Here is a 56,876-nt window from a genome sequence, read left to right on the forward strand (position 1 = left end):
GGCAACGCCGAGCGCTTCGTGCTGAAAGGGTCCGGCATCGCTGGCCGCGGGCCCAAGGCGGCGATGGCGGGCGCGATGGCGCTGGCCGCCGGCACGCTCGAGGCGCGGCGGATCCTGAAGCGGCTGGATGCGGCCGCGGTGGTCGGCTTCGGCGGCTATCCCTCCGTCCCGCCGATCATCGCGGCGCGCATGCTGCCGGGTGCGCGTCGGCCGGCGACGGCGCTGCATGAGCAGAACGCGGTGCTCGGACGGGCGAACCGGCTGCTGGCGCCGCGCGCCGATCTGCTGGCGATCTCGCTCGCGGACACCGCGAAGGTGCCGTCCAGCGCGACGGTGCGCGTTGTTGGCAACCCGGTACGGCCAGCGCTGGCGGCGCTGGCCGGCCAGGGCTACACGTCGCCGCCCGCCGAGGGCGCGATCCGGCTTCTGGTGCTGGGCGGCTCGCTCGGCGCGCGCGTGTTCTCCGATGTGATCCCGGCGGCCATCGCGCTGCTGCCGGAGGCGCTGCGCGGACGGCTGGTGGTAACGCAGCAGACCCGGGCTGAGGACCTGCCGCGCGTGGAGTCGGCGTATCGCGAGGCCGGCGTGCCCGCCGACCTGTCGCCCTTCTTCGGCGATATCGCGACGCGGCTGGCCATGGCGCATCTGGTGATCGCGCGCGCCGGCGCCTCCACCGTGGCGGAGCTCGCCTGTGCGGGCCGCCCCTCCGTACTGGTGCCGCTGCCGAGCGCGATCGACGATCACCAGACCGGCAATGCCCGCGCGCTGGCCAGCGTCGGCGCCGCCTGGTTGATGAAGCAGCGCGACTTCACCGCCGAGAGCCTGGCGCAGCATCTGGGCAAGGTCCTCGATACGCCGGCGGTGCTGGCGCGCGCCGCCGCGGCCGCCGCGCGCGAAGCGCATCCCGAGGCCGCGCGGCGGCTGGCCGACCTCGTGCAATCGCTGATGCGCGCCGAAGCGCTGCCGGAGTTCACCTGATGCGCGCGCTGCCGCTCAACATCGGCCCCATCCACTTCGTCGGCATCGGCGGCATCGGCATGTCCGGCATCGCGGAGGTGCTGCACACGCTGGGCTACCAGGTGCAGGGCAGCGACATTTCCGAAGGCTACAACGTCGCGCGGCTGCGCGAGGCCGGCATCCCCGTGACCGTGGGTCACGATGCGCAGAACTTGGGCGGTGCCCAGGTGGTGGTGGTCTCCACCGCGGTGAAGCGCGACAACCCGGAGGTCCAGGCGGCGCGGGCGCGGCTGATCCCGGTGGTGCGGCGGGCCGAGATGCTGGCCGAGCTGATGCGGCTGAAATGGTCGGTCGCCATCGGCGGCACGCATGGCAAGACCACCACCACCAGCCTGGTCGCCGCGGTGCTGGAGACGGCGAAGCTCGACCCCACCGTGATCAATGGCGGCATCATCAACGCCTATGGCACCAACACCCGGCTCGGCTCGGGCGACTGGATGGTGGTGGAGGCGGATGAGAGCGACGGGTCCTTCCTGAAGCTGCCGGCCGTGGTCGCCGTGGTGACCAACATGGACCCCGAGCACCTGGACCACTGGGGCACCGGGGAGGCGATGCGCGAGGGCTATGCGCAGTTCGTCGGCAACATCCCCTTCTACGGCTTCGCCGTGCTCTGCGCCGACCATCCAGAGGTGCAGGCGATGATCCCGCGCCTGTCGGACCGGCGGATCATCACCTACGGCTTTTCGCCGCAGGCCGATGTGCGAGCCGACCGCGTGATCACGGACAGGATGGGCGCGACCTTCGAGGTGGTGGTGCGCGACCGCGCCACCACGCGCACGCGCACGCTGAAGCCGATGCGCCTGCCGATGCTCGGCCACCACAACGTGCAGAACGCGCTGGCCGCCATCGCCATCGCCACCGAGATGGATGTGGACGAGCACACCATCCGCACCGCGCTGGCCGGCTTCAAGGGCGTGAAGCGGCGCTTCACCCGCACCGGCGAGGCGGGCGGCATCACCGTGATCGACGATTACGGCCACCATCCGGTGGAGATCGCCGCCGTGCTGAAGGCAGCGCGCCAGGCCGGCGCGCGCGACGTGGTCGCGGTGGTGCAGCCGCACCGCTATTCCCGGCTCGCCACGCTGTTCGAGGATTTCTGTGCCTGCATGAACGATGCAGGCACGGTGATCGTCGCTGACGTGTACGCCGCGGGCGAGCAGCCGATCCCGGGCGTGGACCGCGATGCGCTGGTGGAGGGGCTGCGCGCGCGCGGGCATCGCTCCGTGGTGCCGCTGCCGGGACCTGAGAGCCTGGCGGAGATGGTGAACGCCATCGCACGCTCCGGCGACTACGTGGTGTGCCTCGGCGCCGGCAACATCACGAGCTGGGCGCATGCGCTGCCGGAACAGCTCGCCGCGCTGCAGACGCGCACGCGCCCGCGGCTGGTGGGCGGCAGCAAGTGAGGCCGGGCATGACCTCCCGCGCCGCCCTGCCGCCGCTGCGCGGGCGCGTCCAGGCCGATGCGCCCCTGGCGCCCTTCACCTGGTTCCGCGTCGGCGGCCCCGCGCAGTGGCTGGTACGGCCGGCGGATGCGGACGACCTGCTGCTGCTGCTGCGCGACCTGCCAGCGGGCATGCCGCTGACCGCCATCGGGGCCGCGTCCAACCTGATCGTGCGGGATGGCGGCGTGCGCGGCGTGGTGGTGAAGCTTGCCGGGCGCGCATTCGGAAGCATCGACACCGACGGCGAGGGCATCGTCGTGGGGGCCGCGGCGCTGGACACGACCGTGGCGGAACACGCGGCCGCGTCGGGGCTCGGCGGGCTGGAATTCCTCTGCGGCATCCCCGGCACGATCGGCGGCGCGGTGGCGATGAATGCCGGCGCCTACGGCAGCGAGATCAAGGACGTGCTGGACTGGGCCGAGGTGGCGACGCCCGCAGGGCTGCTGCGGCTGACTGCGTCCGAACTCGGCTTCGCGTATCGCAAGGCCGCGCTGCCGCAGGGTGGCATCGTTGTGCGCGCGCGGCTGCGCGGCGCACCGGGCGACGCCGCCGCCATCGCGTCGCGCATGGCGGAGATCCGCGCGGCGCGGGAGGCGACACAGCCGGTGCGGTCGCGCACGGGCGGCTCCACCTTCAAGAACCCGCCTGGACACCGGGCGTGGCAGCTGGTGGACGAGGCGGGCTGCCGCGGCCTGCGGTATGGCGGCGCCCAGGTGAGCGCGCTGCACGCGAATTTCCTGCTCAACACCGGCGGCGCGACGGCGGCCGACATCGAGGGCCTCGGCGAACAGGTGCGCGCGCGGGTGAAGGCGGCGACGGGCGTGGAGCTGGAGTGGGAGATCAAGCGCATCGGGGAGCTCGCACGGTGACGCGCGTCGCGGTCCTGCATGGCGGCGTCTCGGCCGAGCGCGAGGTCTCGCTCGCCACCGGCGCGCAGGTGGTCGCGGCGCTGCGCCAGGCCGGCTTCGAGGTGACGCCGATCGAGGTCACGCAGGACCTCGCCGCCGTCATCGCCGCGCTGCAGGCGGCGAAGCCGGACGCGGTGTTCAACGCACTGCATGGCCGCTTCGGCGAGGATGGCTGCATCCAGGGCGTGCTGGACTGGCTCGGCCTGCCCTACACGCATTCGGGGCTGCGCGCCTCGGCGATCGCCATGGACAAGGCGGCGGCCAAGGCCGCCTTCGCCGCGGCCGGCCTGCCCGTCGCGCCGTCGCGCATCGTCTCGCCGGAGGAGCTGGAGGCGGAGGACCCGCTGCCCCTGCCCTATGTCGTGAAGCCGGTGAACGAAGGCTCCTCGGTCGGCGTCGAGATCTTTCGTGAGGGCGACAACCGGCGGGCCGAGGTTGCGCGGGCCTGGAAATACGACCGGCGCATCATGGCGGAATCCTACATCCCCGGTCGCGAGCTGACCGTCGCCGTGATGGGCGACACGCCACTCGAGGTGACGGAGATCGCGACCGGCAACGTCTTTTACGACTACGAGGCGAAATACGCCGATGGCGGAAGCCGCCATACGCTGCCCGCGCCGGTGCATCCCGCCATCCGGGAGCAGGCAATGGCGGTGGCGCTGCGCGCCCATCAGGCGCTGGGCTGCCGCGGCGTGACGAGGGCCGACTTCCGCTACGACGACACCGCGGGCGAGCCCGGCCGGCTCTACATCCTGGAAGTGAACACGCAGCCTGGCATGACCCGCACCTCGCTGGTGCCGGAACAGGCCGCGCATGTCGGCATCCCCTTTCCCGACCTCTGCGCCTGGATGGTGCGGGAGGCGCGCTGTGGCTAGCACCGCGCTCCGCAGCGGCCGCAATGGCAGCGCCCGGACGCGGCGCGAGCAGGACCGTCCCAGCCGGCTGCGGCTCTGGCTGAAGCGGCGCCGCGGCCTCGCGAAGCCGGCCGCGCTCGCGCTGCTCGGCGCCGGCGCGCTCGCGGCGGCCGGCCTGGCCCTGTATCTGGCTGATCCCGCCGGGCGGGTGCAGGCGCTGATCGAGCATGTCGCCTCTGCCGGCGATGCCGCGGGCCTCGAGGTGCGCGAGGTTGTCGTCGAAGGCCGCGTGAACACGCCACGCGAGCTGATCCGCGCGGCGGTCGGCGTGGAGCGGGGCGACCCGATGCTCGGCTTCTCGCCAAGCGAGGCGCGCGAGCGGCTGATGACCATCGCCTGGGTCGAGAATGCCGATGTCGAGCGCCACCTGCCCGCGACCATCCTGGTGCGCCTGACCGAGCGCACGCCTTTCGCGATCTGGCAGAACCGCGGGCAGTTCTCGATCATCGACCGCCAGGGCCGCGTCGTGACCAGCGAGACGCTGGACGCCTTCGGACCGCTGCCGCTGGTGGTCGGCGCCGGGGCGGAGAAGCACGGCGCGGCGCTGTACGAATTGCTGCTCGCCTATCGACCGATCCTGGAGCGCACCCAGGCCATGGTGCGCGTCGGCGAGCGGCGCTGGAACCTCAAGCTGCACAGCGGCACGGACGTGCTGCTGCCGGAAGGCCAGGAAGCGCCGGCGCTGAACCGTCTGGCGGAGCTGCATGCGCGGAACGCGCTGCTCGACCGGCCTCTCGTTGCCATCGACATGCGCCTGCCGGACCGCATGGTGCTGCGCCAGCACCCGCCGGCGGAGCCGCCGCCTCAGGCACAGCGGCGTGGAGGCCGAAGCGGATGAACGCCCTCTCCCGCGTGCCTGTCCCGATCGAGGGGGCGCCCGAGCGCAAGCGGCGCAACGCGCGCAGCGGCCCCTTCGGCGTGCTGGATATCGGCACGACCAAGACCGTCTGCCTGATCGCCCGCATCGAGGGCGACGGGACGCCGCGCGTGCTTGGCTTCGGCTGGCAGCGCGGCCGCGGCGTGAAGGGTGGCTCGATCATCGACCTCGAGGAAGCGGAGCGCGCCATCCGCGCGGCCGTCGGCCAGGCGGAGGAGATGTCGGACACCAAGCTGTCCGGCATGATCGTCAACCTCTCCTGCGGCCAGCCGGATTCGCGCCTGCTCCATGTGCAGTGGCCGATCAACGGCCGCGCCGTGACGGATGCCGACCTGCGCGCGATCCTGTCCGAAGGGCGGCGCCGCGGCCATGAGGACGGGCGGGAGACGGTGCATGGCGCGCCGGTCTCCTTCACCGTTGACGAGACACCGGGTGTCGAGGATCCGCGCGGCATGGTGTGCGAGACGCTGGCCGCGCGCGTGCATCTGGTGGATGCCTCGCAGGCCGCGCTGCGCAACCTCGGCACCTGCCTCGCGCGGTGCGACCTGGAGGTGGAGGAGCTGGTCTCCGCCCCCTTCGCCGCCGGCCTGGCCACGCTGGTGGAGGATGAGAAGCGCATCGGCGCGACGGTCATCGACATGGGCGGCGGCACCACCTCCATCGCCGTCTTTGCCGAAGGCCAGCTGATCCACACCAGCCAGGTGCCGGTCGGCGGCTGGCAGGTGACGAACGACCTCGCACGCGTGCTCTCCACGCCGATCAACCACGCAGAGCGGCTGAAGACGCTGCATGGCGGCGCGCTCGCCTCGGCCGACGACGAGCGGGAGATGCTGCCGATCCCGCTGGTCGGCGAGGACGAGGACCACATCGCCCGCATTCCCCGCGCGATGGTGGTGAACATCATCCGCCCGCGCCTGGAAGAGACCTTCGAATTCGTCCGCGACCGGCTGGAACAGGCCGGCGTCGCGAAGGAAGCCGGCACCCGCGTGGTGCTGACCGGCGGCGGCAGCCTGCTGATCGGCGCGCGCGAGCTGGCTGCGACGGTGCTCGATCGCCAGGTGCGGCTCGGCCGCCCGCGCGCCACGCGCGGCCTGCCGGAGACCGCGGGCGGCGCGCCCTTCGCGGTCGCTGTCGGCCTGCTCGCCTGGGCGGCCGGCGAAGGCCGCCCGATCGTGGATGTCGCGCCCGGCCCCGAACGCACGGGCGGCGCCATCCGCCGTTTCCTCGACTGGCTGAAGGCGCGCGCCTGATGCGCCCCGCAAGCCACGCCCACCGCCACCCGCCACGCCACCAAGGCTGAGTTCCAGGAGAGGCCCGACATGACGCTGAACCTCACCATCGCCGCGCACACGACAACGGATTTCACGCCGCGCATCAGCGTCGTCGGCGTCGGCGGCGGCGGCACCAACGCTGTCAACAACATGGTCACCATGGGCCTGGACGGGGTGGATTTCCTCGTCGCAAACACCGACGCGCAGAGCCTGGTGAACTCCAAGGCGACGCGCCGCGTGCAGCTCGGCCCGCACCTGACGCAGGGCCTCGGCGCGGGCGCGAAGCCGGAGATCGGGCGCGCGGCGGCTGAGGAAGCGACGGAGGAACTGGCGCGTCACCTGGAAGGCAGCCACATGGTCTTCGTCACCGCCGGCATGGGCGGCGGCACCGGCACGGGCGCGGCGCCGGTGATCGCGCGGATGGCGCGGGAGCGCGGGATCCTGACCGTCGGCGTGGTGACCAAGCCCTTCGACTTCGAGGGGCCGAAGCGGCGCAAGGCGGCGGAATCGGGCATCGAGGAGCTGCAGCAATTCGTGGACACGCTGATCGTGATCCCGAACCAGAACCTCTTCCGCATGGCGAATGAGCGCACGACCTTCGCCGAGGCCTTCAAGATGGCCGACAACGTCCTCTACATGGGCGTGCGCGGCGTGACGGACCTCATGGTCAATCCGGGCCTGGTGAATCTCGACTTCGCCGACATCCGCACGGTGATGGCGGAGATGGGCAAGGCGATGATGGGCACGGGCGAGATGGAGGGCGAGGAGCGCGCGGTGAAGGCGGCCGAATCCGCCATCAGCAACCCGCTGCTGGAAGACACCTTCATGCGCGGCGCGCGTGGCGTGCTGATCAACATCACCGGCGGCTACGACATGACGCTGTTCGAGGTTGACGAGGCCGTCCATCGCATCCGCAAGGAGGTGGACGAAGATGCCAACATCATCTTCGGCTCCTCGATCGACGAGACCATGAACGGCCGCATCCGCGTCTCCGTGGTCGCCACCGGCATCGACGCCGCGGTCGCGAAGGAGGCCGAGCGGCCGAAGCTCGTCGCGGTCGGCGGCGGCGTGGCGACGCCGCTGCATGCGGTGGCCTCGGCACCCGTCGTGGCGGCGCAGCCGGCGCGTCCGGGCGTGGTGCTCGGGCCGCGGGTGGCGGCGGTTCCGGCAGGTGGCGTGGCCCGCGCAGCACATGGCTTCGTCCAGCCCGCGCAGATCACGCCCGCGCAGCCGGCCTCCGTTGCCGAACCGGTCGAGGCGCAGGTCTCGGCGGAGCCGGTCATCCTGAACCAGACGGCCGAGCCGGGCCTGCGCGCCCCCGCGGCCACCCGCCCGGCCGCCGCGCCGCAGCCGGCGGGCGGCGGCGGGTTCCGCAACCTGTTCCGCACTGCAACGGGGCTTTCCGGCCTGATGCGGCGCGACGTGGCGGAGCCCGCTTCGGCACAGCCCGCCGCCCCGCGCGTGGAGCCGGTCGCCGAGCCCGCACCGCGCGCCACGGTGCGCGCCGTGCCGCAGGAGGAGATGGGACTCGACATTCCCACCTTCCTTCGCCGCCAGAGCAATTGAGGCGAATCTGGGGCAATCTCGCGTCGCAGCAACTCAACAAATACAATGGCTTACAACGTAATATCGCGAAACAAGGCTTGAATGGCGTCCCAGTGCCGGGAGTGGCATCCCGTCACTGGGACGTTGCGTTTCGGCGTCCTGCGCAGGGTGTGACGGTTCCCTAACGGAACCAGCGCCACGCAACGGGTTTCGGAGCGGGAATGGACGGTTTCCTCACCATCGACAGGGCCAGCAGGCGGACGCTGAAGACGGCGATTCACTGCGTGGGCGTCGGGCTGCACAGCGGCCGGCGCGTCACGCTGGTGCTTCGCCCGGCGGCGGCCGGCACCGGCATCCTGTTCCGGCGGACCGATCTCGGCGTGGAGATCCCCGCGCGCTTCGACCGCGTGGTGGATACCCGTCTCTGCACCGCGCTGGTGGCGGCGGATGCGCCGCAGGCGCGGATCGGCACGGTCGAGCACGTGATGGCCGCCCTGGCCGGCACCGGCGTCACTGATGCCATCGTCGAACTGGACGGGCCGGAAGTGCCGATCCTCGACGGTTCCGCCGCGCCCTTCGTCTTCCTGATCGACTGCGCGGGCACCACCGCCCTGAACCTGCCGGCGCCAGTGATCGAGGTGCTGCGCCCCGTCCGCGTCGCGGATGGCGAGGCCTTTGCCGAACTGCACCCCACCGGCACGCCCGGCTTCGAGGCGACGCTCACCATCGAGTTCCCTGCCACCGTGATCGGCCGGCAGCAACTGTCGCTGCGGCTAACGCCGGCGAGCTTCCGCGGAGCGCTCGCGGATGCCCGCACCTTCACGCTCGCCGAGGAGATCGCGCGGCTGCGCGCCGCCGGGCTGGCGCAGGGCGGCAGCCTTTCCAATGCCGTGGTGGTGGACGGGCCGCTGGTGCTGAACCCCGGCGGCCTGCGTCGCCCGGACGAGTTCGTGCGGCACAAGCTGCTGGACGTCGTGGGCGACCTGGCCCTGGCCGGCGCCGCGCTGTCCGGCCGCTTCGTTGGCCATCGTTCGGGCCATGCGCTGAACAACCGGCTGCTCCGCACCCTGTTCGCGGATGCCGGCGCCTGGCGCCTGGTGGAGGGCGACATCGGCGCCGAAGGCGCCGCCGTCAGCCGCCTGCCGGTCGCCGCCGCACCCGCCATCGCCTGAACCGTATCATCTGACGGCGGGCGGCCTTGCCCGCACTGCCGCGCGCCGTGGTATAGCTCCGCCCATGCGGTCCTTCCCTCCGATGTTTCGTCGCCTGCTGATGATCCTGGTGCTTGCGCTGCCGATCGCAGCCTGCAGTGCCTGGGATGGACGCCAGGACGCGCTCAACACGCAAAGCGGCGGCGACAACTCGCCGGAGGGCCTGTTTGCCGCCGGCATGGAGGCGCTGAACAACGAGCAGCATGCCCGTGCCGTGCAGTATTTCGACACGGTCGAGCGCGAGCATCCCTATTCGGCCTTCGCGACCAACGCCAAGCTGATGGCGGCCTACAGCGAGTACATGCGCAATCGCTACACAGAGGCCATCGGCGCGCTGGACCGCTTCATCCAGCTGCATCCGGCGCATCGCGACATCGCCTACGCCTATTACCTGCGCGCCTTGAGCCTCTACGAGCAGATCAACGACGTGCAGCGCGACCAGCGCACGACGGAGCAGGCGATGGTCGCGCTGCAGGACGTGATCAACCGATTCCCGAACACGCCCTATGCCCGCGATGCGCGGCTCAAGATGGACCTGGCGCGGGATCATCTCGCCGGTCACGAGATGGTGGTGGGCCGGTTCTATCAGAACCGCCGGCTCTTCCTCTCCGCGATCGGCCGCTTCCGCCGGGTGGTGGAGGAGTATCAGACCACCAATCACGTGCCGGAAGCGCTGCACCGCCTGACCGAGATCTACCTGACGCTCGGCCTGACGGAGGAGGCGCGGCGCACCGCCTCGGTGCTGGGCTACAACTACCCCGGCAGCGAATGGTACCAGGACAGCTATTCGCTGCTGGTGCAGGACGACAACGGCCAGGACCGTCCGGGCTGGTGGCGGCGGAACATCGGCAGCATCTTCTGAACCGGCGGAGGCGCAGCGGGCCGTGCTGACCTCGCTCGCCATCCGCGACGTGGTGCTGATCGAGCGCCTGGACCTGAGCTTCGGTCCGGGACTGACGGTGCTGACCGGCGAGACCGGCGCCGGCAAGTCCATCCTGCTGGACAGCCTGGGGCTGGCGCTCGGCGCACGCGCCGAGAGCGGCCTGGTGCGCGCCGGACAGCCGCAGGCCTCCGTCGCCGCGGCGTTCAGCGTGACGGATGACCACCCGGCCCGCGCGCTGCTCGGCGAACAGGGGATTGAGGCCGAGGACGAGCTGGTGCTGCGCCGCGTCGTCACCGCGGATGGCCGCTCCCGCGCCTTCGCCAACGATCAGCCGGTGGGGCTGACCCTGCTGCGGCGCCTGGGCGCTCTGCTGGTCGAGGTGCAGGGCCAGCACGAGCAGGTGGGGCTGGCCGATCCGGCCGCCCACGCCGGGCTGCTCGACGCGGCGGGCGGCCTGGACAAGCTCCGGGGACAAGTCGCGGAGGCGCATCGCGCCTGGCGCGCCGCCGCCCAGGCGCTGGCCGCGGCGCGGGAGGAGATCGCGGCGGCACAGCGCGACGAGGAGTTCCTGCGCCACGCGGTCGCCGAGCTTGAGGAACTGTCACCGGAGGAGGGCGAGGAGGATTCGCTCGCCGCCGAGCGCCAGAAGCTGCAGCAGGGCGAACGGCGGAGCGAAGCCATTGCGGAGGCGCTCTCCGCCCTCGCGCCGCGCGACCGGCGCGCCGCCAATCCGGCCGTGGCGCTGCGTAGCGCGGTGCGGGCGCTGGAGCGCCTGCCGGCACCGAACACCGAATCCGAACCCGCGCTGGAAGCGCTGGGCCGCGCGCTGGATGCGCTGGCCGAAGCCGAGACGGCGATGGAACGACTGGCGCATGAGTCCGGTCCCGATCCGCGCCGGCTGGAACAGGTGGAGGAGCGGCTGTTTGCGCTGCGCGCTGCCGCGCGCAAGCACCTGGTGCCGGTGGTGGAGTTGCCGGCGCTGCTCGCCACGCTGAGGGCACGGCTGGCGGCGCTGGATGCCGGCACGGATCGCGTCGCCGCGGCGGAGAAGGCCGCGGCAGCCGCGCGCGCGGCCTATGTCGAAACCGCCGGCCGCCTGACGGCCGCGCGTACCGAGGCCGCGGGCAAGCTGGAGAAAGCACTGGCGCGGGAGTTGCCGCCGCTCAAGCTGGACCGCGCACGGCTGGTGGTGGAGGTCGCGGCGAAGCCTGAGGCCGGCTGGGGGCCGGATGGGGCCGACCGCGTGACCTTCCTGGTCTCGACCAATCCCGGCCAGGCGCCGGGGGCGCTGGACAAGGTGGCCTCGGGCGGCGAGCTTTCGCGCCTCATGCTCGCGCTGAAGGTGGTGCTGGCACGCGGATCGCCGGTGCCGACGCTGGTCTTCGACGAGGTGGACAGCGGCATCGGCGGCGCGACGGCCGCGGCGGTCGGCGACCGGCTGGCCCGCGTGGCCGAACGCCTGCAGGTGCTGGTGGTGACGCATTCCCCGCAGGTCGCGGCGCGTGGCGCCCGGCACCTGTCTGTCGCCAAGCAGGTGAAGGGCGGGCGCGCGGAGACGCGCGTGCTGCCGCTGGATGCGCCCGCGCGCCGCGAGGAGATCGCCCGCATGCTCGCCGGCGAGCGCGTGACGGAGGCGGCGCGCGCTGCGGCGGACAGCCTGCTGGCGGGCAGCCTGCTGTGATCCGCGCGGCGCGCGCCGGCGACGCCGAGACCGTCGCCGCGCTGATCAACGCCATCAACGAACTCGGCCCCGGCGCGCCCGTGCGCATGACAGCGGCGATCGTGCGGCGCGACCTGGTCTGCGCGCAGCCCAAGGCGCTGCTGCGCGTGGCGGAGCGCGACGGCGCCGTGGTCGGCTTCGCGACCGCGGGCCTGGTCTACGACGCGGAGCGCTGCGCCTGGGCGATGATGCTGCTCGATCTCTATGTCGCGCCGGAGCATCGCCGCCGCGGCCTGGCGCGTGGGCTGATGGCGGCGCTCGCCGATGAGGCGCTGCGCGCGGGCGCCCGCTGCCTGTGGTGGGGCGTGGATGCCGGCGACGATGAGGCGACGCTGTTCTACCGCTCCATCGGCGCCAGCAGCGAAGGGATGTTTAGCGGCGAGCTCATCGTGGGCGACGCGCTCGCGCGCCTGGCCACGGAGGCGAGCCGATGACCGACGCCACGCTCCGCGCCCGCAAGGTGGAGGCGCTGACCGAGGAGGAGGCGCAGCAGGAACTCGCCGCGCTGGCAACCGAGATCGCGCATCACGACGAACTCTACCACGCCAAGGACGCGCCGGAGATCACGGACGCCGCCTATGACGCGCTGGTCCGCCGCAACCGCGCGATCGAGGCGCGCTTCCCCGAACTCGTGCGGGAGGACAGCCCGAGCCGCCGCGTCGGCGCGGAAGCGGCGGAGGGCTTCGCGAAGGCGCGGCACGGCGTGCCGATGCTCAGCCTGGACAACGGCTTCGGCGAGGCGGACTTCCTGGCCTTCATCGCCTCCATCCGGCGCTTCCTGAAGCTTGACGCCGAGACGACGCTCGATTTCGTGGCGGAGCCGAAGATCGACGGGCTCTCGGTCAACCTGCTCTACGAGGATGGCGTTTTCGTGCGCGGCGCGACACGGGGCGACGGCACGGTCGGCGAGGACATCACGCAGAACCTGCTCACCCTGAAGGACCTGCCGCGCAAGCTGAAAGGCAAGGCGCCCGCGCGCATCGAGATCCGCGGCGAGGTGTTCTGCGAGAAGGCCGATTTCCTTGCATTCCGGGCCGCGCAGCAACAGGCCGCGGCGGAACGCGAGGCGCGGCGCGAGCGCGGCGAGAAGGTCGGGCCCGCCATCACCATCCCGGTGAACCCGCGGAACTTCGCCGCCGGCGCGCTGCGCCAGCTCGATCCCGCCATCACCGCCCAACGCCCGCTGAAGCTGTTTGCCTACGCCATGGGCGAAGCGAGCGAGCAGCCGACGGACACGCATTGGCATTGGCTGGAGAAGCTGCGCCGCTGGGGCTTCGTGGTGAACCCGCTGTCGCGGCAACTGAGCGCAGAGGACGCTCCCGGCTTCCAGCAGCGCATGACGGAGGACCGCGCCTCGCTCGCCTACGACATCGACGGCGTGGTGTACAAGCTGGACCGGCTGGACTGGCAGGCGCGGCTCGGCTTCGTGGGTCGTGCGCCGCGCTGGGCGATCGCCTGGAAATTCCCGGCGGAGCAAGCCACCACCGTGCTGCGCGACATCGAGATCCAGGTGGGCCGCACCGGCGCGCTGACGCCGCGCGCGGTGATGGAGCCGGTGGGCGTCGGCGGCGTGATGGTGACGCACGCCACGCTGCACAACGAGGACGAGATCGCGCGCAAGGATGTGCGCATCGGCGACACCATCATCGTGCAGCGCGCCGGCGACGTGATCCCGCAGGTCGTCGGCGTGGTACTGGAGAAGCGTCCGAAGGGCGCGAAGCCCTTCGTCTTCCCCGACCACTGCCCGGTCTGCGGCAGCCACGCGATCCGCCCCGAAGGCGAGGTGGTGCGCCGCTGCACCGGCGGCCTGACCTGCGCCGCGCAGACGGTGGAGCGGCTGATCCACTTCACCCGCCGGAACGCCATGGATATCGAGGGCCTCGGCGAGGAGAACATCCACAAGCTGCATGACGAAGGGCTGGTGAAGAGCCCCGCCGACATCTTCCGCCTGAGCCGCCATGTCGCGACGCTGCGATCCTGGGAGGGCTGGGGCGAGCGGAAGATCGGCAACCTGCTGAACGCGATCGAGGCGCGGCGCCGCGTGCCGCTGGAACGCTTCATCTTCGCGCTGGGCATCCGTCGCATCGGCGAATCCAACGCGAAGCTGCTGGCGCGGCACTATCACTCGCTGGAGGAGTGGCGCGCCAAGATGCTGGCCGCGACGAAGACCGGCAGCGAGGCGCGGGAGGAGCTGGGCTCGATCCAGGGCATCGGCCCGGCCATCGCGACGGAACTCGCCGAGTTCTTCCTCGAGCCGCACAACCGGGACGCATTGGACGACCTGGCGCGCGAGGTGACGCCGGAGGATGCGGAGATCGTCGCCGCCGCGGACAGCCCCTTCGCCGGCAAGGTCGTGGTCTTCACCGGCACGCTGGAGACGATGAGCCGCGACGAGGCGGAGGCGCAGGCGGAACGGCTCGGCGCGAAGGTGACGAAGAGCGTCTCGAAGAAGACGGATTTCGTCGTGGTCGGCGCCGACGCCGGCAGCAAGGCGACGAAGGCGGCGGAGCTGGGCGTGGCCACGCTGAGCGAGGCGCAGTGGCGGGAGATGGCGGGGCTCGGTTGAGCCACCACGCCATCGACGATTTCGATGCCACAGAGCGCGTCACGGCGCCGAGAGATGCTCCTCGAGAAACGGGAGGACGACACGCCAGTAGCCCCCGGGATCGTGCTGCTCCAGGTCGACATGGGCGGCGCCCGCAACAGCGAGGAACTGCTTCGGCTCCGGCGCGCGGGCGAACAGCGCGCGGGATTCCGCGATCGTGGTGCGGTCGTCCTGCACGCCCGACAGGACAAGCAAGGGAGCCCGCACAGCCTGGATGCGTTCGATCGGCCGCAGCTCGGCGGGTGCGACGCCCAGCACGGGCGGTAGCAGCCAGGTGAATAGCGGCGACAGCACCGGCGTGAGCACCGGGCCTGCAGTTGGCCCGAGACCGGCACGCAGGCGGTTCGCCAGGGCGGCATTGATGTCCGGATAGACCGACTCCAGCACGATGGCGGCCACGTCGAGCGGATCCGGCCCGAGCAATGTCGCCGCGCCGCCCAGCGAGACGCCAATCACGCCCACTCGCTCGGCCGGCGCCCGCATCCTGACGAAGCTCACGGCCGTGGCCGCATCCAGCGATTCCAGCTTCCCGAAGGTGATGCGCCGGCCCGTGCTTTCCCCGTGTGCCTGCAGATCGATCAGCAGCACGCCAAAGCCCTGCCCGTGCAGGAAAACGGCGCGCGGCACCATCCGTCGGCGGCTCTCCCAGACGCCATGCAGCAGCACCACGGAACCGCGCCCGGGCTGGGCAGCAGCGAGCCACCAGCCGCGCAGCACGGAGCCGGACTGCGACGCGATCTCGATCACCTCCGCGCCTGCCAGCCCTGCTGGGGGTGCGCCGGCCGACGCCGTGCGTGGAGTGGAAAGGCGCAGGCCGACGGCCAGGACGGCGATGCACACCGCCGTTGCGAGCAGCGCGCCAAGCGTCAGGAGGCTCGGACCCGGCCGATGCCGGAACCAGGCGAGGCAGAATCGCAAGGGAAAGCGCCCCAGTCTGAAATGCAGGGCAGACAGCTATCATGTCCCGTCATCGGCGGCATCAATCCTATTCGTGTCCTCCGACTTCGACGGTGGCGCAGCTTCGCGCCATGCCGCTCGACCCGCATCTCTTGCTCGCCTTCCTCCTGGCCGCCTGGGTGCTGATCCTCACGCCGGGGCCGGACATGCTGTTCGTGATCGGCCAGACCCTCGCCGGCGGGGCGCGGCGGGGCTGGGCGGCGATGTTCGGGATCGTGACCGGGGCGACGGTGCATATCGCGCTCGCCGCGTCTGGCGTGGCCGCGCTGCTGGCGGCCTCGCCCGCCCTGTTCGATGCGCTGCGCATCGCGGGCGCGCTCTATCTGCTGTGGCTGGCCTGGGGTGCGCTGAGGGCAGCCGCGCAGGGCGCCAGAACGCTACGGCCGGCCACGCCGGCCCGCGCGGCGTTCCGGGATGGGCTGGTGACCAACCTCACCAACCCGAAGGTGATCCTGTTCTTCCTGGCCTTCCTGCCGCAATTCGTCGATCCCGCCCGAGCGCCGGCCTGGCTGCAGATGGCGCTGCTCGGCCCGCTGGTGCCGCTGATGTCGCTGCCGGCCTATGGCCTGCTGATCGCGGGCGCGGATCGCGCCGCCGCGCGGCTCTCGCGCTTCGCACGCTGGCTGGATGGGCTGGCGGGGCTGCTGTTCCTGGCGCTCGGCCTGCGCCTGCTGCTGGGCGGCCGACCGGCCTGAGCGGCTTGCGGGCAGGGCGCGGAACGCCGTAATGCCGCGGCATGTCCGCCGCCTTCCTCGCCGCGCTGCTCTGCTCGGTCGCCGCCTACATCCATACGCGCTCGGCCGATCCGCGCATGCGGCCGGCTAGCCCCTTGTCCGACCTCGCCTGGCGCGTGCTGTCCTATGCGTCGCTCATCGCCTGGGGCGCGCTGGTGATGCGCGCCTTCGCCTTCAGCCACTGGTCGGACGGCGTGGCGATGCTGCTCGGCTCCTTTGCGGCCAACTGGTATTTCAATCATCGCGGCCCGCGCCCGGCCTGGCCGGGCCTGTCCATGCTGTTCGCCGTGGTCGGACTCGCGCTGGCAGCCTGGTCCTTCGCCAATGAATAGGGCGGCGGCTCAGCAGCCGCGCGCAGGCGGCAGGTCGAGCCGGATCACCTCGGCGTCGCCTTCCGCCGCCGGGAAGCGTGCCCGGACGAGCGGGTCGTGGCCCGGAATGACCAGGCTCTCGTCGCCGCCGGCGAGCAGCCTGGCGCGGCGCCAGCCCTGGATCATCGCGCCGAGGTCATAGACGATCGGGAACGGGTTCTGGCGCTCCACATTCGCGTAGAAATGCGCGGCGTCCACCGCCAGCACCAGCGGGCCGCGCGCTGTGGCGACGCGCACCATCTGCAGCCCATCGGAATGGCCGCCGACGCGATGCAGGGTGACGCCCGGCGCGACCTCGCCTTCGCCGTCGTGGAAGCAGACGCGGTCGGCGTACACCGCGCGCACGAGCTTCACGACATCCTCGACCTCGAAGGGCGCGCGCAGGCAGGTGGCGCACATGTGGCGACCCGTTGCGAAGGCCACCTCGCGGTCCTGGATGTGGAAGGTCGCGTTCGGGAACAGGCCAAGATTGCCGGCATGGTCGTAATGCAGGTGGCTGATCACCACGTCGCGGATCGTCTCCACCGGACTGCCGAAGGCCGCAAGGCACTCCTCCACCGGGCGGAGGATGGTGCGGCCGCGTCGCGCCGCGGTGGCGGCGTCGAAGCCGGTATCCACCAGCACCTCGCGCCCGTCCGGGCCGCGCAGCAGCCAGACGAAGTAGTCGATGGGCATGGCGTCATGCGCATCCGGCACCGGCATCAGGAAGTTCTCCTGCACCGTGCGATCGTGGCGCGCATAGCGCAGGGCGAAGACCTGCCACATGCGGTCAGCCCTTCCGTTCCACCTGCGGCGAGGCCAGTTCCGCCGCCGCCAGCGCTTCCGCGAAGCGGGCCGCGGCCGTGTGGTCCTGGCCCGGGCCGAGAAGAGACGCGGCAGCGGCCCAGAGCTCGCGCGTCTGCGCAGCAAGCGGCGTGGGCGTGGCGGTCTCCCGCCCGACCTGCAGGGCGATGGACAGGTCCTTCACCATCAGGTCCAGGCCGAAGCCGGAATCGAAGCCGCGCGACAGCACGAACTGCTTCAGCTTCTTCTGCGTGGAGTTGTTCATTCCCGTGGAGGCGTTGAGCACATCCACCATCACCGCGGGATCCAGGCCGAAGCGGCTGCCGATCAGCAGCGCCTCCACGCTCACCAGGAACCCCGCCGCGCTGACCAAATTGTTCAGCGCCTTCATCGCCTGCCCCGCGCCGACATCGCCGCAGCGCGTCATGGTGGTGCCCATCGCGCCAAGCGCCGGGCCGACACGCTCCAGCAGCGCGGGATCGCCGCCGGTCATGATCGCGAGTTGCCCCGTCTCGGCCCGCGCCACGCCACCCGACACCGGCGCATCCACCAGGCCGACGCCCTGCGCCGCGAGGTCCTGCGCAATGCGGCGCGTGGCGGAAGGCTCGCCGGAGGACATCTCGATCACGACGGCGCCGCTGCGCAGCACCGGGCGTATCGCGGCCACGACGTCGGCCACCTCCCTGCTGGTGGGCAGCATGGTAATCACGGCATCGGCTTCCGCCGCGGCAGCCGCCGCTTCGGGCGCCGCGACGCCGCCGTGCTGGCGCACGAAATCCGCGCCCCGGCCGGGCACGGCATCCTGCACCGTTACCGCGAAACCGGCCTCCAGCAGGCGTCGCGCCATCGGCCAGCCCATGCGCCCGATGCCGATGAAGCCGATGCGCCGGATCGCCATGCGCGCCTCCCTGTCCCTCGCTCGACGGTGAGGCTGGGGCGCGCGGCGCAAGGGGTCAACAGCGCGGCGCCAGCGGCTAGACTGGCGACGCAGCGGAAGGAAGGCGGTGATGTTCGAAGGCTTCGTCGAGGAACGCCGCGCGGGCGATGGCGCGGAGTTGCGGTTGCGCCGGGGCGGCGAAGGGCCGCCGCTGTTGCTGCTGCACGGCAACCCGCAGACCCATGTCATGTGGCACAAGGTCGCGCCGGTGCTCGCTCGACGCTTCACGGTGGTCTGCCCGGACCTGCGGGGCTACGGGCTGTCCGGCAAGCCGCCGGTCTCGGCCGATCATGCAGCCTATTCCAAGCGCGCGATGGCGGCGGACATGGTCGCGCTGATGCGCGGCCTCGGCTTCGAGCGGTTCCAGGTGGTCTCGCATGACCGCGGCGCGCGGGTGGCGCATCGGCTTGCGCTGGATGCGCCGGAAGCGGTCACGCGGCTCTGCACGATGGACATCGTGCCGACGCTGCATCACTTCGAGAAGACCGACATGGCCTTCGCCATGGGGTACTATCACTGGTTCTTCCTGGCCCAGCCGCACCCGAAGCCCGAGCGCATGATCCTGCGCGATGTGGAGGACTGGTTCGACATCCAGACCTCGCGCGAGCCGAAGGACCGCGGCTTCTTCCATCCGGCGGCGCGCGCCGACTACCTGGCCGCGCTGCACAGACCCGGCACGGTGGAGGCGATCTGCGAGGACTACCGCGCCGCCACGAGCATTGACCTGGAGCATGACCGCGCCAGCCGCGCCGCCGGCCGGCGCGTGGCCTGTCCGCTGCTGGCGCTGTGGGGCGCGAAGGGCAAGGTCGCCGAATGGTACGAGCCGCTGGAGGTATGGCGCGGCTATGCCGACGGCCCCGTCACCGGCGGGGCGGTAAATTCCGGCCACTACCTGCCGGAAGAGGCGCCGGATGAGGTGCTTGCTGCCCTGGACGGCTTCCTCGAAGGCTAGTCGAAATCCAGCACCAGGATCGAGACGTCGTCGTCGAACTCCGCGCCCCCGGCCAGCACGCGCGCCGCTTCCAGCAGGCGCTCCGGTTCCGGCACGCCGGGCACCGGCGGTGCGTGCAGCACCGGCAGGAAATCGGCGAGCGCATTCTGCTTGCCGTCCGGGCGCTGCGTCTCGAAGGCACCGTCGCTGAACAGGTAGAGCCGTGCGCCCGGCGGAATCTCCGCCTCGCCGCTCTGCGGCGCACGACCCCAGAGCCCGGCGCCGACGGGCAGGTTGCGCGTGCCGAGCGCCAGCGGTTCCGGCGCGCCGGGCGTGACGAGATAGGCCGCGTGATGCCCGCCGGCGACATGCACCAGGCGGCGCGTGTGCGGATCATACACGCCATACCAGAGCGTGAAGAACAGCCCGTCATGCCGCTCCGTATCGAACATCGTGTCCAGCCCCGCCAGCACGGCGGCACAGTCGCCGGGCTCCGCGCCGGGCGGACCGCCTTCGCGCAGCACGGTCATTGCGGAGGCCGCCAGCAGCGCGGAATCGATGCCATGCCCGGCCGCATCCAGCAGCCAGACGGCAAAGCGGCCATCCGGCAGCACGCGGTAGCCGAAGCCGTCGCCGCCGACGCGCACGGAAGGCTCGAAGCGCCAGGCGGCGCGCACCGTGCCCTCGGGGATCGCGGGGGGCAGCAGCGCGCGCACGTAGCGTGCGGCGCGGTCCAGATTCCGCTCCAGCTCGGCCGCACGTTCCAGCGTGCGGCGAGGGCCGCGCAGATAAGCCAGGACGAAGGGGCCGATTCGCAGCCGCGCGCCTTCCTCCAGCGGGGTCGGTGCCGTCAGGCGCTGATCGTTGACATGGGTGCCGTTGGTCGAGCCGAGATCGTTGACGATAGCGCGCCCATCTTCCAGCACGATGCTGCAATGGCTGCGCGACACTTCCGGCGCCGCCAGCACCAGGTCGTTGCCGGTGACGCGGCCGATGCGGATCGGCAACTCGCCGAGGATGACGCGGCGCGCCGGATCCTCGGGCGGCACCTCCACCTGCAGCACGTGCAGGATCGCATCCTCCCCGGGCGCTGGGCCCGGGGCGGTGCGGCGGATCATCGTGCGTTCGGTATCGTCCAAGGCGGCCGCCCCGGTTTGTCTTGCCCGTGCAACATGCCGCGCGGCGGCATGGGGAAGCAAGCTCAGCCGGCGGCGAGCACCGCGGGATCGAGGATGAAGGGCAGGTCGGTGTCGCCTGTCCTGGCGCCGAAGCCGGTCAGCAGCGCATGAACCTGGCCCCGGTGGTGCGTCTGGTGGTTGAAGAAATGCGTCACCAGCAGCGAGGCCGGCTGCGTCATCTCCCGGTTCGCGGCGGCGCTGACCCAGCGCAGCGTGCCGGCGAGCCAGGCGGGATCGAGCTGCGCCGCCCAGGCCTCGATCCGCGCATCGGCGTCGCGGCGCGCGGCCTTCAGCGCGTCCCAATCCGCGAACAGGCGCGGGCTGCCGGCGATGCCGCCCTCCGGCCTCGGCCAGCCGGCGAAGCGATGCATCCAGGTGCTGTCGCCCCAGAGCAGGTGGCTGAGCGTGCCGTGGATGGAGCCGAAGAAGGCGCCGCGATCCTCGTTGCGCTGCGCCGGCGTCAGGCCATCCGCCGCGGTGTAGAGGCGACGGTTCATCTCGGCATTGTAGGCGGCCATCACGCGCACCCAGGCGGGGGTGATCATCCTTCCGTATCCTTCCGGATCAGACGAGCGACTTCCACAGGAACACGGCATCGGCCGACGCGCGATCCGGGCCGAGCTCGAAGCCCGGGATCACGCCTGCACGCTGCCAGCCCAGGCTGTCGTAGAGCGCCAGCGCCGGGCTGCCGGTGCGCGTGTCCAGCACCAGCAGGCTACGGCCGATGCCACGCGCCGCCTGCTCCAGCTTGCGCATCAGCGCGCGTCCGACACCGCGGCGGCGCATGGCGGGCTCCACCATGAGTTTTTCCACCTCCGCGCGATGCGGCGCGTTCTGCGGCGTGTCGAGGCCGAGCTGCACGGTACCGACGAGCGCGCCATCCAGCCAGGCCACCAGCAGCACGGCCTTGCCGAGCGCGACCTGCGAGGAGACCTGCTTCCAATAGGCGCGCGCCTCGGAAGCGGCGAGCGGCGGCAGCCAGGTGAGGCTCGCGCCATCTGCGACACAGGCGACGAGCAGCGCCGCCAGGTGCCGTTCCGCGCTGGCGGCGGCCGCCGCGTCCAGCGCTTCGACGACAAGCCCCACGAGCGGCTTGGCGTAGCGGAACTCCAGGCTCTTCGAGAGGTCGTCGAGGATCCGGATCGAGCCCTGCCGCACGAAGCCACGCTTCTCGTAGAAGCGGTGCGCTGCCTCGAAGCGGGTGTCGGTCCAGAGCACCAGGCGCTCCGCGCCGGCAGCACGGGCGTGGTCCTCGGCTACGGAGAGGAGGCGATGCGCGAGGCCGGTGCCGCGGCATTCGCGTGCGACATAGACCTTGCAGATCTCCCAGGCCGCATCGCGGTCGTATTGCCGCTCCGCGGCGGGCTGCATCGGGCGCGTCGCCGCCATGCCGACGATCCGCCCCGCCTGCTCCGCGGCCCAGACCGCGCCGCCGGCCCCGGCGAACCAGGTCGCCAGAGCGCGCAACTCCGGCACCTCGCCGTCCACGTCGAGCACGCAACCGGGATACTCGGCCCAGCAGTCGCCGATCAGGCGAATGAAGCCATCCGCATCCGCGTCGCGGCCGGGTCGGAGGGTTGCCGTCATGCCAGCCCGCGGCAGAACTCCTGGATGCGCGCGCACGCCTCGCGCAGGCTCTCCGTGTCGGTGGCGTAGGAGATGCGGATATATGGGCTCATGCCATAAGCCGCGCCCTGCACCACCGCGACGTGCTTTTCCTCGAGCAGCGCGAGCGCGAAGTCGGTGTCGGTCGCGATGCGGCGGCCGCCGGTGCTGGTCTTGCCCAGGCAGCCGGCGATGTTCGGGAAGACGTAGAAGGCGCCTTCGGGCTTGTGGCAGGCGACCCCCGGCGCCTGGTTCAGCATCTCCACCACCAGGTCGCGACGCGCCTTGTAGATCGCGGCGCGCTCCGCCACGAGGTCCTGCGGGCCGTCCAGCGCGGCAGCGGCGGCAGCCTGGCTGACGGTGGCGATGCCGCTGGTGAGCTGGCCCTGCATGTTCACCATCGCCTTGATCAGCGGCTTCGGCCCGCCGCAGAAACCCACGCGCCAGCCTGTCATCGCATAGGTCTTGGAGACGCCGTTGACGGTCAGCACGCGGTCCTTCAGCCGCGGCTCCACCTGGGCGATCGTGCAGAACTCGAAGCCGTCATAGACGAGGTGCTCGTACATGTCGTCGGTCAGCACCCAGACCTGCGGGTGGCGCAGCAGCACATCGGCCAGCGCCTGCATCTCGGCACGCGAGCAGGCGCTGCCGGTGGGGTTGTTGGGAAAGTTGAGGAACAGCCACTTGGTCCTCGGCGTGATCGCCGCCTCCAGATCCTCCGGCCGCAGCTTGAAGCCGTTGTTCTGGGGGCAGTTGACCGGCACCGGCGTGCCGCCCGCCAGCTTCGCCATGTCGCCGTAGCTGATCCAGTAGGGCGCGGGGATCACCACCTCGTCGCCAGGGTCCACGGTGGAAAGCAGCGCGTTCATGATGATCTGCTTGCCGCCATTGGCCACCATGATCTCGTCCAGCGCGTAGTCCAGGCCGTTGTCGCGCCTGAACTTTCGCTGAACTGCCTGCTTGAGCGCGGGCGTGCCGTCCTGCGGCGGGTATTTCGTGTCGCCCGCGAGCGCCGCCTTGTAGCCCGCCTCGATCGCATGGCGCGGCGTGTCGAAATCCGGCTCGCCGATGGCAAGGCTGATCACCTTGATGCCCTGGGCAGCAAGCTCGCGCGCCTTCGCCGTCATCACGGTGGAGGCCGAGACGGCGATGTCGTTCAGGCGGCTGGCGAGCGCGGGCATGACGGGCAGGTGACCTTCTGCGTGTGACGGGCCGCACCATAGGCAGCGGGCCGTCATGCGCCAAGCGGCGGCGCCTCACGCGGTGGGCGCGCGCTCCAGGATCCAGTCGAAGGGGGCATCGCCCGTCAGGACGAAGCCCTGGCGTTCCCAGAAGCGGCGCGCCGGGCTTTCCTTCAGCACCTCGATCCACCAGGCGCGGCCGGGATGCGCCTCGCGCAGCGCGGCGAAGACCTCCGCGCCGAGGCCCCTGCCCTGCAGCGCGGGTTCGAGGAAGACGCTGTGCAGTTCCATGTGCGGGCCACGGTCGTAGAGGCCGCAGCAGCCGATTGTCGCGCCCTCGCGCGCGATCACGTGAAGGCTGCCGGCGTCCAGATGCTGGCGCATGCGCGCGCGGCGGCGCTCGGGATCGAAGCGCCCGATGCGCTCCAGATGCGCGCGCATGGTGCGGATGGACAGGTCGAGGATGTATTCGAAATCCGCTTCCGTCGCGGGACGGAAGCGGATCTCCGCCTGCCCCATGGGGCGTTACTTCAGCCCTGCACAGAAATTCTGGATGCGCGTGCAGGCGTCCTTCAGGCTCTCGTCGTCGGTGGCGTAGCTGATGCGGAAATGGCCGGGGAACATGAAGGCGGCGCCGTGCACGGTGGCGACGCCCTGCTCCTCCAGCAGCGCCAGGCAGAACGCCTCGTCGCTGTCGATCTTCCTGCCGCCCGCGCTGGTCTTGCCGAGGCAGCCGCGGATGTCGGGGAAGACGTAGAAGGCGCCTTCCGGCGTCGGGCAGCGGATGCCCTCGGCCTTGTTGAGCATGCCCACCACCAGGTCACGGCGGCGCTCATACACCACGCGCATCGCCTCCACGCTCTCCTGCGGGCCGTTCAGCGCCTCGACCGCGGCGGCCTGGGAGATGCTGCTGGTGTTGGAGGTGGACTGGCTCTGCAGCTTGTCCATCGCCTTGATCAGCTTCACCGGCGCGCCCGCGAAGCCGATGCGCCAGCCGGTCATCGCATAGGCCTTGGACACGCCGTTCATCGTGACGGTGCGGTCCTTCAGGCGCGGCTCCACCGCGGCAATGGTCGCGAACCTGATGCCGTAGGTGAGCTTCTCATAGATGTCGTCGGAGAAGATCCAGACATCGGGGTGGCGCAGCAGCACCTCGGCCAGGCCCTTCAGCTCCTCGGCCGTGTAGCCAGCGCCCGTGGGGTTGGACGGGTTGTTCAGGATCAGCCACTTCGTGCGCGGCGTGATCGCGGCTTCCAGTTGCTCGGGCGTCATCTTGAAACCCTGGTTCGGCCCGCACGGAACGATGACGGGCTTGCCTTCCGCCAGGGAGACGATGTCGGGGTAGGACACCCAGCAGGGCGCAGGGATGATCGCCTCGTCGCCAGGGTTGATGGTGGCGACGATGGCATCGAAGATCACCTGCTTGCCGCCGGTCGCGACCAGGATCTCCTCCGGCTTGTACTCGATGCCGTTGTCGCGCTTGAACTTGGCGCAGACCGCCTGGCGCAGCGCCATCGTGCCGGCGACATCCGTGTATTTCGTCTCGCCGCGCTCGATGGCGGCGATGGCCGCGTCCTTCACGTTGCGGGGCGTGTCGAAATCGGGCTCGCCGGCCGCGAGCGAGATCACGTCGCGGCCCTCGGCCTTCAGCGCGCGGGCCTTCGACGTCATGGCGATGGTCAGCGAGGGCGAGATGCGGTCGAGGCGGTCTGCGATCAGGTTCATGGCGGTCCGGGTTTCCCTGCCGCGCCCGGTCCCGGCGCGGCCGGCGCCTGTCCTAACCGCACGCGGCCGGTGCGTCCACCTGCAAGGGGCGCGGGGCGGTCATTCCGGCTGGTCTAGTTCAGGCGCAGGGGCCGGTAGCCCTGGAAGGTGAATCCGGCGGCCGCCATGCATTGCTGCCGCCAGGATTCGCGCGGGGCGTCGTTCGCGTCCGCCATGCCATACTCGGCCGGCCGCCAGCGGCGATAGGTGCGGCAGTAGTCCCGCCCGTCGCGTCGCCAGCAGCGCTGCTCCGGCACATAGCCGGCCGGGCGGACCACCACCCAGACCATCTGCGGCGGCACCGCAAGCTCCGACCGCTGGCGGCAGGAGGCCTGGGTCGCCTCCGCCACCGGCTCGGGCGTGCCCGGGCGGGTCCAGACCTCGGCGCAGGCGGACAGCAACAGCGGCACGGTCAGGGCGGCCAGGCGGCGACGCATCATCGGAGGCTACAACGCGGATGCGCCGGGATCGTGGCAGAGATCAGGCACGGCGCGGGCGGAGCAGCCACCAGGCCAGGCCCAGCGCCAGCGCGACCGCCGCCACCAGCAGCGTGGCCAGGGCGTAGAGCTCCGGCGTCAGCCCCAGCCGCACCGCGGAGAACACCACCATCGGCAAGGTCGAGGCGCCGGGGCCGGAGACGAAGCTCGCCACCACCAGATCGTCGAGCGAGAGGGTGAAGGCCAGCAGCCAGCCGGCTCCGACTGCCGGCGCGGCCAATGGCAGGGTCACCTGGAAGAACACGGCCCAGGGCCGGGCACCAAGGTCCATCGCGGCTTCCTCCAGGCTGGCGTCCAACTCCGACAGCCGCGCCTGCACCACCACCGCGACATAGGCCGCGCCGAACGTCGCATGGGCGATCGCGATGGTGGAGGCGCCGCGGCCCGCCGGAAACCCGAATGATTGCTCCATCGCCACGAACAGCAGCAGCAGCGAAAGGCCGGTGATCACCTCCGGCATCACCAGCGGCGCGGCCATGACCGCAGCGAAGAGCGGGCGCCCGCGGAAGCGGCCGAACCGGGCCAGCGCGAAGCCGGCCAGCACGCCGAGGATGGTCGCCATGGTGGCGGAGATCGCGGCGATGCGCAGCGAGAGGAACAGCGCGCCGGTCAGCGCGTCGTTCTTCCACAGCGCCGCATACCAGCGGGTGGAGAAGCCGGTGAAGCTGGTCACCATGCGGCTGTCGTTGAAACTGAACAGCACCATCAGCAGGATCGGGAGGTAGAGGAAGGCGAAGCCAAGCCCGAGCGGCAGCGCCAGGCGGCCAAGGCGCCTCACCGCTGCCCGTCCTTTACGAAGCGCCACTGGAACAGCGCGATCGGCAGGACCAGCGCCAGCAGCAGGATGGAAGCGAGCGCCGAGGCGAGCGGCCAGTCGCGGTTCTGGAAGAACTCCGTCCAGAGCACGCGTCCGATCAGCTGGGCGCCCGGCCCGCCGAGCAGTTCGGGGATGACGAACTCGCCCACCGCGGGGATGAAGACCAGCAGGAAGCCCGCGATCATGCCGGGCAGCGACAGCGGCAAGGTGATTGTCAGGAAGCTGCGCCAGGGCGGCGCGCCGAGATCCGCCGCGGCATCGATCAGCGCAGGGTCCTGCTTCACCAGCGAGGCGTACAGCGGCAGCACCATGAAAGGCAGGTAGCAATAGGTGATGCCGAGATACATCGCGAACTCGGTGTAGAGCAGGTGCAGCGGCGCCTCGATCAGGCCGAGCGACAGCAGCAGGCCGTTCAGCCAGCCCTGGTCCTGCAGGATGCCGATCCAGGCGGTGATGCGCAGCAGGAAGGAGGTCCAGAAGGGCAGGATCACCAGCAGCAGCAGCGGCACGCGCCAGCGTTCCGGCGCGCGCGCGATCGCCAGCGCCATGGGATAGCCGACCAGCAGGCAGCACAGCGCCGAGATTGCCGCCACGCGCAGGCTGAGCAGATAGGCGTCGAGGTAATAGGAATCCTCGAACAGCAGCGCCAGGTTCACGAAGTTGAGCTGCAGCACCAGCGCGCCGTCGGCCCACCGAAGCAGCGGCGCATAGGGCGGCAGGCCTTCCGCCGCCTCGGTGAAGGCGATGGACAGCACGATGGCGAAGGGCGCGACGAAGAACACCGCCATCCACAGCAGCGGCGCGAGCAGGACCAGCAGCCGGCGCCGCGCCGCGCCGCTCATTCCGGCAGCACCACGGAGGCTTCGGCCGGCCATGAGACGGTGACGATGTCGTCCCAGTCCACCGGGCGTCCGGTGATGCGCCGCAGATTGGGCTGGCTGACGCGCAGTTCCTTCCCGCCTTCCAGCACCACGTAGTAGAGGAAGAAGTCGCCGAAATACGCGATGTCGCGCACCCGGCCGACCACGCGGTTGTCACCGAAGGCCGCATCCGCGCCGGCGCGAAGGATGCGCATCCGCTCCGGCCGCACCGCGACGAAGACGCGGCTGCCGACGGGCTTCGGTGGCTCGCCTTCGGACAGGATGTCGAAGTCGTATTCCGAGCTCCCGATGCGCGCGCCGCCCGGCGTCAGCGCCTCCACCACGCCTTCCAGGATGTTGGCGGTGCCCAGGAATTCCGCGGTGAAGCGGCTGTTCGGGAACTCATACACTTCGCCGGGCGTGCCGACCTGCGCCAGCGTGCCGCGGTCCATCACGGCCAGGCGCGTCGCCATCGTCATCGCCTCCTCCTGGTCGTGGGTGACGATGATGAAGGTGGTGCCGGTGCGTTCCTGGATGTTCACCAGCTCGAACTGCGTCGCCTCGCGCAGGTTCTTGTCGAGCGCCGAGAGCGGCTCGTCCAGCAGCAGCAGCTTCGGCCGCTTCGCCAACGCGCGGGCCAGGGCGACGCGTGCGCGCTGACCGCCGGAAAGCTCGTCCGGCCGGCGTGCGCCGAGCCCTTCCATGCGCACCAACGCCAGCATTTCGGCAACGCGGTCGCGGATGACGGCGCGCGGCGCGCCTTCCTGGCGAAGGCCGAAGCCGATGTTGCGCGCCACGTCCATGTGCGGGAACAGCGCATAGGACTGGAACATCATGTTCACGGGACGGCGGTAAGGCGGCACCTGCGCCATGTCCTGCCCATCCAGCAGGATGCGTCCGGCGTCGGGCTCGATCAGCCCGGCCAGGCAGCGCAGCAGCGTGGACTTGCCGGAGCCGGAGCCGCCGAGCAGCGCGAAGAACTCGCCGCGCCAGATCGAGAGGTCCACACGATCCAACGCGATGAAGTCGCCGAACCGCCTGGTCAGTCCCTCGATGCGCAGGAAGGGTTCGACATCCGGGTCGCGCCAGGGCTCGGCCGAGCCCGGGCGCGCGGCGGCGAGGCTCACCGGCCCGCCTTGAAGCGTGCCCACATGCGGTTGCGCGCGCGTTCGGCCGCCTGCGGCACCGGACCGATCGTGAAGAAGCGGGCGCGCATCGCGGCATCGGGGAACACCGCCGGGTCATCGGCGATCTCCGGCGCCACCAGGGCCTGGCTGGCGGGGATACCGTTGGGATAGCCGACCTGCGTGGTAATCGCCGCCATCACGTCGGGCTGCAGCAGGAAGTTGATGAACGCATGCGCATTCGCGGGGTTGGGCGCGTCGGCCGGGATCGCCAGCAGGTCGAACCAGAGTTGCGCGCCTTCCTTGCCGGCAACATAGCGCACCTCCACGCCCTGCTTCGCCTCCGCGGCGCGCCCCGACGCCTGGATGACGTCGCCGGAATAGGCGAAGGCGAGGCAGGTCTGGCCGCTCGCCAGCGCCTCGATCACGCCGCCGGTCGAGAAATTGCGGATATGCGGGCGGATCGCCATCAGCGTCTGCTCGACGGCGCGCAGGTCGTCGTTGCTGGTGCTGTTCGGATCCTTGCCGAGGTAGCGCAGCACCGTCGGGATCACGTCGGTCGCGCTGTCCATCATGGTGATGCCGCACCGCGCGACGCGGCTGGCATGGCGCCGGTCGAACAGCAGCGCCAGGCTGTCCATCGGCGCATCGGGCGCCAGCGCGCGCACCCGCGCCTCGTTCACACCGAGGCCGATCGTGCCCCAGAGGTACAACGCGCCGAAGCGGTTGCCGGGGTCGGAACTCGCGACCTGGCGCATCAGCGCGGGGTCGAGATTGGCCAGGTTCGGGATCTGCGCGCGGTCCAGCGGCAGCAGCGCGCCGATGCGCGCGAGGCGGGAGAAGGTCGGCTCGCTCGTCGGCACGATCACGTCGTAGCCGCTGCGCCCGGCGGAGAGCCGGCCCTCCAGCGTCTCCAGGCTGTCGAACACGTCGTAGCGCACGCGGATGCCGGTCTCGCGCGTGAATCGTTCGACCACGGCAGGATCGATATAGTCGTTCCAGTTGAACACGTTCACCACGCGCTCCTGCGCGCGCGGCGCGCCGGATGAGGCGAAGCAGGCGATGAGGCAGGCGCCGAGCAGCAGCAGGCGTCGCAGGATCATGGCAGGCTTTCCCGGGTGCGGTCGCCGCGGACAGTAGCATGGCGCCGGTGCGACGCAGCAGGCGGGTGCGGCGATCTGGCGCAGCGCAATTGACTAGGATTTTGTTCTTGACTTCGCTGTGTCGCGCTTCTAGAGAGGCCAAGCCACGGGGCGAGTTGCGTCCAGCCGACACCCTGGCAACCCTCTGACATCCCTGCCATTCGAACTTGCGCGGAGCCCGCTCCGCCACGGCCACGCGCGCCCGCGCGGCCGGAATCCGTTCCTTGCCCGCCATTCCCTGGTCCCGGACCGCGCAGCCGCGCGGGCCGCGGCCGCGCGTGCCCGACCGGAGCCTCGCATGCCCTTCGACAACAACGCCCTGATCCCGCTGCTCGCCAACAGCGGCTTCACCCTCTGGCTCTACCGCACCACGGATACGCGCGCGGATGCGCTGGGGGCCGGCTACTTCGCGCAGGCCGCCAACCGCCTGGCCGCGGGGGACGTGATGTTCCTCCAGGCCTCCGATGCGCTGACGCTGACCACGGTGCGCCCCAACACCATCATCCCCGGCGGCGTCGTGGTGGACACCGCCACCGTGCCCTTCCGGGTCAACCGTTCCTCCGCCCAGAAATTCTCCGTCAAGCAGCTCGCTGCCGCACTGGCGATGACGCTGCTGCTGCTGCCCATCGGCGGCACCGTGGTCGCCGGCGGCACGGTGGAGGCGCAGGCGACGGTGATCGGCGCCATAGCGACCGTGGACTTCTCCATCGCCGATGCCAGCGGCGAGACGGTGCGCGGCCCGCAATCCGCAGCGGTGAGCAACGGCGCCGCCAGCGCCAGCCTGGCCGCGCCGGCGCCGGGCAACGGCTACACGCTGCGCGTGGTCGCACCGGCCTATCCGATGCTGACCGACACCTCGCCGCCCTTCTCGGTCGGCGCCGCCTTCACGCTGCTGACCCAGGCCGGCGACGTGCTGCTGACGGAGGCCGGCGACAGGCTCCTCGTCTGACCGCGGCCGCGCGCCTTCCGCCCCGCCCAACAGAAGAGAGAGGCCGATGCCCGACACCAGGATTTCCGACCTGCCCGCCGCGACCGCGCTTGCCACCGCCGACCTCGTGCCGGTGGTGCAGGGCAGCGGCGCGGCGGCCGAGACGCGACGCGCCAGCTTCGCGCAGCTCACTGCCGGCGTCTTCACCGAACGCATGTTTCATGTGCGCGACTACGGCGCGATCGGCAACGGCACCGCCGACGACGTCGCCGCCATCCAGGCCGCCATCGACGCCGCAGCCGCGGCGGGCGGCGGCATCGTGCGGCTCGGCCCGCGGCGCTACCGCCTGGCCGCGGCCGAGCTGGTGGTGAAGGAGAATGTCTGCCTTGAAGGACCGCTGTTCCCCGGCGGCCAGCGGCCTTCCGCCGACTACCGCAGCATCCCCGGCTCCCTCCTGCTGGATTCCACGCGCACGGTGCGCGTGCTGCGCGGCGCGACGCTCCGCCGCGTCGCCGTGATCCGCGACGGGATGGGCGCGCCGCCCACCACGATGCGCGCCGGCATCAACCTGCGCGCCGCCATGGCCGGCACCGCCATCACCATCGGCGACGCCTCCGGCACGCATCACGACGTGCTGGTCGAGGACGTGCTGGTGCTGGGCTTCGACCTGGCGCTCCGCGCCGACAACAGCCAGCGCTTCAACCTGCGGCGCATGCGCGGCGACAACCGCAACGGCATCTACCTGTCGCGCACCTACGACATCACGCGCATCCACGACGTGCATTTCTGGCCGTTCCTCACCGGCAACCTCGGCAACGTGTCGATCGTGCAGTTCGGCATCGCCGGCGTCGCCAACAATGGCTCCGGCCTGATCCGCATCACCACCGCCACCGCGCATGGCCTGGTCACCGGCGACCTGGTCAACGTCACCGGCGTCAACGGCGTGACCAATGCGAATGGCCGGCGCACGGCGACGGTGGTGGATGCCACGCGCGTCGACCTGCAGGGCAGCAGTTTCGCCGGCAGCTGGACGGGGGGCGGCACGCTCTCGGTCTGGAACAACCGCAGGCTCGGCACCGCCTTCCGTATCGAGACCAGCGACGTCGCCGAGTTCGTCAACTGCTTCTCCTATGGCTACGACCTCGGCTTCGATCTCGGCGACGGCGCGCAGTCCATCCAGCTGAACAACTGCAGCGTGGACGACCTGCTCTCGCTCAAGGACCCGCTGACCGTCGGCACCTGGATCCGCGGCAGCGCCTTCCGCACCAAATGGCTCGGCGGCTTCATCAGCAGCATGGCGACCGCCGTGCGGGTGGCGAGCACGGCGACCAACCAGGGCGACAACCAGTTCGTCGGCGTCATGGTGGGCGGCGACGGCGCCGGGCGCACGGTGGAGGTGCTGGATGGCGGGCTGACGCTCGTCGCCTGCGACCTGCCGGCGGCCAGCGTCTATCTCGGCACTACTGGCGACAGCCTTTCCGTCGTCGCCTCCGACACGCGCAGCACCACCTTCCTGGGTCAGACGCCGGCGGACCTGTCGCGCATCGTGCTGGTCGCCAACCGCAACCAGGCGATCGGCTCCTCGCCCGACCAGGGCGCAGTGCTGTTCCGCCGCTCCGAGATGCTCGGCGCCGAACTCGGCTTCGAGAACCAGGACGCGGCGATCGCCTACACGATGTCGATCGGCGCCGGCGCGCTGGCGCCGCTCGAGATCGGGGGGCTTGCAGGCGTCAACCCGAATGGCGGCGTGGTGCTCGGCGCGAGCTCGGCCATGACCACGCCGATGACGCTGACGCTGCGCCGCCTTTCCGACACGCCTGCGAATGGCGATGCACTCGGCCAGGTCGTCTTCGCCGGCAACAACAGCGCCGGCAGCCAGACCACCTTCGCCCGCGCCGGCGGCGTGAGCGAGGCGGTCGGTTCCGGCGCGGAAGCCGGCGCCTTCGTTATCGAAACGCGCAACGGCGCCACGCTCACCGAGCGCCTGCGCGTCGGGGCGACGGGCACGGTGACGCTGCAGGGACCGCTGGTGCTGCCGGGCGATCCCACCGCCTCCAGCCAGGCCGCGACCAAGGGCTATGTGGACGGGCAGTTCACCGCGCGCCGCCTGCCGGTGGCCGCGGTTGCGGGCGCGACCGCGCTGACGCTGGCCGCGCATAACGGCCGGCTGGTCAGTGCGAATGCCGGCGCGACGCTCTCCATCGACTGGAGCGCGACGGGCGACGGCTTCTCCTGCCTCGTCTCCAACCGCAGTGGCGCCGACCTGGCGATCGCGATGACCGGCTTCACCGCCACCACACCGACCAATCCGGACGGGCAGACGAAGCTGCGCAATGGCGGCCTCGCCACGCTGCTCGCCTACAGCCCGGATGGCGGCACCACGAAGCTGCTGCTGCTCGCCGGCGCGACGGCGGCGTGACCCATCCCCCGAAGAGGAGCCCGACATGACCGAATGGAGCCTCTGCCGCTGGCACGGCCCGCCGGCGACGCTGGAGGCGGCGCTGCGCCAGCTCGGCTGGCACGGGCCCGAGGAGACGCCACCAGGGGGCCTCGATCCCCGGGTCGGCGGCTTCATCCCGCCAGCGGGCGAGACGCCGCGCATCCTGGACGGGCTGGCCTACGCGACGGTGGTGGCGAAGGCGCCGCTGCCGACGCCGGACGGGCTGGGCGAGACCGGGCCGCAACTCTCGGCGGCGCTGCTCGGCAGCTTCTGAGGAAGGAACAGGGCGAGGCTCCGCCTCGCGCTCCGCCGGGGACGATGATCGTCCCCGGGCCCCTGCATTCGTGAGGACCACACATGACCGATCTCACCGATTACGCGAAGAACCTGCTCGGGCGCGCGCTGTGCGGACGCGTGCCGAGCCTGCCGGTCGCGGTCTGGGCCGCGCTGGGCACCGGCGGCGCCGATTCCACCGGCCTCACCGGCGAGCCGGCGGGCAACGGCTATGCGCGGCAGCGCGTGACCTTCACCGGCACCGGGCCGCAGCGCAACGCCGCGGCGCTCAGCTTCAACTTCACCGCCGCGGTCGGCACGCTGACGCATCTCGGCCTGTTCGATGCGGCCAGCGGCGGCAATCCGCTGACCCATGCGGCGCTGTCGTCGCCGGTGAGCGTCGGCGGTCCAGGCACCATCACCGTCGCGGTGGATGCGCTGACCGTCACGCCGGAATAGCGGCCTGCGCATCGGGGTGGCGATGCGCCATCGCCACCCCGATATGCTCGGCAAAGGCGCGCGCCGGCGCCGGCAGGCGGTCGGGGCGCCAGATCGCCCAGACCTGCGACCGCGCGCCGGCCTGCGCCAGCGGGCGGTACACCACCCCGTCGAAGCGCAGCTTGCGCACGGAAGCCGGCACGATCGCCACGCCGACCCCCGCACCAACCAGGCCGATCAGCGCATGCATCGGCGAGACCTCCTGCACGATGCGCGGGGCGAAGCCGGCAGCACCGCAGATCTCAAGGAGCTGGCGGTGGAAATCGCTTCCGTCGTTGCGCGGAAAGGAGAGGAACGCGGCGCCGGCCAGATCGCCCGGCCTGATGCGTGCCTGCGCCGAAAGCGGGTTCGACCGCGGCAAGGCGACGACGAGCGGCTCCTCGAACACCAGCGCACCCGCCACGCCGGGCGGCACCGCACCGGCGCGTAGCAAGCATAAGTCGAAGTGCCCCAGGCGCAGCGCCTCGATGAGCTGGGGTGCGGCCATCTGGCGCAGCGCCAGGTGCACGTCCGGGCGCGCCCGCCTGAAGCCCTCCAGCGCCGCTGGGAGGAACGCGTAGGCGCAGGATCCGGAAAAGCCGAGCGCCAAGGTGCCGCTCTTGCCCTGGGCTGCGCGACGTGCCGCCGACGGCGCAGCGGCGGCGATCGCGAGCATCCGGCGCCCATCATCCAGGAGCGAGCGACCGGCCTCGGTCAGCGCGACGTCCCGTGTGCTGCGCGAGAGAAGGCGTGCACCGACCTGGCTTTCCAGCCGCTGAATGGCACGTGACAGCTGTGGCTGGCCGATGCCGAGGCGCGCCGCGGCGCGGCCGAAATGGCGTTCCTCCGCCAATGCAACGAACCGCCAGACTTGCCGCGTTTCCAGCATCCATGTCCTTGTGGGCATAAATCGCGGGTCAACAATGCATTGGACCTCAGCATCGCGTCCTGATCAACTCCCGCCCCGCAGGCGCGCCGTCTTGAGGCCAACGATCCGCAGAGCAGCACTTCCGGCTGCGGACCGCCGGGCCCCGGACGACGAGAACACTGCAAGCCGCGGGCGAAGTCCCGAGGCCGGGGGAGGAAGACAAGATGCTTCGTCGTTCGCTCTTGGCCGCGGCCCTGTTCTCGCCGGCGGTGCAAGCGCAGGTCGCCTACCCGTCCCGCTCAGCGCGTCTGCTGGTCGGCTCGGGCGCGGGCGGCGCCAGCGACATCGTCGCACGTATCCTGGCGGAGGCGATGGACGCGACTTTCCCGCGCGGCCTCGTCATCGACAACCGGCCTGGCGCGGGCGCGACGATCGCGGCCTCCACGGTGGCCCGCGCGGCGCCGGACGGCTACACGTTGCTGCTCAGCAGCGCTTCGATGCTGGCGATCAATCCCGTTCTGATGCGGCAGATCCCGTTCGACGCGGCCAACGACTTCACGCACATCACGATGCTCAGCGAATTCCCGTTCGTGATCGTGGTGCACCCCTCGGTGCCTGCGACGACGCTGCTCGAGCTCGGCGCCTGGGCGCGTGCGCAGCCGGAGCCGCTGATCTACGGAAGCCCCAATCCCGGCAGCGAACATCACCTCGGCATGGAGCAGCTGGCTGAACGGCTGGGCTTCCGCACGCAACATATCGGCTTCCGCGGCGGCGGCCCCGCCACGACGGCTCTGCTCGGCCGGCAGATCCTCGTCGGGTCGGTCGGCCTGCCACCGCTCGTGCCGCAATTGCGCGAAGGGCGACTGCGCGCCCTTGCCGTGAGCACGTCCGCACGCTCGCCGCTCGTCCCGGAGGTGCCTACGATCGCGGAGGCGGGCATCGAAGGCCTCTCCCTGGCGGTCTGGCAAGGACTGGCGGGGCCGCGCGGCATGCCCGCGGAGATCGTGCAGTTCCTTGCCGCCGCCTTCGCCGAGGCGCTCGCGAAGCCCGACGTCATCAGGAAGCTCGCGGCCCAGGGGCTGCGCCCGCGGCCGATGCCGCCGGCGGAGTTCGATGCCTTCATGGCGGCGCAGCGCGAGAGCTGGGGCCGGGCTGCGCGGGCCGCAAACATCGTGATCGAGTGACAGAATGCCGCTACGCGATCGCCGGCCGAACATCCTCTTCATCACGACCGACCAGCATCGCGGCGACTGCGTCGGCTTTGCGGGGCGTCCGGTGCGCACACCGCATCTCGACCTGCTTGCCCAGGACGGCACGGTATTCGACGCGTGCATCTGCCCGAACCCCGTGTGCCAGCCGACACGCGCCTCCATGATCACCGGCCTGCTGCCGCGCACGCATGGCGTCTGCGACAATGGCATCGACCTTGACCCGGCCCTGGCGCAGTCCGGCTTTGCCGCGACCTTGGCGCAGGCAGGCTACGACACGGCCCTGATCGGCAAGGCGCATTTCTCGACCTTCCAGACCTTCGCGCCGACGGGCACGCCGGAATGCCGCCAGTCCATGGATCGCTACGGTCCGAACTGGTGCGGGCCATACATGGGCTTCGGATATGTCGAACTGGTCGTCGAGGGGCACAACAATTTCCTGCCCATGCCGCCGCCATTCGGGCAGAACTACGACGCGTGGTACTACGGCGACGGACGCGGCGAGTTGAAGAACCGGCTGCATCGCGAACATGTCGGCCCCGAAGACCTGCGGGCGCCACACACCTGGCACAGCGCCTTGCCGGTGGCCTGGCACAATTCCACCTGGGTTGCGGACCGGTCCATCGCCTTCCTCAACCGGAGACGCAATCGGCCCTTCTGCCTCTGGGCCTCGATCCCGGACCCACATACGCCTTTCGACTGCCCTCTCCCCTGGAGCCTGCTGCACGCGCCGGATCAAGTGGACTTGCCACCGCATTGGACCCGCGACCTGGAGCGGCGGCCATGGTGGCACGCAGCAAGCCTGGATGGCGTGCCGAACCTGACCGACCCGAGGCTTCGCCAGATCCGCACCCACAACAGCCGCGCGCCCGAACTCACCGAAGCGCAACTCCGGCAGATCATTGCCAACTATTACGGAATGATCGCCCTGGCGGACCACAGCGTCGGCCGTATCCTCACCGAACTGCACCGCCTGGGCCTTTCGGAGGACACCCTCGTCGTGTTCACCGCCGATCACGGCGACTGGCTCGGCGACCATGGCCTGCTGCTGAAGGGACCGATGCCCTATGAGGGGCTGCTGCGGGTGCCGTGCATCATGCGCGGGCCCGGCTTGCCGAAGGGCCAGGTGTGCTCTGATCCGGTCTCGACGCTCGACATGGCCGCGACCTTCGCCGACATTGCTGGCGTCGCCAGGCCGGATCACTGGCACAGTCGGTCCCTGCTGCCGGTGGCGCGCGGTGAGGAGCGGCGGAGCTTCGCCTACAATGAATGGGACCTCTCCGACAGCCGCTGCGGCGTGGCGTTGAACCTGCGGACCGTTCGCACCCGGCGGTTCAAGCTGACGGTCGAGGAGTTGTCTGGCGCGGCCGAGATGTACGATCTTGAGACCGACCCGAACGAGATGGACAACATCGCCGACGACCCGGACCATGCGGCGACGCGGCGCGAGCTGGAGGCGATGATCAGGGCACGACCCGGCGATGCCCGTCGGGAGAGGCTGCAGGCGACAGGGATCGGCTGACAGAAGGCCAGCAGAAAAAACCAAAGGGCGACGGCGCACATCCGTGGCCCCCTGAGATCGAGGAGGAAGACAGGAATGCATCGCCGTACGCTTCTGGCCGCCGGCCTGGTCGCGCCCACCGTGTTCGCCCCCGCGGCTCGGGCGCAGTCCGACTACCCTTCGCGTCCCGTCCGCATCCTCGTCGGCTCCGCTCCCGGCGGCGCTACCGACATCACGGCCCGCATCCTGACCGAGGCCATGGGCGCACGCTTCCCGCGCGGCTTCGCCATCGAGAACCGCACCGGCGCCGGCGGGAACATCGCTGCCGAGACCGCGGCGCGCTCGGCGCCCGACGGCTATACGCTGCTGATCAACGATGCGTCGCAGATGGCGATCAACCCCGTGCTGTTCCGCAACGTGCCGTTTGATCCCGCGAACGACTTCACGCCCATCGCGCTGCTCGACGACTTTCCCTTCATGATCGTCTGCAATCCGTCGGTGCCGGCGCGCGACTTCGCCGCCTTCGTCGCCTGGGCCAAGGCGCAGCCGAATCCGGTGCAGTTCGCCAGCCCGAATCCTGGCAGCCAGCACCATCTCGGCATGGAGATCCTGGCGCAGCGGCTGGGCTTCAAGGTGCAGCATGTCGGCTTCCGCGGCGGGGCGCAGGCCACGACGGCGCTGCTCGGCGGGCAGATGCCCGCGGGTTCGATCGGCCTGCCGCCACTCATCCCGCATCTGCGTGCGGGCAAGCTGATCGGCCTTGCGGTCAGCGGGAGCGAGCGCTCGCCGCTGATGCCGGACATCCCGACGCTGGCGGAGGCGTCGGGGACGGACCTTTCCATGGTGGTGTGGTACGGCCTGGTCGGGCCGCGCGGCCTGCCGCCGGAGGTCGTCCGCTACGTCAACGACGCGGTCGCCGAGGCGCTGCGCAACCCGGAGGTGGTGCAGAAGCTTGCCGCGCAGGGGCTGACCGCCCGCTACCTGCCGCCCGACCGGTTCGGCGCCTTCATGGCGCAGGAGCGCGCCCGCTGGGGGGAAGCCGCGCGCGCCGCGAACGTCACCCTCGACTGACCACCCATCGCGTCACGGACCACCGAAGGAGCGCACCGCGTGCGGGATCGCCGACCGAATATCCTGTTCATCACCACCGACCAGCAGCGCGCCGACTGCATCGGCGCCTTCGGGCGCAAGGTGCACACGCCGCATCTCGACCTGCTCGCGGCGGATTCCACCGCCTTCACCGCCTGCATCGCACCGAACCCGGTGTGCCAGCCGACGCGTGCGTCGATGCTGACGGGACGCATGCCGCGCAGCCACGGCGTCTGCGACAACGGCATCGACCTGCCGGTCGAGGAGGCGCGCGACAGCTTCCCCGCCGTGCTGGCCAAGGCCGGCTACGACACGGCGCTGCTCGGCAAGGCGCATTTCGCGACCGCGCATACCTTCAACCCCACCGGCTCGCCCGAGTGCCGGCACAGCATGAACCGCTACGGGCCGAACTGGACCGGGCCCTATATGGGCTTCCAGCGCGTGGAACTGGTGGTCGAGGGCCACAACACCTTCCCCCCGATGGAGCCGCCCTTCGGCCAGTCCTACGAGGCCTGGTACTACGCCGACGGACACGGCGCCCTGAAGAACAAGCTCTACAAGGAGAACCACGGCCCCGACACGCATGGCGCGCCGCAGACCTGGCACTCCGGCCTGCCGCAGGCCTGGCACAACTCCAACTGGGTCGCCGACCGCACCATCGCCTACATGAACGAGCAGCGGGACCGGCCCTTCTGCCTCTGGGCCAGCTTCCCCGACCCGCACCATCCCTTCGACTGCCCCGTCCCCTGGAGCCTGCTGCACCGGCCGGAGGATGTGGACCTGCCGGCGCATTGGACGCTCGACCTCGACCGCCGGCCCTGGTGGCACAAGGCGAGCCTTGAGGGCGTGCCGAACCTGGCCGACCCGAAGCTGCGCGAGTTCCGCGCCAAGCACAGCCGCACGCCGGTGCTGACCGAGACGACGCTGCGCGAGGTGATCGCCAACTACTACGGCATGATCTCGTTGATCGACCACAATGTGGGCCGCATCCTGACCGAGCTGAACCGGCTGGGGCTGGACGACAACACGCTGGTCGTGTTCACCGCGGACCACGGTGACTGGCTGGGCGACCACGGCCTGCTGCTGAAGGGCCCGATCACCTATGAGGGGCTGATCCGGGTGCCCTGCCTGGTGCGCGGCCCCGGCGTGCCGAAGGGCCAGGTCTGCGACGAGCCGGTCTCGACGCTCGACATGGCCGCGACCTTCGCCGACCTGGCCGGCGCCGAGAAGCCGGAGCGCTGGCACAGCCGTTCCCTGCTGCCGGTGGCGCGCGGGGAGGAGACGCGGGACTTCGCCTTCTGCGAATGGGACCTGTCCGACAGCCGCTGCGGCGTGCCGCTGAACCTGCGCACCGTGCGGACGAAGCGCTTCAAGCTGACGGTGGAGGAGATCTCCGGCGCGGCGGAGATGTACGACCTGGAGACCGACCCGCAGGAGATGGACAACATCGCCGACGACCCCGCCCATGCCGCGACGCGGCGTGAACTGGAGGCGATGATCCGCGCGCGCCCGGACGATGCGCGGAAGGAGCGGCTGCCGGCGGTGGGGATGGCGTGACGCGGCGGTGGTGCTGCTGGAGAGGATTGAAATCTCCAACGCTCCAACATGTCACCCTAAAAGTCATTTAAAACAACATTTTATGAAGATTCACTTTCCCTAACTGTAGGAGGTTTTGTAGGAAGTTTGGTAGGGTGCAAGGCAAAACAAAACCCCTGCATCGGTGCCTATTCCGATGCAGGGGTTCTGTCTCTCGCTTCAACGGTCGTGACACCGGAGCGCGAAGTTTGACGCGGGTTGAATCGCGCGATGGGGGTTAGTCGTCTAGGAAATCGGAGCGCAGATCGGCGGCGCCAGCCATGTCGGTCGTGATGCGCCTTGGGATCGAGTCTGTGGGCACCCTGACGGTAGGTCTCGGGTCCGCAGGTCCCTCTGGCATGGTGGTTTCGGTGCCAGGGCGCTGTACGGGCTTGGAGAGGCTTCTAGGGGGTTGTCGCTCTCAGACATTGTGACGGACCTTGCGGTTGCGGCGGCGGCGGCGCTTGGTGGTTGCCCCTTCGGCGCGAGTGGTGGCCGCCAGATCGAAGGCAACCTCCGCCAAGAACACCGCGACCGCGCGGAGACCGGCGCGGGCCGTCATCAGGTTTTCGGCTGGGGTGGGTTGGGTGCGTTTCGTTGTCATCCGCGCCAGTTCCGTGGCTCGCCGATTCGGTGGCTGGCACGCTTCAGCGCATTGAGCTGTTCGTTTAGACCGGGCTGAGGGATTGGATCGGACGCTACGGTATCCAACGCGACCACATGCACGGGCGCTAGAGGCGAGGCAGGTGGCGCAGGAATCGGAGGCAGATCGTCATTACGCCTACGGCGCTTGGGCCGTCGAGGGTGGTCAAATGGTTCGCTGTCGCGGTCGAAGTCGAACTTAGGAGCCATTGTTCTGTGTGTCAGTTGATGGCGTGGTGGTTGGGGCAGGGAAGTCCCATTCGTTCGCGTATCCGACAACTTTGCCGTTGGCGTCGTGGATTTCCACAAGTCGGGTTCGGCTTGGCAGGGGGTCGGATGAGTGCCCGCGAACGATGGTGCCGTTGGGGAGCCGGTCTAGAATCTCGGGCATTATAGGTCAGCCGCGCTATGGATTCGGGCGATAGCCTTCGAGGCGAACTCAGACGCCCACGGGCGCGGAGTAGTCGGGTTTCCGGCGACAATGCTGGCAAGGTGTTCCTTCAACCGGCCGAGAATCAGGCTCCGGATCATCACGGCACCATACGGCGCGCGCAGTTGGCTTTTGCACACGTCATGGGCTTCACGCTCTAGGGTTTGAATGCGCGTGAGGGCGCCAAGCAAGGCCGCAAGGCTAGTGTCGGCGTCGCGGGCTGCTGTCTGTAGCTGGGCTGCGACCTTTGCTACGCGCTCGCGCGCCATCTGTTGACGGTCGCGCCCTGCGGCTGCTTCGGCGTCCCGATGAAGGTCGCGTGCGCTTTGGAGGGCAATGGTTGCAGCCTCATGAGCGCGCCGGGCCGCATCCAAGGCAGCTAGGGCGGCGTCGGCTTCGACGTGGTCGCCCGATAAGAGGGAGCGGCGGACCGCAACCTGTCGGGCGGCTTCGGCGTCCAAGAGGCGCTGGCCAGTTGCAGAGGCGGTTGTCTCGGCCTGATGGAGAATTTTGGAGGCATCTGCGACACTTAAAGTATTTAAAGTCATTTGAAAAACTCACGGGAACGCGCTATACTAGGGCGTTCAAATTTGGTTGTTTACTAGGGGATACCGGCTGATAAGCTGGTGTCCCCTTTTCTATTCAGGACACGCGCAGGCTAGCGCGAGAGAGATCGGCGACGGCTACATAACGTCTGCCGTTGAGTCGAGTAGTTGGCACGTTGTCGCGGCGCAGACGCCGCCACAACTGATAGTAGCTGATCCCACTTATTCTGGAAGCCTCCATTACATTGACATGGGAACCAGCGACGATACTTTCTAGGAGCGTGGTGGTCATGGGTATAATTATAGCAACTCGACCACGAGTTTGCAACAGATTTATTTAGTCTTTGCAACAACTTACCAAAGCTGCTACAATTTACACTTCCGTTGATCTCTTGGTTGCGGATTTAAGACTACACACACCAAATCTGAATATAAAATGAAACTAACACAAGCCTATCGGCTACTAAAGAACTCTCCGCGGGCCGCTGAAATAACGAAATGGCGCCCCCTCAAGGCGGAGGCAAAACTACAGGACGATCCTGAAGGACAGCTTATTTGGGAGGCGCACCGGCTACAAGAGAGCGCGCGGGAACGACTTCGGGAGATATACTTCGGCGGCCTAGCGGACACTATTCCTAAAGAAGCTGACGTGCGGACGAATAGACTAATCAATTTCTTGAATTTCGTAAACGAAAATTTTGCGCTCGCACTTGTTGAAGGAAAGGTGGCCATTCTTGACCTGAGAAGAGGGGAAAAGGACGCCATCGAAACTGCATTACCTACGATGATCTCTCCGGACAATTTCCGAACGCTGCTCGCTCCCTCTAAATTCCTGACTCATCGTCGGGGGAAGCGGGAACAGGAAAAATCTGGCGCAGAGATTTGGCTGGAATGGGCGTACCGGCATGAATACACGCGAGGCGTGTGTTTCTCTCCGGGGAAAACTCAAGCTGAAGTGGGCGAGGACCGTCTGAACATATGGACGGGCTGGCAGATTCCTCCGGGGCTGGAACCGATTTACGAGGGCACCTCCGAGCACGGATGCGCTAGAGCGCCTCTCGACCTGACTGAATCAAAACGCTTCCGCGACGCGGAGGGGATCTGATTCAAGCTGTCTGTCGGGAGGGGGCCGACAGGCATGTCGAAGGCGTTGTCGGTTGATCTTCGGGAACGGGTCGTGGCGGCGATTGCGGCGGGTGCGTCGTGCCGCGCGGCGGCGGAGCGGTTCGGTGTCGGGGCGTCGAGTGCGATCCGCTGGTGGTCGCTGCACCGGCGGGTGGGTTCGGTGGCCCCTGGACCTCTCGGCGGCGACCGACGGTCGGGACGGATCGAGGCGCATGCGCCGTTGATCCTCGATCTGCTGGGGCGGACGCCGGACATCACGCTGAGCGAGCTGCGCACGGAACTGGCGGAGGCTGGCGTGGACGTCAGCATCGCCTCGCTCTGGCGGTTCTTCGCGCGGCGGCGGATCACGCTGAAAAAAAGTCGGCGCACGCTGCCGAGCAGCAGCGCCCCGACATCCTGACGCGACGCTGGGAATGGTTCGAGGGCCAGCTCGACCTTGACCCCGATCGCCTGGTGTTCATCGACGAGACCTGGGCCTCGACCAACATGGCCCGCACCCGCGGACGGGCGCCGCGCGGCGAGCGCCTGCGCGCTGCCATCCCGCACGGTCACTGGAAGACAACGACTTTCGTCGCGGGCCTGCGCAACAGCGGCATGGTCGCGCCGATGGTGCTCGACGGGCCGATCAACGGCATCGCCTTCCAGGCTTACGTCGACCAGGTGCTGGTCCCGGACCTGCGGCCCGGCGATGTTGTCGTCATGGACAACCTCGGCAGCCACAAGCGGCCAGGCATCCGCGCCGCCATCGAGGCTGCGGGCGCGAACCTGCTCTACCTGCCGCCCTACAGCCCCGACTTCAACCCAATCGAGAACGCCTTCGCCAAGCTCAAGGCCATGCTGCGCAAGGCTGCCGAGCGAACCATCGACGGCCTCTGGTCCGCCATCGGCAACATCATCGACACATTCAATCCAGCCGAATGCGCCAACTACTTCGCCGCCGCCGGATACGAACCAGACTGATCGGAAAATGCTCTAAAATACTTTACCACCTGCGCGAGGTCGTCTGCGATGGGGACCAGCAAGTCTCGGATTGGTTGTTGTGGTGGTTAGCGGACATTCTACAGAACCCGGGCAATAAACCGGGAAGCGCTGTAGTGCTCAAAGGGCCGAAAGGTTCAGGTAAGTCGCTGGTTGCTGACATAATGCACCGCATCATTGGGTCAAAATACTTCCTGAGAGTGGCGAAGCGAAACGATTTGGTGGGCAACTTCAACTCTCAGCTTGCGGGCGCGATTCTAGTTAATTGCGAGGAAGCCACTTTCGGAGGAAACACGGCCGATAACGATACATTGAAGGATTTGATCACCAGTGACACCATTCTTGTTAATCCAAAATTCGTACCTCAGTTTACGATGAGGTCATATTCACGATTTCTATTCACCACGAATGGGTCGTATTCGCACAATACAAGCGAGGATGAGCGTCGTTATCTATTCCTTGATGTGCCTGATACCTTTTCTAGAGATCCGAAATATTTCAATCCGCTGTGGGGCGAAATTAATGGTTCTGGAATATTCGCTTTCGCTGATTTCCTGTACCAGTTAAAGCGCCCCGATGGTGTAGACCTGCGCAATCCCCCAAGGACTGCGGCTCATGGTAGGTTATTAGCTGAATCGCTGTCTGTTGAGGAACGATTCTTCTATAATGCGCTGATTACTGGCGAAGGGTATCCGCCTGACGCCGCCGACGATGGAGGAGAAGTCTTTCTTTCGGACGTGAAGGAGGCGTTTAGCCTTTACCTCGATAATCTGGGCAAGCGGAACTCTCTGAAGTTGTCGGATAACCGATTTGTACCCGGAGCTGCGGCTAAGTTCTGGTGTGCTGAGCCTGAGGGGCGGAGGACGCGAAAGGGCGTGAAGGAAACTGTCTACAGCATCCCCAGCCTCAAGGACGCGCGGGCAATCGCCGTGGAGAACGGGTTACTGCCCGCGTCCTATGCTATGGATGATGACGACGACGAGTAAGACTGCGCCGTGGAAATCTATCGAGCGGCGGGGTTCTGGTGACAAGGGGGCAGGAATGCTCCCTTGTTGTTTTGCGTGCCTTACTGACGAGGGGCGCGAGGGCGGGAGTGGACACAAGAGGACACACCCGGACAGCCCCCCTCTGTCCAGGTTTTCTTCAATAGAATCAGGGGTTTTCGCCTATCTGGACATACTGGACATACTCTTTTCTAATTAAGAAGGGAAGGAAGAATATATAGGTAGAAGGAATTTGCCCCTCCCCCTCCGTCCGTCTGTCCACTTGCGAAAACCTTTAGCATTTATAAGGGTTTAAGGTGGACATACCCCTCTGTCCGGTTTGTCCTTCTATGTCTACTCCCCCTTGGCGTGTCTTCCACCTCAGGACGGCCTGCAATACTTTGACCAATCGTCAGCACGGGCGCACTTGCCAGTTCGACCCGGCGAATATCTGTCCCTTTAAGGGAGGGTGCCAAGCTTAGGGCATATGTGGCCTATGACCTGTCGCCTGTCCAGGCTTTAGACTACCCACCGTCCTGGGTCCCCCCGTTGATCCGAGCCGCCCAAACGTTGCTCGAATAAAGCCCCACCGTTCCTCGCGCCGCCTAACCACTCGATCTCCACGCGCACCGGCGCCAGCGCCCGCGTTAGTCGGCTTTATCGGTTCGGCTGACTTAAGACGCCAATTCGGCCGTTTACAATTTCTAAACGTCCGTATAGATTTTGTATGGGATACTAAGACAGGGTTTCGACGTCATGCCTTCGGGTCGTTTTGTCAGCTACTGCCGCGTATCCACCGATCAGCAGGGACGCAGCGGGCTTGGTTTGCAGGCTCGACGCGAAGCCGTCGCGGCCTTCCTCAATGGTGGAGCGTGGCAGCTGATCGGTGAGTTTGTGGAGGTTGAGAGCGGCAAGCGTTCCGACCGGCCTGAGCTTCTGAAAGCCTTGGCGCTGGCGAAGCGGCAGAAGGCTACGTTGATTGAACCGCGCCGGGTTTGCCGGAGGCTGTTTGGTGTGGGTCAGGCCGCCAGGGCTGTGACCTCCTGCGCAGTATGGTAGCGCGCCTCGGCCTCGGCGGGCGGGATGTTGCCGATCGGCTCGAGGAGGCGGCGGTTGTTGAACCAGTCCACCCACTCGAGGGTGGCGAACTCGACGCCCTCGAGGCCGCGCCACGGGCCGCGGCGGCGGATGACCTCGGTCTTGAACAGGCCGATGACGCTTTCGGCCAGCGCATTGTCGTAGCTGTCGCCGACGCTGCCGACGGACGGCTCGATCCCGGCTTCGGCCAGTCGCTCGGTGTAGCGGATGGACACGTATTGAACCCCGCGATCGCTGTGATGCACGAGACCCGTGCCCTGAAAAGGCCGCCGGTCGTGCAGCGCCTGCTCAAGAGCATCGAGGACAAACCCGGCATGAGCGGTGCGCGACACCCGCCAGCCGACGATCCGCCGCGCGAAGGTGTCGATGACGAAGGCGACGTAGGCGAAGCCTTGCCAGGTCGTGACATAGGTGAAGTCCGACACCCAGAGCAGGTTCGGCCGCAGCGCGAGGAACTGCCGGTTCACGCGGTCGGCCGGGCATGGCGCGCCCTTGTCCGGCACCGTCGTCCTGGTCTCCTTGCCGCGCACCACGCCGCGCAGGCCCATCTGCCGCATCAGTCGCGCCACCGTGCAGCGCGCCACCGACGTCCCTTCGCGGCCGAGCTGACGCCAGACCTTCCGCACGCCATAGACGCCGAAGTTCTCGGCATGGACGCGCCGCACCTCTGCCCGCAGCATCGCGTCTCGCTGCGACCTGGCCGAGCCCTGGGTGCGATCGGCGCGGCGCGCGGCATGGGCGTGGTAGGTGGATGGGGCGATCGGCAGGACCCGGCAGATCGGCTCGACCCCATACTCACCCCGATGATCGTCGATGAAGGCGATCATGGCTTCGACCGGCGGTCGAGCTCCGCCAGGGCAAAATACGCCGATGCTTTGCGCAGGATCTCATTGGCCTGGCGCAGCTCGCGGTTCTCCCGCTCAAGCGTCTTGATGCGATCCCGGTCCTCGCTCGTGGGCCCGGCCCGCTTGCCGCGGTCACGCTCGGCCTGCCGAACCCAACGCCGCAGCGTCTCCGCCGTGCAGCCGATCTTGGCGGCGATCGAGCCGATCGCCGCCCATTGCGAGCCGTGCTCCCCGGCGCCGTCCAGCACCAGCCGCACCGCGCGCTCCCGAACCTCAGGCGAGTAGTTCGCCGCCGTCTTCTTCGCCGTCATCGCTCCATCCTCTCAACGGTTGGAGCCTCCGGCAAACCCGGCGCGGTTCAGATCGTCGCGAAGCTAGATCGGCTCTCACGTTCCGTCGCCTTCCTCTCCGCCCTGCTAGAGTCCGGCGCCGATTTCGTCGCCGCAGATAACCCGCACGCCAACAAGCTGATGGTGCATCTACTCGCGGCCTTCGCGGAACATGAGCGTGACCAGATCAGCGCCCGCACGAAGGCAGCGCTCGCGGCTGCAAAGGCGCGCGGGGCAGTTCTAGGTAACCCTCGCCTCGACGATGCACGCGGGCACGCGGCGGAGGCGCTGAAAGACGGCGCAGACCAGCGCGCCGCGAATGTGCTGCCGCTGATCCGCGATATTCAAGCGACTGGCGCTAGCACACTCACCGCCGTTGCTGCCGCGCTGAATGCTCGCGGCGTGAAGACGGCGCGCGGCGGGGACTGGTATGCCTCGACGGTGCGGAACGTGCTGCTTCGGGTGTGCTGATGAGCGGTTGCCCTGAAAGGTAGATCCTGCAGTCGGTGAAGCCGAGCTCGGGCCAAGCCCGATGGCCGCCGGGAAGTTGGGCCAACTTAGAGCATGGACTTCTCTGCCCCAACCCTGCGCTGCCTAGACTAGAATGCCCGATATCCGTGTGCAACAATGGCCCCGTGTCAAAGACCCTTTTGCAATCTCGCGCCTGCACTACTGGTATGATCAATCGCGCTGTCGCGCCAACTAATCGCCTGAGGGAATCGCCAGCTAGCGTGCGATGCTCAAGCACGCGACGGCGCGCGCGGCAGCCAGGAACTCGCAATAGATTGCTTTAGCTCTCCCGAGCGGCATCGCCCACAATCGCATGGACCTTCACTGATGCAGGCCGACGACCCGTTTGAAAGCCCAATGCTGTTGCTAAAATTTACCGAAATCACACTGAGCGATTTCGATGCAGCGTGCGCGGAATTCTGTTCAAATAGCCACTACGACGTTGTAAAACGCTCTGATCGGAGTGGGAGAATTGAGTTTTATTGCCGCTTTTCTAAAGCAGAAACAAGTCGGTTGAGGATTCTAGCATACCGTGCAATCACCGATTTACGGCATGCTCTTGATCAAACCTTTTGTGCTGCCGCGAAGATCGGTGGATGCAATAATGTCAAGCGTCTGTATTTCCCTTTTGGCAGGACGCGACGAGATATGGAAAATCAGATTGCGGACCGCTGCAAGAACGTTGACGCAATGCTTCTCGATTTCGTGCGTCAATGCGAGCCTTACGAAGGAGGAAACGAGGCTCTCTACAGTCTCGCTACGCTATCCGGTGCAGCCAAACACCAAAAGCTGATCACGGTTACCAGAAGCGCCGAAGGGTTCATCCTGGACGGGTCGCAATTCTCCGTCATCCAAGGTCCGGCGACTTTGGGCTCATCGGTTTGGAACCCGAGTAGAGATGAACTCAAGATACTTACGATTGAGCCTGGGGGATTGTTTGAAGGGAACATCAAAGACGCCCTCAAGCCTCGCTTGCATGTGGTTCTGGGGACGGGAGAGCCGCCGCTGTCTGGGCCTGCGCCGGCCGCCCTGCGCGCGCTTTCAGAAGTCGTACAGCGTGTTGTTGCTGGTATGGTAGAGGAGGCAACGCGAATAGCGCTCGTTCATACGCCTCGGCCACCTAGCCCGCTTAAGTGAGCGATGGTTCTACGTGTCATCCGGGACCAGCCGCATTATCGAGCGCCTATAGAGAACAACGAAGGGGAGCACGAACCGGACTCCCGCCGCGCTGCGCTACGCGCATCATATCGGCGTCAGGGGAGATTTAATTTTTTCGACAACTTCCACGAGCTTGTCTGGCATTCCTCGAAAGCCCTTGCCATAGCCAGCGCCGGCGTTGCGAGGATTGTAGTGCCCAAGAATGGCGTCCTGCGCTTCCGCGTCGCTCCCCCGGAGCTGGTCCTTCACCCAATGGCGCCAGGAGTGAGCGGGCGCTTTCTTTGGATCGGTTATCTTCACCTTGCTGCGCATCCATCGTCCTAACTGCGTCTGCGCTGGCGTGTCGCGCCTGCCGTGCGGGTCGGGCTTGATACTCGGAAAGAGGGGACCATCCGGGTTAGGAGGGAGTGACGCCACGTAATCTAGAAAGCCTTCGGCGATGAGCGCGGAGTGAAGCGGAATCATTCTCTGGAATTCTTCGTTCTTCCCCGCGCGGGCATCTGTCGGGACGATATCGAGGATCTGCAAGGCTTTGTCAGTGTGAACATCGCCCCGACGAAGTTCCGCGATTTCACCGATGCGCGCTCCCGTGAAACACATGAGCCAGGGCGCCCACCGAAGCCAGCCGCTTTCCTCGCGCGCTGATGTCAGTATGCGGCGCGCCTCATCGTCGCCATACTTTACGCGAGGCGGAGGACCGCGACGCGGGGCCTTCGGTGCAATGTCCTTCCACGGGTTACTTGTGAACCGCTTTTGTCGGACTCCCCAATTGAAGACAGCGCCCGCTGCAAGCACGTCGTCCTGCACGGTGCCTGTATTGCGACCTTCGTCCATGCGGGCTTGCACGAAACGGCGCGCATCGTCGTCGGTGATGCGGCGCAAATCGTCATAGCCGAGAATGCGCGCGATCTGCCGGAAGGTCGCGCCATACTTTTTCGCGGTCGCCGCGCTGATCCCCTCATGCCTTGCGTAGTCTGTCAGGATGGTCTCGGCCGGGAGTGGCGCCGTCGCCTCCGCCGGCAGAATGGCGATACCTTTCTGGTGGTGCTCTGCAAAACCTTCCTTCGGGAATCCCATGGAGGCGAGTTCGCGCACTATATTCGGTGAGCAACGCCTCGCGATGCTGCCGCTCGCGCTCACTCATCTCGCGCCCTGGTCGTAGGTTGACCCGTGCCATGCTGAGGCGCGCTAGAAGGCGGCGCATCGCTTGTTCTGGCGTGTTCGGATCGTACAGAACGGCGGCGCTGTCTTTGCCGTTCCTCACGTAAACGGTCGACCTTGCTTCTTCGCGGCCCAGCAGCCCATTCGCTAGGTCTACAACGCCACGGCGCTCCATGTCAGATAGCGATGCCAGCCAAGCCGTGCGAGTGTCTTCGGCGGATGCACGCATGAGTTCGGTACAACGAGACTCATATGCGACGAACGCACGCGATGCGGCGGCGTGCGCATTTGCCATGTCCGACGGCTTCAACGGCTTTTGGATCTTGAGGGGGAGCTGGAATGGGCTTTTGGCAAGCTTCGGATGGCGGCGTACCACGTCAGCCGGATAGCGGCGCTTATAATGCAACCAACCGCCTATCCAGGCGGTGTTCGGCGGGCGCCCGTCTTCGTTGTCGCGACCTGGCATTCGGTCCTCCGACGCAGCGTGTAGCATGCGCTGTAGGAGGTTATGTAGGAGGTTCTAGGACCGGCGCCAACGCAGAACGCCCAAATATCAGTGATTTGGGGGTAAGCCGTGGTGCTGCTGGAGAGGATTGAACTCTCGACCTCTCCCTTACCAAGGGAGTGCTCTACCACTGAGCTACAGCAGCGGACCGGGCCGGAAACGGGCCGGTTCCTAGCGGGTTAGGGGGGGCGCCGCAACCCCCTCGTCCCCGGCCCCGCGCTTGCACCCGCATCGGGCGCATGCCTAGCATCGGCGTGAGGAAGGAAACGGAGACTCCGTGGCGACGGTCGAGTTGCGGGACGTCCGCAAGCGCTTCGGCGACGTCCAGGTGGTCCATGGCGTGGATCTCGCGATCGCCGATGGCGAGTTCATCGTGCTGGTCGGCCCCTCCGGCTGCGGAAAATCCACCATCCTGCGGATCGTCGCGGGGCTGGAAGAATCCTCCGAAGGGCAGGTCCTGATCGACGGCGCCGTGGTGAACGAGCGCGATCCCAAGGACCGCGACGTCGCCATGGTGTTCCAGGACTACGCCCTCTACCCGCACATGTCGGTGGCCGAGAATATGGGCTTCTCGCTGCGCTGGCGCGGCGTGGCGAAGGCCGAGATCGCGCGGCGCGTGCAGCAGGCGGCGCAGGTGCTGGACATCGCGCATCTGCTGGATCGGCGGCCGCGCGAGCTCTCGGGCGGGCAGCGGCAGCGCGTGGCGATGGGCCGCGCCATCGTGCGCGACCCCAAGGTGTTCCTGTTCGACGAGCCGCTGTCCAACCTCGACGCCAAGCTGCGCGTGCAGATGCGCACGGAGATCAAGCGCCTGCGCGACCGCCTGCGCGCCACCACTATCTACGTCACCCATGACCAGGTGGAGGCGATGACGCTGGCCGACCGGATCGTGGTGATGCAGGGCGGGCTGGTGCAGCAGGTCGGCACGCCCGAGGAGATCTACGACCGCCCCGCCACCACCTTCGTCGCCGCCTTCATGGGCGCGCCGGCGATGAACCTGCTGCCGGGGCGCGTGGAAGCCGGGCGCGCGGTGCTGGCGGACGGCACGGCGCTGGCGCTCGATGCCGCGCCGCCACAGGGCCAGGCGACCATCGGCATCCGGCCGGAACGGCTGATCTGGCTGCCACCCGGCCAGCCAGGGGAGGCCGCGATCACCGGCCCCGCCGCCGTTGTGGAGCCGCTGGGCAGCGAGACGCTGGTGACGCTCGACATCGCCGGCACCGAGTTGCACGCGCGGGTGCCCGCCCGCAGCGTCCGCCGTACCGGGGAGGAGGTGCGCCTCGCCCTGGCGCCGGAGGATGTGCACCTCTTCGCCGCGGATGGAGCGCGGCTGTGACCGACGTGCTGGCCATTCCGCCGGAAGCGCTCGGCCGCGGGACGCGCATCGCGGTGCGCGTGGTGCCGGACATGCCGGCGCTGACCCTGGCCTTCGCGGAGGCGCTGCTGGCGGAGTACCGCGCGGCCAAGGCGGCGGGGCGCGGGACGGTGGTGTTCATCATCCCCGTCGGGCCGGTGGGGCAGTACGACGTGCTGGCGCGGCTCTGCGCCGAGCAGGACGTTTCGCTGGCGGACCTGCTGATGATCGGGATGGACGAATACCTGACGCCAGCGGGCGACCGGATTCCGGAGACGGATCCCCTCTCTTTCCGCGGCCACATGCGGCGGCACATGACGGCGCTGATGCCCGCGGGCCGCGCCCCGCGCATCGTCTTCCCCGACCCGCATGCGCTGGACGAGATCCCACGCCTGATCGCGCGGCATGGCGGCGTGGATGTCGCCTTCGGCGGCGTCGGCATCGCCGGCCACATCGCCTTCAACGAGCCGCCCGAGCCTGGCGAGATCGTCGACGTCGAGGCCTTCGCGCAGCGCCCGACGCGCGTGCAGCGCCTGACGCGGGAGACGCGGACCATCAATTCCGTCACCGCGACGCGCGGCGCCATCGACCTGATCCCCGAATACGCCGTGACCGTGGGGATGCAGGAGATCCTCGGCGCGCGGAAGCTGCGGCTCTTCCTCAACCGCATCTGGCAGACGGCGATCGTGCGGAAGATGCTGCATGGCCCTGTGACGCCGACCGTGCCTGCCAGCTACGCGCAGCGCCATCCCGATTGCGCGCTGGTTGTGACGGAGGAGGTCACCCGCATGCCGGGGGCGACGCTGGCATGATGCGCGTCGCGCTGATCGGCTACGGCGCCTGGGGCAGGCACCACGCCCGCGCGCTGGACGAGGCGCCTTCCGCGGAGTTGGTCGCCGTTGTCGCGCATGGCACGGCCAGCGCGGCGGAGGCAGCACGCGACCGGCCGGGCATCGCGGTGCATCGCGATCCCGCGGAGGTGCTTGCCGATCCCGCGATCGAAGCGGTGGTCATCGCGGCCCCGAACGCGCTGCATGCCGGGCTCGGCCTGGCGGCGCTGCGCGCCGGCAAGCACGTGCTGCTGGAAAAGCCGATGGCGCTGACGCTGGCGGATTGCGATGCGCTGGTCGCCGCGGCGCAGGCCAGCGGCCGCGTGCTGACCATCGGGCATGAGCTGCGCGTCTCCACGCAGTGGGGCCGCATCAAGGCGCTGATCGAGGAAGGCGCGATCGGCGCACCGCGTCATGCCAGCTTCTCGCTGTTCCGCTTTCCCTACCGCACCGGCTCCGGCAATTGGCGCTACGACCTTGGCCGCGTCGGCTCCTGGATCCTCGAGGAGCCCGTGCATTTCTTCGACCTGCTGCTGTGGTACGGCGAAAGCTGGGGGCGCCCGGTCGCGCTGCGCGCGATCGCTTCCGGCGATCCGGCGATGCCGAACGCGCTGGCCGTCACGCTGCGCTTCGCGGGCGGGCAATTCGCCACGCTGAACACGGTGGTCGGCGGCTTCGAGCATCACGTCGCGCTGCATGTCATGGGCGATGGCGGCGCCGTCCGCAGCCTGTGGTCCGCCGCGATGGACCGCAGCTTCGCGCCGATGGCGAGCCTGCAGATCTTCCGCGGCCGCGCTCAACCCGGCGAACAGGCGGAGGTGCTGCCGCTCGGCGAGAGCGGCGAGGTATTCGAACTCGTCACCCAGGCCGAGCAGGCGGTGCAAGGCTTCCGGGCCGGCCGCGCGCTGGTGACACCGGAAGCCGCGCGCGACGCGGTGCGCTGCTGCCTGCTGGCCGAACGCTCCGCCCGGGAAGGACGCGAGATTCCGTGGAACGAGGCGGCCGGCTCGGCCTAGGCTGCGCGACGACGACCGCCCCGGGACGGGCGGCAGGGAGAAGGAACGGACCATGCTTGCTCGGCGTACGCTTCTGAAGGCCTCGGCGGCCATGCCCGCCGCGCTCGCCGCCCCGGCCATCGGCCAGACGGCGCGGCGCATCAGCTTCCTGACCTGGAACATCATCGACCAGGAGCCGCTGATCCGCGGCTGGATCGAGAGCTTCCAGCGCGCCAATCCCGGCGCCGAGGTGGAATGGCTGGACAAGAAGGGTCCGGAGCTGCCGGCCTTCTACCAGACGCAGCTCGCCGCCGGCACGCCGCCCGACGTCATCAACACGCAGGGCGCGCTGTGGATGGAATACGCCGCCAACGGCGCGCTGATGGACATGACGCCGCGTCTGGCCGCCGAACCCGCGGTGAAGAACCGCTTCAACGCCAACTACCTGTCGAACTGGACGCTGGAGGGCAAGAACTGGATGCTGCCCTTCTACATCACCAAGACGCTGCTGTTCTACAACAAGACCATGTTCCAGCGCGCCGGGCTGAGCGGACCCCCGCAGAGCTTCGACGACATCCTCGCCCACGCCGGCAAGATGGCGCAGGGCGATGCCACGGGCTTCCTGACGCTGAACTTCGATTGGCTCTACTGGCCGCTCTTCGCCATGAACGGCGTGAACCTGCTGACGCCCGATCTCAAGCGCCCGGCCTTCAACACGCCGAAGGCGATCGAGGTGGTGGAGAAACTGGCGCGGGCCTCGGACAACGGCGCGATCAACAAGATCTCCTGGACCGGCCGTTGGGTGGAGCCGAACGGTGCCTTCGCCGCCGGCAATGTCGGCATGCTGCACGCCCACAGCCCGGCCTATTTCTTCATCCGCGGCCAGGGCAACTGGGTGAATGCCGAGACGCTGGGCGTGGCGCATGCGCCGGGCAACTTCTCCACGCCGAACAGCCACGGCCTCGGCGTCTCCAAGGGCTCGCGCAACCCCGATCTCGCCTGGGCCTTCGTCAAGCATGTCACGGCCAACGAGCAGGCCGGGCAGCTTGCGACGCAGCGGCGCATCCTGACGGGCAACACGCAGGTGGACGAGGCGCTGCTGGCCTCGCTGCGCACCGCCGATCCGCTGGTCTATGAGGTGCTGAAGACGCAGATCGAGCACACCGACAAGATGGTGGGCAACTGGCCCATGCCGCAGGATGCGCGCGTGAAGGAAGCCTTCTGGCCGGAACTGCAGAGCGCCCTGCTCGGCCGCAAGACCGCGCGCCAGGCCCTGGCCGATGCCGAGCGTCGCGTGGCCCGGGAACTCTCGCGCGGGTGAGCGCGGCGCGTTCGACACTGCCGCCGGCCCCGGTCCGGGCCGGCGGAAGCACGGGATGGTGGGGGCGCAAGCGCACGCGGCAGGGGGCGATGATCCTCTGCTTCCTGCTGCCCTCGCTGGCGATCTTCCTGATGTACCGCGTGATCCCGCTGGGCTGGAACGCGGTGCTGTCCTTCCAGTCCTGGTCGCCGATGCGCCCTGCCCGCTGGGTGGGCTTCGAGCACTACGAGGAGATGCTGTTCTACGACGACATCTTCTGGACAGCGCTGTGGAACACACTGATCTGGATCAGCGCCGCGCCGCTGGCGATCGTGCTCGCGCTCGGCATCGCGCTGCTGGTCAATTCCGACCTGCGCGGCGCGTCCGTCTACCGCACCATCGTCTTCCTGTCCTATCCGCTGATGACGGTGGCGGTCGGCATCATCTGGCGCTGGATGTACGACGAGCGTGGCGGCTTCATCAACTGGGCGCTGCGCAGCGCCGGCATCATCGACAAGCCGCTGGGCTTCCTGCAGTCCTTCGACCTGGCGATGCCCAGCGTCATCCTGACCGACATCTGGCAGGTGATCGGCTTCTACATGATCATCCTGCTGACGGGACTGCAGCAGATCCCGCAGCACCTGTATGAGGCCGCGCGGGTGGATGGCGTGCCGCGCCATGCCGTGTTCCTGCACATCACCCTGCCGATGCTGCGGCCTGCGCTGTTCCTCTGCGCCGTGATCGGGTTGCTCAACAGCTTTACCAGCTTCGACCTGGTCTATGTGATGACCAATGGCGGCCCGGGCCATGCGACGGAGCTGCTGGTGACCTACATCTACAAGCTGGGCTTCGGGCAGACCAAGTTCGACTACGCCGCGGCCGTCACCGTGGTGCAGTTCCTGCTTCTCCTGGTGCTGACCTTCCTGGCGAACCGGCTGGCTGGCGGCAATGCCGGCGCGGTGGAGAAGGAGTGATGCAGCGCGGCTTCCCCTGGGCGCGCCACGCGGTGCTGGTCGTCGTCAGCGCCCTGATGCTGCTGCCGTTCTACTGGGTGCTGAAGACAGCCATCACCGACGAGAACATCTACGCCTATCCGCCGCGGCTGCTGCCGCAGGACCCGCATCCCTACAACTTCGTGGATGTCTGGTACCTCATCCCCTTCCCGCGCTACCTGCTGAACAGCATCATCGTCTCCGTCCTGGCCGTGGTCGGCAACGTCGTGCTGAACGCGATGGCGGCGTATGCGCTGACGCAGAATTTCCGCGCGAAGAAGCTGGTGATCCTGCTGCTGCTGTCCTGCATGCTGATCCCCTTCCAGGCAACCATCATCCCCGCCTACCTGATCACCGCGCGCATCGGGCTGCTGAACACCTATCTGGGCCTGGCGCTGCCGCTGATCTCCACCATCGTCTGCATCTTCATCTACAAATCCGCCTTCGAGGCCGTGCCGCGCAGCCTGGTGGAGGCTGCGCGGATGGACGGGCTGTCGGAATGGCGAATCATCGCGCATGTGCTGCTGCCGCTGTCGCGCCCGGCCATCGCGACGAACGTGATCCTGGCCTTCATCTGGTCCTGGAACAGCTTCATGTGGCCGCTGATCATCACCCGCGACGCAGACATGCAGACCCTGCCGCTGGGTCTCGCGCGCTTCCTCTCCTACATGGAGGACACCACCGGCGCGCTCTACGCCTTCGTCTGCCTGGTGCTGGCGCCGGGCATCCTGGTGTTCCTGATGGCGCAATCCGCCTTCATCCGTGGCCTCACGCACGGGGCGACGAAGGGATGAGCGCATCGCGCCGCAGCCTGCATCCCTGGCTGCTCTCCCGCTGGGTGATCGTGCCCGCGGTGCTGCTGATGCTGGTGTTCGGCTGGAACGTGAACGTCGCCATGAACGCAACCGGGGAGGTACGCGGCCAGGTGGTGGACGCGACCGGCCAGCCCGTCCCGAATGCGACGGTGCAACTGTTCGAGCGCAGCTTCGTGGTGAACACCGAGAAGCAGCGCGCAACGACCGGCCCCGATGGCCGCTTCCGCTTCGAGGGCAATGCCAGCCACGCAGTGCAATTGCAGGCGGAAGCACCGGGCATCGGCAAGTCGGAGCGGCGCACGCTGCGCCTGCTGTTCCGCGCGCAGGACGCCGACCTTCCCGAACCGCTGGTGCTGAATCCATGACATCCGGTCGCACGCGCCTGATCCTGCTCGCCGGCGATCCCATCGGCCATACCAAGGGCTATGCCGAGTACGCCGCAGCCATAGAAGCGGGCGGTCATGACTGCGCCTATCTGCCGGCGCATATCCCCGCGGGGCGCCTGCCGGACTTCCTCTCGGGCGTTGTGCATCTGCGCAACCTCGCGGGCGTGGTCTGCACCATCCCGCACAAGCAGGATGCGGCACGAATCGGCCGCTGCGACACCGCCGCGCGGCGCTCAGGCAGCGCCAATATGCTGCGGCCGGA

55 protein-coding genes, 1 tRNA gene and 1 other annotated feature (2 of these 57 only partly in view) are annotated in these 56,876 nt (G+C 68.7%); of the genes, 37 read left to right on the forward strand and 19 right to left on the reverse strand.

The window, feature by feature from the left end:
• The 12 genes from murG to ligA form a co-directional block, all read left to right on the forward strand.
• Positions 1-978 carry the 3' portion of an undecaprenyldiphospho-muramoylpentapeptide beta-N-acetylglucosaminyltransferase gene (murG, locus tag E4T13_RS11600; protein ID WP_137178410.1) on the forward strand. 159 nt of this gene lie to the left of the window's left edge, so the window shows 978 of its 1,137 coding nt (coding positions 160-1,137); the start codon falls outside the window, past its left edge; it ends in the stop codon at positions 976-978.
• Complete coding sequence (murC, locus tag E4T13_RS11605; protein ID WP_137178411.1) at positions 978-2,420, forward strand: UDP-N-acetylmuramate--L-alanine ligase; 1,443 nt, start codon at positions 978-980, stop codon at positions 2,418-2,420. Before murG ends, murC begins: the two co-directional genes overlap by 1 nt.
• An 8-nt stretch (positions 2,421-2,428) precedes the next feature.
• Positions 2,429-3,328: a UDP-N-acetylmuramate dehydrogenase gene (gene murB / locus E4T13_RS30485; RefSeq protein WP_137178412.1), complete on the forward strand. Its 900-nt coding sequence runs from the start codon at positions 2,429-2,431 to the stop codon at positions 3,326-3,328.
• The gene (locus tag E4T13_RS30490) at positions 3,325-4,242 is read left to right on the forward strand and encodes a D-alanine--D-alanine ligase (RefSeq protein ID WP_137178413.1); all 918 of its coding nucleotides are present in this window, start codon (positions 3,325-3,327) and stop codon (positions 4,240-4,242) included. The genes murB and E4T13_RS30490 overlap by 4 nt, the downstream gene beginning before the upstream one ends.
• Positions 4,235-5,119, forward strand: a complete 885-nt coding sequence (locus E4T13_RS11620; RefSeq protein ID WP_240791080.1) for a cell division protein FtsQ/DivIB — start codon at positions 4,235-4,237, stop codon at positions 5,117-5,119. The genes E4T13_RS30490 and E4T13_RS11620 overlap by 8 nt, the downstream gene beginning before the upstream one ends.
• The gene (ftsA, locus tag E4T13_RS11625; RefSeq protein WP_137178415.1) at positions 5,116-6,408 is read left to right on the forward strand and encodes a cell division protein FtsA; all 1,293 of its coding nucleotides are present in this window, start codon (positions 5,116-5,118) and stop codon (positions 6,406-6,408) included. Before E4T13_RS11620 ends, ftsA begins: the two co-directional genes overlap by 4 nt.
• 69 nt (positions 6,409-6,477) lie before the next feature.
• The gene (ftsZ, locus tag E4T13_RS11630; protein WP_137178416.1) at positions 6,478-7,995 is read left to right on the forward strand and encodes a cell division protein FtsZ; all 1,518 of its coding nucleotides are present in this window, start codon (positions 6,478-6,480) and stop codon (positions 7,993-7,995) included.
• Between the two features lie 200 nt (positions 7,996-8,195).
• On the forward strand, positions 8,196-9,146 hold the full coding sequence (gene lpxC, locus E4T13_RS11635; RefSeq protein ID WP_137178417.1) for a UDP-3-O-acyl-N-acetylglucosamine deacetylase: 951 nt from the start codon (positions 8,196-8,198) through the stop codon (positions 9,144-9,146).
• Between the two features lie 64 nt (positions 9,147-9,210).
• Entirely contained in the window at positions 9,211-10,047 is an 837-nt protein-coding gene (locus tag E4T13_RS11640; protein WP_137178418.1) for an outer membrane protein assembly factor BamD, read from the forward strand.
• A 22-nt stretch (positions 10,048-10,069) separates the two neighbouring features.
• Entirely contained in the window at positions 10,070-11,749 is a 1,680-nt protein-coding gene (gene recN / locus E4T13_RS11645) for a DNA repair protein RecN (RefSeq protein ID WP_137178419.1), read from the forward strand.
• Positions 11,746-12,222, forward strand: a complete 477-nt coding sequence (locus tag E4T13_RS11650) for a GNAT family N-acetyltransferase (RefSeq protein WP_137178420.1) — start codon at positions 11,746-11,748, stop codon at positions 12,220-12,222. Before recN ends, E4T13_RS11650 begins: the two co-directional genes overlap by 4 nt.
• Positions 12,219-14,354, forward strand: a complete 2,136-nt coding sequence (ligA, locus tag E4T13_RS11655) for an NAD-dependent DNA ligase LigA (RefSeq protein WP_137178421.1) — start codon at positions 12,219-12,221, stop codon at positions 14,352-14,354. Before E4T13_RS11650 ends, ligA begins: the two co-directional genes overlap by 4 nt.
• Before the next feature lie 39 nt (positions 14,355-14,393).
• Here ligA and E4T13_RS11660 read toward each other — a convergent pair whose 3' ends face one another.
• Positions 14,394-15,140, reverse strand: a complete 747-nt coding sequence (locus E4T13_RS11660) for an alpha/beta hydrolase (RefSeq protein WP_170984950.1) — start codon at positions 15,138-15,140, stop codon at positions 14,394-14,396.
• A gap of 263 nt (positions 15,141-15,403) precedes the next feature.
• On the opposite strand from E4T13_RS11660, the gene E4T13_RS11665 reads away from it, so the two are divergent.
• On the forward strand, positions 15,404-16,045 hold the full coding sequence (locus E4T13_RS11665) for a LysE family translocator (protein WP_240791081.1): 642 nt from the start codon (positions 15,404-15,406) through the stop codon (positions 16,043-16,045).
• Positions 16,046-16,086: 41 nt separating this feature from the next.
• Positions 16,087-16,416: a multidrug DMT transporter permease gene (locus tag E4T13_RS11670; RefSeq protein WP_137178423.1), complete on the forward strand. Its 330-nt coding sequence runs from the start codon at positions 16,087-16,089 to the stop codon at positions 16,414-16,416.
• A 9-nt stretch (positions 16,417-16,425) separates the two neighbouring features.
• Here E4T13_RS11670 and E4T13_RS11675 read toward each other — a convergent pair whose 3' ends face one another.
• Both E4T13_RS11675 and E4T13_RS11680 read right to left on the reverse strand, forming a co-directional pair.
• On the reverse strand, positions 16,426-17,220 hold the full coding sequence (locus E4T13_RS11675; RefSeq protein WP_137178424.1) for an N-acyl homoserine lactonase family protein: 795 nt from the start codon (positions 17,218-17,220) through the stop codon (positions 16,426-16,428).
• A gap of 4 nt (positions 17,221-17,224) precedes the next feature.
• Complete coding sequence (locus E4T13_RS11680; RefSeq protein ID WP_240791082.1) at positions 17,225-18,364, reverse strand: NAD(P)-dependent oxidoreductase; 1,140 nt, start codon at positions 18,362-18,364, stop codon at positions 17,225-17,227.
• Here E4T13_RS11680 and E4T13_RS11685 point away from each other — a divergent pair.
• On the forward strand, positions 18,246-19,127 hold the full coding sequence (locus E4T13_RS11685) for an alpha/beta fold hydrolase (RefSeq protein ID WP_137178425.1): 882 nt from the start codon (positions 18,246-18,248) through the stop codon (positions 19,125-19,127). The two genes, E4T13_RS11680 and E4T13_RS11685, sit on opposite strands and share 119 nt — an antisense overlap.
• Here E4T13_RS11685 and E4T13_RS11690 read toward each other — a convergent pair.
• The 11 genes from E4T13_RS11690 to E4T13_RS11740 all read right to left on the reverse strand — a co-directional run bounded on the left by E4T13_RS11690 (position 19,124) and on the right by E4T13_RS11740 (position 29,235).
• Complete coding sequence (locus E4T13_RS11690) at positions 19,124-20,245, reverse strand: PP2C family protein-serine/threonine phosphatase (RefSeq protein ID WP_137178426.1); 1,122 nt, start codon at positions 20,243-20,245, stop codon at positions 19,124-19,126. The genes E4T13_RS11685 and E4T13_RS11690 overlap by 4 nt on opposite strands.
• A 62-nt stretch (positions 20,246-20,307) precedes the next feature.
• Entirely contained in the window at positions 20,308-20,829 is a 522-nt protein-coding gene (locus tag E4T13_RS11695) for a DinB family protein (protein WP_137178427.1), read from the reverse strand.
• A 19-nt stretch (positions 20,830-20,848) separates the two neighbouring features.
• The gene (locus tag E4T13_RS11700; protein ID WP_137178428.1) at positions 20,849-21,871 is read right to left on the reverse strand and encodes a GNAT family N-acetyltransferase; all 1,023 of its coding nucleotides are present in this window, start codon (positions 21,869-21,871) and stop codon (positions 20,849-20,851) included.
• Positions 21,868-23,070: a pyridoxal phosphate-dependent aminotransferase gene (locus E4T13_RS11705; protein WP_137178429.1), complete on the reverse strand. Its 1,203-nt coding sequence runs from the start codon at positions 23,068-23,070 to the stop codon at positions 21,868-21,870. The genes E4T13_RS11700 and E4T13_RS11705 overlap by 4 nt, the downstream gene beginning before the upstream one ends.
• Before the next feature lie 75 nt (positions 23,071-23,145).
• On the reverse strand, positions 23,146-23,589 hold the full coding sequence (locus E4T13_RS11710) for a GNAT family N-acetyltransferase (protein ID WP_137178430.1): 444 nt from the start codon (positions 23,587-23,589) through the stop codon (positions 23,146-23,148).
• A gap of 6 nt (positions 23,590-23,595) precedes the next feature.
• Positions 23,596-24,795, reverse strand: coding sequence for a pyridoxal phosphate-dependent aminotransferase (locus E4T13_RS11715; protein ID WP_137178431.1), 1,200 nt, complete (start codon positions 24,793-24,795; stop codon positions 23,596-23,598).
• Between the two features lie 113 nt (positions 24,796-24,908).
• Entirely contained in the window at positions 24,909-25,274 is a 366-nt protein-coding gene (locus E4T13_RS11720) for a hypothetical protein (protein WP_137178432.1), read from the reverse strand.
• A gap of 40 nt (positions 25,275-25,314) precedes the next feature.
• The gene (locus E4T13_RS11725; RefSeq protein WP_240791083.1) at positions 25,315-26,109 is read right to left on the reverse strand and encodes an ABC transporter permease subunit; all 795 of its coding nucleotides are present in this window, start codon (positions 26,107-26,109) and stop codon (positions 25,315-25,317) included.
• Positions 26,106-26,990 (reverse strand): ABC transporter permease subunit, encoded by an 885-nt coding sequence (locus E4T13_RS11730; protein ID WP_206030147.1) that lies wholly within the window; start codon positions 26,988-26,990, stop codon positions 26,106-26,108. The genes E4T13_RS11725 and E4T13_RS11730 overlap by 4 nt, the downstream gene beginning before the upstream one ends.
• Positions 26,987-28,135, reverse strand: a complete 1,149-nt coding sequence (locus E4T13_RS11735) for an ABC transporter ATP-binding protein (RefSeq protein ID WP_137178434.1) — start codon at positions 28,133-28,135, stop codon at positions 26,987-26,989. The genes E4T13_RS11730 and E4T13_RS11735 overlap by 4 nt, the downstream gene beginning before the upstream one ends.
• Entirely contained in the window at positions 28,132-29,235 is a 1,104-nt protein-coding gene (locus tag E4T13_RS11740; RefSeq protein ID WP_137178435.1) for a polyamine ABC transporter substrate-binding protein, read from the reverse strand. Before E4T13_RS11740 ends, E4T13_RS11735 begins: the two co-directional genes overlap by 4 nt.
• A 337-nt stretch (positions 29,236-29,572) precedes the next feature.
• Between E4T13_RS11740 and E4T13_RS11745 the strand changes: the two genes are divergently transcribed.
• The 4 genes from E4T13_RS11745 (at position 29,573) to E4T13_RS11760 (ending at position 33,374) form a co-directional block, all read left to right on the forward strand.
• A complete protein-coding gene (locus E4T13_RS11745; RefSeq protein WP_137178436.1) occupies positions 29,573-30,223 on the forward strand; it encodes a hypothetical protein in 651 nt (216 codons plus the stop codon).
• Between the two features lie 46 nt (positions 30,224-30,269).
• Positions 30,270-32,621, forward strand: a complete 2,352-nt coding sequence (locus E4T13_RS11750) for a hypothetical protein (protein ID WP_137178437.1) — start codon at positions 30,270-30,272, stop codon at positions 32,619-32,621.
• A gap of 25 nt (positions 32,622-32,646) precedes the next feature.
• Positions 32,647-32,916 carry a hypothetical protein gene (locus tag E4T13_RS11755; RefSeq protein ID WP_137178438.1) on the forward strand — a complete coding sequence of 90 codons (270 nt, stop codon included), beginning with the start codon at positions 32,647-32,649 and terminating at the stop codon, positions 32,914-32,916.
• A gap of 83 nt (positions 32,917-32,999) precedes the next feature.
• A complete protein-coding gene (locus E4T13_RS11760; protein WP_137178439.1) occupies positions 33,000-33,374 on the forward strand; it encodes a hypothetical protein in 375 nt (124 codons plus the stop codon).
• On the opposite strand, the gene E4T13_RS11765 is transcribed toward E4T13_RS11760, so the two are convergent.
• On the reverse strand, positions 33,361-34,281 hold the full coding sequence (locus E4T13_RS11765) for a LysR family transcriptional regulator (RefSeq protein ID WP_170984951.1): 921 nt from the start codon (positions 34,279-34,281) through the stop codon (positions 33,361-33,363). The genes E4T13_RS11760 and E4T13_RS11765 overlap by 14 nt on opposite strands.
• A 203-nt stretch (positions 34,282-34,484) precedes the next feature.
• Between E4T13_RS11765 and E4T13_RS11770 the strand changes: the two genes are divergently transcribed.
• The 4 genes from E4T13_RS11770 (at position 34,485) to E4T13_RS11785 (ending at position 39,615) form a co-directional block, all read left to right on the forward strand.
• Complete coding sequence (locus E4T13_RS11770) at positions 34,485-35,444, forward strand: tripartite tricarboxylate transporter substrate binding protein (RefSeq protein WP_137178441.1); 960 nt, start codon at positions 34,485-34,487, stop codon at positions 35,442-35,444.
• 4 nt (positions 35,445-35,448) lie between these two features.
• A complete protein-coding gene (locus E4T13_RS11775; RefSeq protein ID WP_137178442.1) occupies positions 35,449-36,990 on the forward strand; it encodes a sulfatase in 1,542 nt (513 codons plus the stop codon).
• A 75-nt stretch (positions 36,991-37,065) separates the two neighbouring features.
• Positions 37,066-38,040, forward strand: a complete 975-nt coding sequence (locus E4T13_RS11780) for a tripartite tricarboxylate transporter substrate binding protein (protein WP_137178443.1) — start codon at positions 37,066-37,068, stop codon at positions 38,038-38,040.
• Between the two features lie 39 nt (positions 38,041-38,079).
• Complete coding sequence (locus E4T13_RS11785) at positions 38,080-39,615, forward strand: sulfatase (protein ID WP_137178444.1); 1,536 nt, start codon at positions 38,080-38,082, stop codon at positions 39,613-39,615.
• Between the two features lie 439 nt (positions 39,616-40,054).
• On the opposite strand, the gene E4T13_RS11790 is transcribed toward E4T13_RS11785, so the two are convergent.
• A complete protein-coding gene (locus tag E4T13_RS11790; protein ID WP_137178445.1) occupies positions 40,055-40,237 on the reverse strand; it encodes a hypothetical protein in 183 nt (60 codons plus the stop codon).
• Between the two features lie 1,449 nt (positions 40,238-41,686).
• On the opposite strand from E4T13_RS11790, the gene E4T13_RS11795 reads away from it, so the two are divergent.
• The 4 genes from E4T13_RS11795 (at position 41,687) to E4T13_RS11810 (ending at position 45,395) form a co-directional block, all read left to right on the forward strand.
• Entirely contained in the window at positions 41,687-42,355 is a 669-nt protein-coding gene (locus tag E4T13_RS11795; protein WP_137178446.1) for a hypothetical protein, read from the forward strand.
• Positions 42,356-42,388: 33 nt separating this feature from the next.
• Positions 42,389-43,335, forward strand: a protein-coding gene (locus tag E4T13_RS11800) for an IS630 family transposase (RefSeq protein ID WP_137178447.1) whose coding sequence is annotated in 2 segments (ribosomal slippage) — positions 42,389-42,725 and positions 42,725-43,335 — 948 coding nt in all. Because the reading frame shifts where the segments join, the coding sequence is not laid out codon by codon here.
• Positions 43,336-43,469: 134 nt separating this feature from the next.
• Complete coding sequence (locus E4T13_RS11805; RefSeq protein ID WP_137178448.1) at positions 43,470-44,339, forward strand: primase-helicase family protein; 870 nt, start codon at positions 43,470-43,472, stop codon at positions 44,337-44,339.
• A gap of 753 nt (positions 44,340-45,092) precedes the next feature.
• Positions 45,093-45,395, forward strand: a complete 303-nt coding sequence (locus E4T13_RS11810) for a recombinase family protein (RefSeq protein ID WP_137178449.1) — start codon at positions 45,093-45,095, stop codon at positions 45,393-45,395.
• On the opposite strand, the gene E4T13_RS11815 is transcribed toward E4T13_RS11810, so the two are convergent.
• Positions 45,356-46,590, reverse strand: a protein-coding gene (locus tag E4T13_RS11815) for an IS3 family transposase (RefSeq protein WP_137178450.1) whose coding sequence is annotated in 2 segments (ribosomal slippage) — positions 45,356-46,296 and positions 46,296-46,590 — 1,236 coding nt in all. Because the reading frame shifts where the segments join, the coding sequence is not laid out codon by codon here. The two genes, E4T13_RS11810 and E4T13_RS11815, sit on opposite strands and share 40 nt — an antisense overlap.
• Positions 46,187-46,303 (reverse strand) — a sequence feature (AL1L pseudoknot). It overlaps the preceding gene by 117 nt.
• On the opposite strand from E4T13_RS11815, the gene E4T13_RS11820 reads away from it, so the two are divergent.
• On the forward strand, positions 46,504-47,079 hold the full coding sequence (locus E4T13_RS11820) for a recombinase family protein (protein WP_206030148.1): 576 nt from the start codon (positions 46,504-46,506) through the stop codon (positions 47,077-47,079). The two genes, E4T13_RS11815 and E4T13_RS11820, sit on opposite strands and share 87 nt — an antisense overlap.
• Positions 47,080-47,445: 366 nt before the next feature.
• Complete coding sequence (locus E4T13_RS11825) at positions 47,446-48,255, forward strand: hypothetical protein (RefSeq protein ID WP_137178452.1); 810 nt, start codon at positions 47,446-47,448, stop codon at positions 48,253-48,255.
• A 105-nt stretch (positions 48,256-48,360) separates the two neighbouring features.
• Here the strand turns inward: E4T13_RS11825 and E4T13_RS11830 are convergent, their stop codons facing one another.
• A complete protein-coding gene (locus E4T13_RS11830; protein WP_137178453.1) occupies positions 48,361-49,371 on the reverse strand; it encodes a tyrosine-type recombinase/integrase in 1,011 nt (336 codons plus the stop codon).
• 641 nt (positions 49,372-50,012) lie between these two features.
• Positions 50,013-50,087 (reverse strand) — tRNA-Thr (locus tag E4T13_RS11835).
• A gap of 132 nt (positions 50,088-50,219) precedes the next feature.
• Between E4T13_RS11835 and E4T13_RS11840 the strand changes: the two genes are divergently transcribed.
• From E4T13_RS11840 to E4T13_RS11870, 8 genes are all read left to right on the forward strand, one after another.
• Positions 50,220-51,278: an ABC transporter ATP-binding protein gene (locus E4T13_RS11840; protein WP_137178454.1), complete on the forward strand. Its 1,059-nt coding sequence runs from the start codon at positions 50,220-50,222 to the stop codon at positions 51,276-51,278.
• The gene (locus E4T13_RS29870) at positions 51,275-52,108 is read left to right on the forward strand and encodes a glucosamine-6-phosphate isomerase (protein ID WP_170984952.1); all 834 of its coding nucleotides are present in this window, start codon (positions 51,275-51,277) and stop codon (positions 52,106-52,108) included. The genes E4T13_RS11840 and E4T13_RS29870 overlap by 4 nt, the downstream gene beginning before the upstream one ends.
• The gene (locus tag E4T13_RS29875) at positions 52,105-53,142 is read left to right on the forward strand and encodes a Gfo/Idh/MocA family protein (protein ID WP_170984953.1); all 1,038 of its coding nucleotides are present in this window, start codon (positions 52,105-52,107) and stop codon (positions 53,140-53,142) included. The genes E4T13_RS29870 and E4T13_RS29875 overlap by 4 nt, the downstream gene beginning before the upstream one ends.
• 52 nt (positions 53,143-53,194) lie before the next feature.
• On the forward strand, positions 53,195-54,442 hold the full coding sequence (locus E4T13_RS11850) for an ABC transporter substrate-binding protein (RefSeq protein WP_137178455.1): 1,248 nt from the start codon (positions 53,195-53,197) through the stop codon (positions 54,440-54,442).
• An 89-nt stretch (positions 54,443-54,531) separates the two neighbouring features.
• A complete protein-coding gene (locus tag E4T13_RS11855) occupies positions 54,532-55,395 on the forward strand; it encodes a carbohydrate ABC transporter permease (RefSeq protein WP_137178456.1) in 864 nt (287 codons plus the stop codon).
• Positions 55,395-56,207, forward strand: a complete 813-nt coding sequence (locus E4T13_RS11860; protein ID WP_137178457.1) for a carbohydrate ABC transporter permease — start codon at positions 55,395-55,397, stop codon at positions 56,205-56,207. The genes E4T13_RS11855 and E4T13_RS11860 overlap by 1 nt, the downstream gene beginning before the upstream one ends.
• On the forward strand, positions 56,204-56,593 hold the full coding sequence (locus E4T13_RS11865; protein ID WP_137178458.1) for a carboxypeptidase-like regulatory domain-containing protein: 390 nt from the start codon (positions 56,204-56,206) through the stop codon (positions 56,591-56,593). Before E4T13_RS11860 ends, E4T13_RS11865 begins: the two co-directional genes overlap by 4 nt.
• On the forward strand, positions 56,590-56,876 hold the start of the coding sequence (locus tag E4T13_RS11870; protein WP_137178459.1) for a hypothetical protein. 484 nt of this gene lie beyond the right edge of the window; only the first 287 of its 771 coding nucleotides appear in the window; its start codon is at positions 56,590-56,592; its stop codon lies beyond the right edge, outside the window. Before E4T13_RS11865 ends, E4T13_RS11870 begins: the two co-directional genes overlap by 4 nt.

The organism is Roseomonas sp. AR75, from assembly GCF_005222815.1.
Classification (GTDB): Bacteria; Pseudomonadota; Alphaproteobacteria; order Acetobacterales; family Acetobacteraceae; genus Falsiroseomonas.

Coding starts and splice junctions, on each gene's coding strand:
- E4T13_RS11745 (WP_137178436.1), top strand. CDS start 29,573: ATGCCCTTCGACAACAACGCCCTGATCCCGCTGCTCGCCAACAGCGGC.
- E4T13_RS11770 (WP_137178441.1), top strand. CDS start 34,485: ATGCTTCGTCGTTCGCTCTTGGCCGCGGCCCTGTTCTCGCCGGCGGTG.
- E4T13_RS11790 (WP_137178445.1), bottom strand. CDS start 40,237: ATGACAACGAAACGCACCCAACCCACCCCAGCCGAAAACCTGATGACG.
- E4T13_RS11640 (WP_137178418.1), top strand. CDS start 9,211: ATGCGGTCCTTCCCTCCGATGTTTCGTCGCCTGCTGATGATCCTGGTG.
- E4T13_RS11670 (WP_137178423.1), top strand. CDS start 16,087: ATGTCCGCCGCCTTCCTCGCCGCGCTGCTCTGCTCGGTCGCCGCCTAC.
- E4T13_RS11705 (WP_137178429.1), bottom strand. CDS start 23,070: ATGCCCGCGCTCGCCAGCCGCCTGAACGACATCGCCGTCTCGGCCTCC.
- E4T13_RS11855 (WP_137178456.1), top strand. CDS start 54,532: ATGATCCTCTGCTTCCTGCTGCCCTCGCTGGCGATCTTCCTGATGTAC.
- murB (WP_137178412.1), top strand. CDS start 2,429: ATGACCTCCCGCGCCGCCCTGCCGCCGCTGCGCGGGCGCGTCCAGGCC.
- E4T13_RS29875 (WP_170984953.1), top strand. CDS start 52,105: ATGATGCGCGTCGCGCTGATCGGCTACGGCGCCTGGGGCAGGCACCAC.
- ftsA (WP_137178415.1), top strand. CDS start 5,116: ATGAACGCCCTCTCCCGCGTGCCTGTCCCGATCGAGGGGGCGCCCGAG.
- E4T13_RS11860 (WP_137178457.1), top strand. CDS start 55,395: ATGCAGCGCGGCTTCCCCTGGGCGCGCCACGCGGTGCTGGTCGTCGTC.
- E4T13_RS11865 (WP_137178458.1), top strand. CDS start 56,204: ATGAGCGCATCGCGCCGCAGCCTGCATCCCTGGCTGCTCTCCCGCTGG.
- E4T13_RS11715 (WP_137178431.1), bottom strand. CDS start 24,795: ATGAACCTGATCGCAGACCGCCTCGACCGCATCTCGCCCTCGCTGACC.
- E4T13_RS11810 (WP_137178449.1), top strand. CDS start 45,093: ATGCCTTCGGGTCGTTTTGTCAGCTACTGCCGCGTATCCACCGATCAG.
- E4T13_RS11685 (WP_137178425.1), top strand. CDS start 18,246: ATGTTCGAAGGCTTCGTCGAGGAACGCCGCGCGGGCGATGGCGCGGAG.
- E4T13_RS11780 (WP_137178443.1), top strand. CDS start 37,066: ATGCATCGCCGTACGCTTCTGGCCGCCGGCCTGGTCGCGCCCACCGTG.
- E4T13_RS11700 (WP_137178428.1), bottom strand. CDS start 21,871: ATGACGGCAACCCTCCGACCCGGCCGCGACGCGGATGCGGATGGCTTC.
- E4T13_RS11675 (WP_137178424.1), bottom strand. CDS start 17,220: ATGTGGCAGGTCTTCGCCCTGCGCTATGCGCGCCACGATCGCACGGTG.
- E4T13_RS11695 (WP_137178427.1), bottom strand. CDS start 20,829: ATGATCACCCCCGCCTGGGTGCGCGTGATGGCCGCCTACAATGCCGAG.
- E4T13_RS11765 (WP_170984951.1), bottom strand. CDS start 34,281: ATGCTGGAAACGCGGCAAGTCTGGCGGTTCGTTGCATTGGCGGAGGAA.
- E4T13_RS11755 (WP_137178438.1), top strand. CDS start 32,647: ATGACCGAATGGAGCCTCTGCCGCTGGCACGGCCCGCCGGCGACGCTG.
- ligA (WP_137178421.1), top strand. CDS start 12,219: ATGACCGACGCCACGCTCCGCGCCCGCAAGGTGGAGGCGCTGACCGAG.
- E4T13_RS11795 (WP_137178446.1), top strand. CDS start 41,687: ATGAAACTAACACAAGCCTATCGGCTACTAAAGAACTCTCCGCGGGCC.
- murC (WP_137178411.1), top strand. CDS start 978: ATGCGCGCGCTGCCGCTCAACATCGGCCCCATCCACTTCGTCGGCATC.
- E4T13_RS11740 (WP_137178435.1), bottom strand. CDS start 29,235: ATGATCCTGCGACGCCTGCTGCTGCTCGGCGCCTGCCTCATCGCCTGC.
- E4T13_RS11720 (WP_137178432.1), bottom strand. CDS start 25,274: ATGATGCGTCGCCGCCTGGCCGCCCTGACCGTGCCGCTGTTGCTGTCC.
- E4T13_RS11775 (WP_137178442.1), top strand. CDS start 35,449: ATGCCGCTACGCGATCGCCGGCCGAACATCCTCTTCATCACGACCGAC.
- E4T13_RS11825 (WP_137178452.1), top strand. CDS start 47,446: ATGCAGGCCGACGACCCGTTTGAAAGCCCAATGCTGTTGCTAAAATTT.
- E4T13_RS11850 (WP_137178455.1), top strand. CDS start 53,195: ATGCTTGCTCGGCGTACGCTTCTGAAGGCCTCGGCGGCCATGCCCGCC.
- lpxC (WP_137178417.1), top strand. CDS start 8,196: ATGGACGGTTTCCTCACCATCGACAGGGCCAGCAGGCGGACGCTGAAG.
- E4T13_RS11760 (WP_137178439.1), top strand. CDS start 33,000: ATGACCGATCTCACCGATTACGCGAAGAACCTGCTCGGGCGCGCGCTG.
- E4T13_RS11730 (WP_206030147.1), bottom strand. CDS start 26,990: ATGAGCGGCGCGGCGCGGCGCCGGCTGCTGGTCCTGCTCGCGCCGCTG.
- ftsZ (WP_137178416.1), top strand. CDS start 6,478: ATGACGCTGAACCTCACCATCGCCGCGCACACGACAACGGATTTCACG.
- E4T13_RS11710 (WP_137178430.1), bottom strand. CDS start 23,589: ATGGGGCAGGCGGAGATCCGCTTCCGTCCCGCGACGGAAGCGGATTTC.
- E4T13_RS11750 (WP_137178437.1), top strand. CDS start 30,270: ATGCCCGACACCAGGATTTCCGACCTGCCCGCCGCGACCGCGCTTGCC.
- E4T13_RS11680 (WP_240791082.1), bottom strand. CDS start 18,364: ATGACATGGGTCTGCGGGTTGCCGTGCAGCAGCAACAGCGGCGGCCCT.